We start from the raw sequence: 57,671 nt of genomic DNA on the forward strand, positions 1-57,671 counted from the left end.
GCTGGACCTGCATCAGGCCGCTGATCACCGATTGGGCGACGAACTCGTGACGGTAGATGCCGCCATCCACCACCAGGCCGGCGGCGACGATTCCGGCGTAGCGGCCTGACTTGGCCAGCAGCTTGGCGTGCAGCGGGATCTCGAAGGCGCCGCCGACTTCGAAGAAGTCGATATCGCTTTCCTGATAACCCTGGTTGATCATTTCAGCGACGAAGCCTTTACGGCTCTGGTCGACGATTTCCTTGTGCCAGCAGGCCTGGATGAACGCGACGCGCTCACCTGGATGACTTTTGCTTTTGCTGTCGATTGCAGTGGGTTGCATGTTCTGGTTCCTGTTTGTGTGAAAAACAGGGCGTCATGAATCGAAGGGGATTCGAGGGTACGCCGCGTACAAGACAGTCGCAGTCGGCCCTTGGGTGCCAATCCCGTTCTCTCTTCATCCGGACTATGACCGTCGGCCCCGGAATCACACCGGGTCTGCTGACCTTGTCGCTACACCGTAAAACCGTGTATCGCCAAGCGCTCGCGGGCTATGCACGTTGCGTGCAATTACCGCCGGTGGGGAATTGCACCCCGCCCTGAGAACGTTTTTGCCGCCATGATGTGTGGCAGCGGAGGATTTTTAACACATAACCCCTTGTGGGAGCGAGCCTGCTCGCGATAACGGAGTGTCAGTCGCTATCAATGCTGACTGGAATTCCGCTATCGCGAGCAGGCTCGCTCCCACAGGTGTTTCGAATATCTGTTGGATCGTGCGTCTTTTCCATCCATCGGTCTTGATTATTCCTCGCCATGCCCGCAGTAATTGCCCTTCGAAAGGGAATTCCCCCACCAGCAACCGAGGCCAGATTCATGAGTGTTATCGATCTTCGCAGCGACACGGTCACCCAACCTACCGCCGGCATGCTCGATGCCATGGCCAGTGCGCCGACCGGCGACGATGTGTATGGCGAAGACCCGACCGTCAATCGCCTCGAAGCCGAACTGGCCGCGCGCCTGGGGTTCGCCGCCGCGCTGTTCGTGCCTACGGGCACCATGAGCAACCTGTTGGGGTTGATGGCCCACTGCGAACGTGGCGATGAATACATCGTCGGCCAGCAGGCCCACACCTATAAGTACGAAGGGGGTGGTGCGGCGGTACTCGGTTCGATCCAGCCTCAGCCCCTCGAGGTACAAGCGGACGGCTCCCTGGACCTGGCGCAAGTCGCCGCGGCGATCAAGCCTGATGACTTCCACTTTGCCCGCACCCGTCTGTTGGCCCTGGAAAACACCATGCAGGGCAAGGTCCTGCCGCTGGAATACCTGGCCCGGGCCCGGCAGTTCACCCGGGAGCATGGCCTGGCCCTGCACCTGGACGGCGCGCGGCTGTACAACGCGGCGGTCAAGTTGAATGTCGATGCCCGGCAGATCACGCAGTACTTCGATTCAGTATCGGTGTGCCTGTCCAAAGGCCTCGGCGCGCCAGTGGGCTCGGTCCTGTGCGGCAGCGTCGAGTTGATCGGCAAGGCGCGCCGTCTGCGCAAAATGGTGGGCGGCGGTATGCGCCAGGCCGGGATTCTCGCGGCGGCGGGGCTGTATGCCCTGGAGCATCAGGTCCAGCGTCTGGCCGATGACCACGCCAGTGCCCAGCGGCTCGCCGAGGGCTTGCGGGCGGCGGGTTACCAGGTCGAGCCGGTGCAGACCAACATGGTCTACGTGCAAATGGGCGAGCGGGCCGAGGCGATCAAGGCATTTGCCGATGAACGGGGCGTCAAGCTCAGCGCCGCACCACGCTTGCGAATGGTGACGCACATGGACGTGAGCGCGGCGCAAATCGACCAGGTGGTCGCCACTTTCGTCGAATTTTCCCGCCACTGACCCGTCAACCGGGCCAATTGACAGTTTCTATCGCATAAACACGCTGTACCCCACGCGCAGGGCCGATATAATGCGGCCCTTTGCCGTTGCTTCGTCTGTTGACGTTTTGCACAGGCCTTTGGCCGCAGCCTCCGTGGAAGAACCTAATGAAAAGCGCAGAAATCCGTGAAGCCTTCCTTCGCTTCTTCGAAGAGCAAGGCCACACCCGAGTAGCCTCCAGCTCTTTGATCCCGGGCAACGACCCGACCCTGCTGTTCACCAACGCGGGGATGAACCAGTTCAAGGACTGCTTCCTGGGCCAGGAAAAACGTGCCTATACCCGTGCGGTAAGCAGCCAGAAATGCGTGCGTGCCGGCGGCAAGCACAACGACCTGGAAAACGTCGGCTATACCGCACGTCACCACACTTTCTTCGAAATGCTGGGTAACTTCAGCTTCGGTGACTATTTCAAGCGCGACGCCATCACCTTCGCCTGGACCTTCCTGACCTCCGACAAGTGGCTGAACCTGCCCAAGGAGAAGCTCTGGGTAACGGTCTACGCCACCGACGACGAAGCCTATGACATCTGGACCAAAGAGGTCGGTGTCCCGGCTGAGCGCATGGTGCGCATTGGCGATAACAAGGGCGCGCCGTACGCCTCCGACAACTTCTGGACCATGGGCGACACCGGCCCATGCGGCCCTTGCACGGAGATTTTCTACGATCACGGCGCCGACATCTGGGGCGGCCCGCCCGGCTCGCCGGAAGAAGATGGCGACCGCTACATCGAGATCTGGAACAACGTGTTCATGCAGTTCAACCGCACCGCCGATGGCGTGTTGCATCCGCTGCCAGCGCCGTCGGTCGACACCGGCATGGGCCTGGAGCGGATCAGTGCGGTGTTGCAGCACGTTCATTCCAACTATGAAATCGACCTGTTCCAGAGCCTGCTGAGCGCGTCGGCCAAGGCCATCGGTTGCACCAACGACAACCAGGCTTCGCTGAAAGTGGTGGCCGACCACATCCGTTCCTGCGGTTTCCTGATTGCCGACGGTGTTCTGCCGTCCAACGAAGGTCGCGGCTATGTGCTGCGCCGGATCATCCGTCGCGCCTGCCGTCACGGCAACAAACTGGGCGCCAAGGGCAGCTTCTTCTATCAGATCGTTGCGGCACTGGCGGCCGAGATGGGCGACGCCTTCCCCGAGCTCAAGTCCCAGCAGGCGCACATCGAGCGCGTACTCAAGGCTGAAGAAGAACAATTCGCCAAGACCCTGGAGCAAGGCCTGAAGATCCTCGAGCAGGACCTGGCCGAACTCAAGGGCAACGTGGTTCCGGGCGATGTGGTGTTCAAGCTGTACGACACCTACGGTTTCCCGATGGACCTGACCGGTGACATCGCCCGCGAACGCAACCTGACCCTCGACGAGGAAGGCTTCGAACGCGAGATGGAAGCCCAGCGGGTCCGCGCGCGTTCCGCCAGCTCTTTCGGCATGGACTACAACAGCCTGGTCAAGGTTGACGTGGCCACCGAGTTCACCGGTTATGCCGGCACCACCGGCTCGGCCAAGATCGTTGCCATCTATAAGGACGGGCAGTCGGTCGATATCCTGAGCGAAGGCCAGGAAGGCGTGATCGTGCTGGACAAGACCCCGTTCTACGCCGAGTCCGGCGGCCAGATCGGCGACAGCGGTTACTTGCAGGCCGGCAACTCGCGTTTCGACGTGCGTGATACCACCAAGACCGGCGGCGCCTTCCTGCACCACGGCGTGCTGGCTTCCGGCAGCCTGATGATCGCGGCCCCGGTGGCCGCTCATGTCGATGCCGAAGTTCGTCACGCCACGTCGCTGAACCACTCCGCCACGCACTTGCTGCACGCAGCGTTGCGCCAGGTGCTGGGCGAGCATGTCCAGCAGAAGGGTTCGTTGGTGGACAGTCAGCGCCTGCGCTTTGACTTCAGCCATTTCGAGGCCATCAAGCCTGAGCAACTCAAAGCGTTGGAAGACATCGTCAACGCCGAGATTCGCAAGAACTCTCCGGTAGAAACCGAAGAAACCGACATCGAGACCGCCAAGCGCAAGGGCGCCATGGCATTGTTCGGCGAGAAGTACGGCGACAGCGTGCGTGTGCTGAGCATGGGCGACTTCTCGGTCGAGCTGTGCGGCGGCATCCACGCCAACCGGACCGGCGACATCGGCCTGATGAAAATCATCAGCGAAGGTGGCGTGGCCTCCGGCGTGCGCCGGATCGAGGCGGTTACCGGCGCTGCGGCCCTGGCGTACCTCAACGCGGCCGAAGAACAACTCAAGGAAGCGGCAACCCTGATCAAGGGCAGCCGTGACAACCTGATCGACAAGCTGTCGGCCGTGCTGGAGCGCAACCGCTTGCTGGAAAAGCAACTCGAGCAGTTGCAGGCCAAGGCTGCCAGCGCCGCGGGCGACGATCTGTCGGCCCAGGCCGTGGACGTCAAGGGCGTGAAAGTACTGGCCGTGCGTCTGGATGGCCAGGATGGCAAGGCGCTGTTGGCGCTGGTCGATCAGCTGAAAAACAAACTCGGCCGCGCAGTGATCCTGCTCGGCAGTGTCCATGAGGAAAAGGTCGTTCTCGTCGCAGGCGTGACCAAAGACCTGACTGGCCAACTCAAAGCCGGTGATTTGATGAAGCAAGCCGCTGCGGCAGTGGGCGGTAAGGGCGGCGGTCGCCCGGACATGGCGCAAGGCGGTGGTACCGACGTCGGCGCACTGGACGCGGCACTGGCCCAGACCGTTGCATTCGTAGAGCAGGGTATTTAAGGCAGCGCCGCGGGCTCGTGGTCTAGTCACGAGCCCGATCGCTGTTGAGTGATTATTGGGCGCCCTTCATGGGCAGAGGCGGCTTTGAAATGGCTTTGATCGTACAGAAATTTGGAGGCACCTCGGTCGGCAGTGTCGAGAGAATCGAACAGGTCGCCGACAAGGTTAAGAAATTCCGTGATGCGGGCGATGACCTGGTGGTTGTGCTGTCGGCAATGAGCGGCGAGACCAACCGTCTGATCGATCTGGCCAAGCAAATCAGCGGCGACCAGCAACCGGTCCCGCGTGAGCTGGACGTGATCGTTTCCACCGGCGAGCAGGTGACCATCGCCTTGCTGGCCATGGCGCTGATCAAGCGTGGCGTGCCGGCGGTGTCCTACACCGGCAACCAGGTGCGTATCCTGACGGACAGCGCGCACAACAAAGCGCGTATTCTGCAGATCGACGACCAGAAGATTCGCAGCGACCTGAAGGCTGGCCGTGTAGTGGTCGTCGCCGGTTTCCAGGGCGTGGACGAGCACGGCAACATCACCACCCTTGGCCGTGGCGGTTCCGATACCACTGGCGTGGCACTGGCGGCGGCCCTCAAGGCCGACGAATGCCAGATCTACACCGATGTGGATGGTGTCTACACCACTGACCCACGGGTAGTGCCTGTGGCTCAGCGCCTGGACAAGATCACCTTCGAAGAGATGCTGGAAATGGCCAGTCTCGGTTCCAAGGTGCTGCAGATCCGGGCGGTCGAATTCGCTGGCAAGTACAACGTTCCGCTGCGCGTTCTGCACAGCTTCAAAGAGGGTCCGGGCACCCTCATTACTATCGATGAAGAGGAATCCATGGAACAGCCGATCATTTCCGGCATCGCTTTCAACCGCGATGAAGCCAAGCTGACCATCCGTGGCGTGCCAGACACCCCCGGCGTGGCGTTCAAGATTCTCGGCCCGATCAGTGCCGCGAACATCGAAGTCGACATGATCGTGCAGAACGTCGCGCACGATAACACCACTGACTTTACCTTCACCGTGCACCGCAACGACTACCAGTCTGCCGAAGCGATCCTGAAAAAAACCGCTGGCGAGATCGGTGCCCGGGAAGTGGTGGGCGATACCAAGATCGCCAAGGTTTCGATCGTTGGTGTCGGCATGCGCTCCCACGCAGGCGTGGCCAGCCGTATGTTCGAATCCCTGGCCAAGGAAAGCATCAACATCCAGATGATCTCTACCTCGGAAATCAAGGTTTCCGTGGTGATCGAAGAGAAGTACCTGGAACTGGCCGTGCGTGCCCTGCACACGGCTTTCGAACTCGACGCAGCCGCCCGACAGGGCGAGTAAAGCGTTGTCTTGAGGGCGCGGCTGGACCGCGCCCTTTGTTTTTCTGAATAGCGCGTCCCAAAACTGTTCTTTTGCCCGCGCTGGTCAATACTAGGCCTGTAGGCTTCGACCGTTTCGGTTGTAGGTCCAATGCCTCTTTTTTTGCAGACTGTTGTCCCTTAAGTGAATTGCGTGAGGAGAAAAGTATGCTGATTCTGACCCGTCGGTGTGCAGAAAGCCTGATTATTGGCGATGGCGAAATCACCGTGACCGTGCTCGGCGTCAAAGGAAACCAAGTGCGTATCGGCGTCAACGCCCCGAAAGAGGTTGCTGTACACCGCGAGGAAATTTACCTGCGTATCAAGAAAGAGAAGGACGACGAACCAAGCCATTAATTTTTATCGATTTTTATGTTTGCAAACGGGGATGAAGGTGGTTAATATACGCCCCGTGTTGCGGAGAGCTGGCCGAGTGGCCGAAGGCGCTCCCCTGCTAAGGGAGTACACCTCAAAAGGGTGTCGGGGGTTCGAATCCCCCGTTCTCCGCCATTATTCGTTTAGTGCGTCAAAGCCTGGCTTGATCGGTAAGTGATTGAAATTACTGAAAAAAGCGCTTTACAAAAGGAATTGACGACCTATAATGCGCGGCAACAAATGCACTCGTAGCTCAGCTGGATAGAGTACTCGGCTACGAACCGAGCGGTCACAGGTTCGAATCCTGTCGAGTGCACCATTTAAGAGTTTTTTGTAGCAATGCAAATAACTTGGCTTCAACCAGTTGTGATCTGGTATAAAACCACAACTTGCACTCGTAGCTCAGCTGGATAGAGTACTCGGCTACGAACCGAGCGGTCACAGGTTCGAATCCTGTCGAGTGCACCATATACCAAAAAGCCCGCGTTTAACGCGGGCTTTTTGCTGTCTACGATTTGCCCTTCACACATCCGCTCTCATCGAACACGACCTCTGCGCTGCGACCTTTCTTCGCCTTGTAGGTATACCGTGTGCTCGAATTGCGAATCTTGATTGAGTCTGGCTTGCCCAGGGCGCTCTCTACGTCCTGTTGGCTCATGCCGGCGATGATTCGTCGGTCGAGGATGGCATGGCGGCGTTGCCTGGCGTCGATGAGGTTCCCGCAGTGGTCCTGGAACTGGCCAACGACGGTCGGTTCCCTGCGGGTGGTTTTGTTGCTGGATGTTTGCCCACGCTCCGCTTCGGGCAGCATCGCCTCGGTCGTCGGTTCGGTCGAACCTGGGCGATACGGATGGATCTGTTGTAGTGACAGGGCTTCCCCCGCGCCGCAGCTCAGGGTCGTGAATGTAACGTGCCCTGCGATATTTTCGCAGCGATGCACGGTCTGCCCGACAGCCCACAACGGCAGGCAGGGCAGGCAGGCGAGCAGGAACAGGCAGTGGTTGAGGTGCATCCGGTTGTCCTCCTTGACGGTGCAGAAGAGAAGGGTAGTCGCTGCATTTGTGCCGGAGCGTGTGTTTTCTTTTCCGGATAAGTCGTCGTAAAGGGACAGGTTCAGCCTATGTTCAGGTTTGTCTCGCAAGCGCTTGTTCTTGCCATGATTTTTTAACGTTTTACAGCGTCAAGACAGCATCAAGCGGTGTATGATTGCGCCCGTCAGCCCCGCCGGGGCTTTGGAATATCTCCATGGACTTACCCAGTAGTTACTCAATATCTAGTTTTGCCAATCATGAATTAACTGATTGATCCTTCCGGCGTGCTCCACTGCTGGGAGTGGAGTTCGCCTATGACCCAAGTAGAAGTAAAAAAAACGCAGGAAAGCCTTCAGGATCGCCTCGCTCAAGTCGTTGAGCTGCTGCAGCGCCAGCGGGTCGTCGAAGACCTGACGCATCGCCAGGAAGGTCCGCATCATGATCGGGTCGAGAACCTGGTCCACCGGCAGAATCTCGTCGAGTTGCAACGCAAGCTCGATGATCTTCACTCCGCCGACGTTGCCTACATTCTTGAAGCCTTGCCACTGGAAGAGCGTCTGACGGTCTGGCAGTTGGTCAAGGCCGATCGCGACGGTGACATCCTGCTCGAAGTGTCGGACTCGGTTCGGGAAACCCTGATCGCCGACATGGATGATCACGAGTTGCTGGCGGCGGCCAAGGAAATGGACGCCGACGAGCTCGCCGACCTTGCGCCCGAACTGCCACGGGACGTTGTCCACGAACTGATGGAAGCCCTCGACGGCCAGCAACGTGAGCGTGTGCGCTCGGCGTTGTCCTATGACGAGGAGCAGGTCGGTGCGCTGATGGACTTCGAGATGGTGACGATCCGCGAGGATGTCAGCCTTGAAGTGGTCTTGCGCTACCTGCGGCGCCTCAAGGAGCTACCCGGCCATACCGACAAGCTTTTCGTGGTCGACTACGACGGCGTGCTCAAGGGCGTGCTGCCCATCAAGCGTCTGCTCGTCAATGACCCGGAAAAGCAGGTGGCTGAGGTCATGGCCAGTGATCCGGTGAGTTTTCACCCGGACGAAGACGCCTACGATGCGGCCCAGGCGTTCGAACGTTATGACTTGATTTCGGCACCGGTGGTCGACAAGAACGGCAAGCTGATCGGCCGTCTGACCATCGATGAAATGGTCGACTTGATTCGTGAGGAAAGTGAAAGCGAAGTCCTCAACATGGCCGGTCTGCGCGAAGAAGAAGATATCTTCGCCTCGGTCTGGAAATCCCTGCGTAACCGCTGGGCCTGGTTGGCGATCAACCTGATTACAGCCTTTGTTGCCTCTCGGGTCATTGGCCTGTTCGAGGGCTCCATCGAAAAGCTGGTGGCGCTAGCGGCGCTGATGCCCATCGTCGCCGGTATTGGCGGCAACTCCGGCAACCAGACCATCACCATGATCGTCCGCGCTATGGCGCTGGACCAGGTCAGCACCGGCAATACGTCGCGATTGATGCGCAAGGAACTGGTGGTCGCCCTGATCAATGGTGTGATCTGGGGGGGCGTGATCGGTGTAGTGGCTTACCTGCTTTATGGTAGCTGGTCGCTGGGCGTGGTCATGACCGCCGCAATGACGCTCAACCTGTTGTTGGCGGCATTGATGGGGGTGTTGATTCCCATGACTCTGGCCCGCATGGGGCGTGATCCTGCCATGGGCGCCAGTGTAATGATCACCGCCATGACGGACAGTGGTGGGTTCTTCATTTTCCTGGGGTTGGCGACGATTTTCCTGCTCTGAGTCGTTCATTCAGAAACCCGCCTGTTTGGCGGGTTTTTTATTGGTGCGCCAGGCATGGCGCGTTGCGCGAAGCGCAACCAGTTTGGCTATGGTGGCCACGCTGGTGACTTGGAGGTGAAAGTCCTCTACACACCCGGCAAGGGGAAGTGTTAGCCAGAGGCAAGGGTGTCGCGGGTGACCGCGAATCTGAAGGAAGCCCGAGGCAAAATGCTGGCCTGACGAACAGGAAGCGGATAGAGGCGGCGCAGCGGGTAAGAAGGCCAATATCTTCAAAGCCCAATACTTGCACGGAACGCTGTGACGTAGATCCGACAGGCATAAGCAGGAAGGTCGCGCGAATTACCCTGGGAGATCTGCACGTTTGCCACTGTGCTACCGGGCGTCGAGAGGCGACGGGATGAGCGTGCAGAAGTCAGCCGAGGCCGTAGTAAGTGACGAGTAACCCAGTCACCAAGGGCCGAACAGGTTATGCCGCCAGTAGGCGTCAGAGTCTCGTCGAATGTCGAAAAAGCAGAAATCTCTCCACAAGAGGGCTGTAACCCCAAGTCCCGGACGGAATCCGGGGTTTGTGGCTGGCAGTGCGCAGACATCGGCGGCGTCTGTGGTGTGGACGAACGCGGAGCTGGACACGCTGATGGAACGGGTGCTCGCACCCGCCAACCTCAGACGTGCGTATCAACGCGTGGTCAGTAACAAGGGCGCGCCGGGTGCCGATGGCATGACGGTCGCCGAATTGGCAGGCTACGTGAAACAGTATTGGCCGATCCTCAAAGCCCGACTGCTGGCCGGTGAGTACCAGCCGCAAGGTGTGCGCGCCGTTGACATCCCCAAACCCAAAGGTGGAACTCGGCAGTTGAGTATTCCCAACGTCGTGGATCGTCTGATCCAACAAGCCTTGCTGCAACAGCTCACGCCGATTTTCGACCCCCTGTTTTCGGACTACAGCTACGGTTTTCGTCCGGGCAGAAGCGCTCATCAAGCCATCGAAACAGCCCGTGCCCACGTGGCGGCGGGTCAGCGTTGGTGCGTGGAACTTGATCTTGAGAAGTTCTTTGATCGTGTTAACCACGACGTTCTGATGGCCCATATAGAGCGCCAAGTCGAAGACAAGCGAGTGCTCAGGCTAATCCGCCGTTACCTCGAAGCCGGGATCATGTCGGGTGGCATCGCCAGCCGACGGCAGGAAGGGACTCCGCAAGGCGGCCCGCTCTCGCCGTTGCTGTCGAACATCCTGCTTAATGAACTCGACCGCGAGCTGGAACGGCGGGGCCATCGCTTCGTGCGCTATGCAGACGATGCGAACATTTATGTACGCAGTCATCGTGCAGGCGAACGGGTCATGACCAGTGTTGAGCGTTTCCTGAATCAGCGTCTTAAACTGACGGTGAACCGGGAAAAGAGCCGTGTGGCACGGCCTTGGACCTGTGATTACTTGGGCTATGGGATGAGCTGGCACAAACAGCCGAAGCTGAAAGTGGCAACGATGAGTCTGGGTCGCTTGCGCGACCGACTCAGAGAGCTGCTGCGCGGAGTACGGGGTCACAAGATGGCGAACGTCATCGAGCGGATAAACCCCGTAGTGCGAGGTTGGGCTGGCTACTTCAAGCTCAGTCAGAGCAAACGACCACTTGAGGAGTTGGATGGTTGGGTGAGACGCAAACTTCGTTGTGTCATCTGGCGGCAATGGAAGCAGCCCTCTACGAGGGCGCGCAACCTGATGCGCCTGGGGCTCGACGAAGGACGCGCCTGTAAATCAGCGTTCAATGGCCGAGGCCCGTGGTGGAACTCCGGAGCGCCACATGTGAATCAGGCGCTACCGAAGAAGCTGTGGAATCGACTCGGACTGGTCTCGATACTGGATACGATAAACTGGCTTAACCGCATAGCCTGAACCGCCGTATACGGAACCGTATGTACGGTGGTGTGAGAGGACGGCGGATGTAAATCCGTCTCCTACTCGATCGCGGAATTTTCTGCGTCTCAATGCATCAATGCCAGTCGTGCAGCCAGCAACACAAAGGCTGACGAGAAGATGCGGCGCATCCACTGCAACACGGATGGACGCTCCAGAACATGGTGGCGCATCGATGCGCAGAACACGCCATAGATGACGAAGATGGCAAAGGTGATTGCCATGAAAATGAAGCTCAGTTGCAGCATGCGCCACGTGGCATTCGTCTCTCCTGGCGTGAGGAATTGCGGTAGAAAAGCGAGGAAGAAAATCGACAGCTTTGGATTCAGCAGATTGAGCAGGATGCCCGAACAAATCACCGCGCCATTCGAGGGCGGCGTTTTGTTCGGGTCAATGTGCAAGGCTCCATGGCTCTGGAGCGTGCTCCATGCCATCCACAGCAGATAAGCGACGCCAAGATACTTGATGATCTCGAAGGCCAATGGGCTGGCGTGCAGCAGTGCGGCGAGGCCCGTGATGGCTGCCAGCATGTGGGGCACGACCCCCAGGGTGCAACTGAATGCGGCTACCACGCTCGCGCGCCAGCCTCGGGCCAGGCCGGCCGCTACCGTATAGACTACGCCAGTGCCAGGCGAAGCGGCCATGATCAGGGATGTGGCAAAAAATTCGAGGTCCATGCGACGCTGCTCTTGGAGTCATGAAGTCTCCAGCCTGTCTGCGATGGCGAGGGGTGTCTTGAACGAAATTGCTAGTGGCTTTGCCGGGCGTACATACCTGGTGAAAATCCAAAGCTGCGCACGAAGCATCGAGTCATATGGCTCTGATCTGCGAAACCGCTGGCAAGGGACGCATCGGCCAGCGACATGCCCGCAGCGATCAACTGCCGTGCGCGCTGGATACGTCGTTGCAGTAGATAGGCGTGAGGGGGGAGTCCGCTCAGGCGGGTGAAGGCGCGCACGAGTTGAAAGCGGCTTAGGTCTGCTTCCTTGGCCAGCAACGCAAGCGACATAGGCGACTGCGGGTCGTCGTCGATCATGGTTTTCGCACGGTTTGCCGCGATACCTGGCGTCGGCGATATCGGCACGGGTTGATCCAGTAAATGTTCGAGCAGAAGCGAAAGCGTTTCATCTATCTTCATTTGGTCGCCAAACTCTTCGGCTTGGGCGATTGTTCGGTACAAGGTGCGGAATAATTCGGCCGCACGCCGGCTTTTCAGTACCGGATAAGCGAACTCGTGGGCGCATATACCCCCATCGTCCGTCATATCCTTGAATGCTTGGGTAATGAGCAGCGGGTCGAAATACAGCATCTGCCAGCGGCGCGTTCCTTCTCCAATGGGGGCTCCGTCGTGCACTTCGGCCGGATTGACCGATATAAGCTCGCCAGCAATCGCTTGCACGGGGCCTCGGCCGCTGGCAGAGCGTTGCGCCCCACGCAAAAGCAAGCCAATGCCGAAATGTTCGTGCATGTGCCGGACAAATGTTCGATCCGAATCGGCCTCGACGATTTCCACGCCCAGCCCTGCAATTCTTCTTACCTTGAATGCGTGACCTGCCATACAGGCCTCCCAGCCCGTGCTTTTAGCGGATCAATTTAGCACCGCTGCCATCTATCGGCAGCAGTGTGGGTGGGGAGTGACTCTGATGAGCGCTAGAAATGCAGGTATGGGCCAAACCCCAGGCAAAAAAAAGCCAGCACAAGGCTGGCTTGAGTGTTTTCTGTGTGATCAGGTCGCGTCTGCGGCCATTTCCACGTCATGGGCTATCAGCGAAACAAGGGCGTTCTGCTGGCGATGGGAGAGTTGTCGGAAGCGTTGAAGCAGCTCACGCTCATGCAACGACAGCTCCGGGCTGTCCAGGCGCATGCTCAACTCTTCACCCAACGCGCCTTCCTGAATAAGGCTTTGCTCAAGGCGCGCGATGATTTCAGAGTTCATGCTGCGGTGATGATTGCGAGCCACTTCGGCAATGCGTTCCCGCATTCCGTCTGGCAGACGTACGACGAATTTGTCAGCCGTACGGCTGGAATAAATTGCCTGTTTCAATGGGCGCATATATTTAACCGGTTAGTTCAGGGGAGCGGTTCTCGGGATTGGCCGCAGGATGTCGATAGGACAAGCTCCATTGCCAAATGTTCAACCTGAATTGTTAAGAGGCCCGCATCATGCCTCAAAATTGCCAGATCATTGGCGCCAATTCTGTGACAAATTCTGATCCGGGTAAAGGCGTTATGCCAGTACCCTTCATCAAAAAATGCGGACTGGTTGGTAAAAATCAACAGGTCCGCATCTGTGACCGTCGGATTGTGTCTATGTGCCATACCGTCTGGCGGATAACGGAAATGGACAAAAACGCGTGCCGTCCCTGTCTTGTACAGGATAGTGGCAAATGGCCGATTTACTAGGATAAGTGAGCCAGGACAGATGAATGGCGGCCAAACTTGGCGTTCACGGACGGTCAGCCTTACAGGGAGTACCATTTGCCTACACTTAAAAAGCCATGGGCGACATGACAAACGCAGGGTAGGTCGTTAACATGCACGCCGTCCTACGCACCGCGTCTCTTGTGGTCAATTCGTGTCTCAGTAGCTCAATTGGATAGAGCATCCCCCTCCTAAGGGGAAGGTTGGCAGTTCGAACCTGCCCTGGGACACCATTATAAACAGTGGGTTAGCGAAATCATCGCTGACTTTTCCGGTTTGCATCCCTATCTACCGCACGATCAACCTAGGCCTGAGCGCGATGTTCAGTCCAGGCACCGCCATTTCTCCCCCTTAGCTGTGACCGATTGCCCATTTCTAGCCATTTGTATCGAGGATATTTCGGTAATGCGAAACTTTCTCCCCCCTTTGCTATCTGACCGTCTCGGTACGTTGTAGGACTTTTCCTTCGTTTTCGATGGAATCTGTACCTCTTTTTTATCTGTGTCAGCGCCAATGCCGCGTCCGGCGGGCCTGACTCATCGTGTCTTTGATTCAGGCCACAAGGATGTGACATGCGCCCAGCCGCACCCTGCCGATCGCGTAAACCGAGCAGCGCTCCTCGCCGCGTTGACAGAACCCGTTCATCTGCCCAAAACGCCAAGCGCCTCGCACTGCTGTTGATGGCGGCGTGGATGACAGGTTCGTGGAGTGCGGCACAGGCAGCCGGGCCTGAAGAAGAGCTGCTGCGCCAGCGTGAGCGCGAACGGGTATTGAGGGAGCAGTTGGAATCCCGGCCGGATGTGCGCCTGCAAGCGGCGCCCGTAGCTGAAGGTGTCGATCGCTTGCCCGCCAAGGAAAGTCCCTGCTTTGCCATCAATGACATCCGTCTGATCGGCGAGGCATCGGAACAATTCCAATGGGCATTGCGCGCCGCCAACCCCCAGGATGACCCCGCCTTTGGTCGGTGCCTTGGTGGCGGCGGGATCAACCTGACGATGAAACGCATGCAGAACGCGATCATCGAGGCCGGCTACGTCACCACTCGCGTGCTCGCCGAAGCCCAGGACTTGAACAGCGGGGTCTTGGTCTTGACCTTGGTGCCCGGGCGCATTCGCGAGATTCGTTTCGAGGAGGGCACCAGTTCCCGCGCCAATGCCTGGAACGCGATGCCGGCCAATCCTGGCGATCTGCTCAACTTGCGCGACATCGAGCAGGCGCTGGAAAACTTCAAGCGTGTGCCCACCGCCGAGGCCGATATCAAGATCGCCCCGGCCCGTGCCGCCGACGCCAAACCCGGTGAGAGCGACGTGGTGATCGCCTGGAGCCAGCGGTTCCCCGCCCGTGTGAGCCTGTCGGTGGACAACTCGGGCAGCAAGACCACGGGGAAATACCAGGGCAACGTGTCGCTGTCCTTGGACAACCTGCTGTCGCTCAACGATTTGTTCTACGCCAGCGTCAACCATGACCTGGGCGGTGGCGAGTCGGGGCACCGCGGCTCCGATGGCAGCACCCTGCATTATTCGTTGCCGTTCGGCTACTGGCAGTTGGGGTTCACCAGCAGCGAATACAACTATGAACAATCTGTCGCTGGCGCCAACCAGACCTATCAATACCGAGGCGAGAGTCGCAACAACGAGTTGCGTCTGTCCCGTCTGCTTTACCGCGACGCCGTACGCAAGACCACCGCCTGGGGCAGCCTGTGGACGCGCTCGTCGGAGAATTTCATCGACGACACCGAAATCGGCAACCAGAAACGGCGCATGGCCGGCTGGCAATTGGGGCTGGACCATCGGGAGTTCATAGGCGCTTCGATTCTTGACCTGGGCGTCGCCTATCGTCGTGGCACCGGTGCCCATGACTCGCTCAAGGCCCCCGAGGAAGATTTTGATGCCGGCACGTCACGCTCGCAGATCATCACCGCCGACGCCCAGTTACAGGTGCCGTTCCAGGTCGGCGATCAGCGATTGCGCTACATCGGCGGCTGGCGCGCGCAATGGAACCGTACGCCGCTGGTGCCCCAGGATCGTTTCTCCATTGGCGGGCGCTACAGCGTGCGGGGCTTCGATGGTGAAAACATTCTTTCCGCCGACCGTGGCTGGACCCTGCGCAACGAAATCGGCCTGTCCCTGGGGCAAACCGGCCAGGAGCTCTACACCGGTATCGACTATGGCGAAGTCAGTGGCCAGGCCAGTGAGTTCCTGATCGGCCAGCGCCTGGCAGGAGCCGTGGTGGGTATACGCGGCGGTTACAAGGGCCTGTCCTATGACTGGTCGGTGGGTACGCCGTTGAAGAAACCCGATGGTTTCGAGACGGCCAACGTGACCAGCGCCTTCACCGTCATCTGGTCATTCTGAGGTGATCCCATGCAATTCGAGACGCTAGACATTATCGCCCCTGGCCTGATCGATGAACCCTGGAGCGAGGCCGCGGTATTCGGTTCCGCCACCTGGTTGTGGATGCACTCCAAGGCCCATCGCGATGCGCCGTTGCACACCTTGCCGACGCTGCTGTTGCCGGCGCTCAAGCATCGCCAGTTCGTGCTCGGCTCTGAACACGGCAAGCCAGTGTTCTACCTGTCCTGGCTCAACCTCGACGAGGCGGCAGAGCGACGTTACCTGCGCCAGTCGCCGCTGGCGCTAACGCAGGACGACTGGAACAGCGGCGAGCGTCTCTGGCTCAACGACTGGGTTGCCCCTTTTGGCCACACAGCGGTATTGAGTCGTTTGTTGCAACGTCATCTTTTCATCGATCGCTGCGCCCGTGCCCTCTACCACCGAGGCGATGAGCGCGGCCTGCGGGTCAAGACATTCCAAGGGATCGGGGTCATTCCCGAGCAGGCCCAGGCCTGGTTTGCCGCCCACCCACTGGCAATCGAAGCGTAACTCCAACCACTGCTCGTGCGGGCTGGCTCCGCAAATGGAATTGCTATGAACAAGCATCTGTACAGAATCGTTTTCAACAAGGCCCGTGGACTGCTGATGGTCGTGGCCGAGAACGTCACCAGCCAGGTCAAGGCGCCGGGGACCCGCTCCGGTCCGTCGACGGGCGCATCGGCTTGTACGGCGACGCTCGGGGCGTTGCGCTTTGCCTTGATGACGGCGATTGGTCTGGTGTCCTTGAGCGTGGCACCGGCCTGGGCTGGAACCATCGTCGCCGACCCGGGGGCTCCAGCCGGCCAGCGACCCACCGTGATACAAAGCGCCAACGGTACGCCGCAGGTCAATATCCAGGCCCCCAGCGCCGGCGGTGTCTCGCGCAACACCTACAACCAGTTCGATGTCGATAGCCGTGGCGTGATCCTCAACAACGGCACCGGCAATAGCCAGACGAAACTGGGCGGCTGGATCGAAGGCAACCCGATGTTGGGCAATGGCAGTGCGCGGGTCATCCTTAACGAAGTCAACGCCAGCAATCCCAGTCAATTGCGCGGTTACGTCGAAGTGGCCGGCCAGCGCGCCGAAGTGGTGATCGCCAACCCGTCCGGCATCACGTGCAACGGTTGCGGCTTCATCAACGCCGACCGGGCCACCCTCAGTACTGGCCGGGCGCAGTTGGAGAACGGTCGCATCACCGGCTACACCGTGCAGGGCGGCACTATCAACATCGAAGGCAAAGGCCTGGATGCCCGTGAGAGCGACTACACGGATCTGATCGCCCGCTCGGTGCAGGTCAACGCCGGGGTGTGGGCCAACGACTTGAAGGTCACCGCCGGACGCAATCAGGTCAATGCCGACAACACCCAGGCCACGCCGCTGCCAGCCGCCGATGGGGAAAAACCCACCGTTGCCATCGACGTTGCCAAATTGGGCGGCATGTATGCAGGCAAGATCATGCTGGTGGGCACCGAATCCGGCGTCGGTGTGCGCAACGCCGGGCAGATCGGCGCCATGGCCGGTGAGGTGGTAATCAGTGCTGACGGCAAACTGCAAAACCAGGGCGCTATCAGCAGCGCAACAGCGACCCGAATCAATGCCACCAGCGTTGACAACAGCGGCACGCTCTACGCCAAGGGCGACCTGAGGCTCGACAGCGCCGGTGACATCGACAACAGCGGCACCGTTGCCAGCCAGAACAATACGACGCTGACCGCCAAGACCATTCGCAGCACCAAGACCTCGAGCCTGGCGGCCGGCGTCGGGGTGGACGGCAAACTGGGTAGCAGCGGCAACCTTGCGCTGCGGGCCACCACGGTCAAGGCGCAAGGTCAGAATCTTGCTGGCGGCGATGTCGGTATCGGTGCCGCTGACCTGGATCTGAGCGACAGCCAGACCCAGGGCCGCAACGTCACTCTGACGGCCAGCGTCGGCGATGCCAATCTCAGTGGTAGCCAAGTCGATGCGACCCAGGTGCTGACCGCAAAAGCGGCCAAGACCCTGCGCACCGATGCAGCCAAAGTCAGCGCCGGCAACCTGCAATTGAGCGCGCGGGATGTTTCCAATACCGGTGGTGAGCTGGTGCAGACAGGCACCGCCGATACGTCGATCACAGCCGTCGCCACGCTCGACAACAGCAGTGGGCGGATTGCCTCCAACGCTGGCAACGTGAAGCTTGGCGCCAATCGTCTCGACAACAGCGAGGGTAAGGTCGAGCACGCTGGCAAAGGCACCCTGGACATCCAGGCCAACCAGTTGGCCGGCAGCAAAGGCACCTTGGCGAGCAATGGCAAGTTGAGCGTCAAGGCCGGTGAGGTGGTGGTTGATGATGGCTTGACCCAAGGTCAACAGATCACGCTCGACACCACGACCTTGTCCAACCAGCGCGGACGCATTCTCCAGACTGGCGCGCAGCCAATGCAGGTCACCGCCCGTGAACGTTTTGACAACCAAGCCGGGCAAGTCAGTAGCCCCGGGGCGGTGGTCCTGAAGGTTGGTACGTTGAATAACCAGGGCGGTAAAATCCTCGCCACCGATAACGGGGCGTTGACCGTCACTGCCGACAACGAAGTCAACAACGGCGGCGGGACGCTGGCCGCCAGCGGTACGACAAGGGTCAGCGGCGAGCTGCTGGATAACACTCAAGGCACCGTGAGTGCTGGCGGTGAGCTGCACGCAGAGTTCGACCGCTTGAACAATATCGGCGGCACGCTCGCCGCCACCCAGCGCATGGAGATCATCGCCGGCCAATTGAACAACACCAACGGTGTGCTGGGTTCGGTGAAGTCCGGGTTGCTGGTCAACGTCTCGGCCGATGCATTGAACAATAGCGGCGGGCGCCTTGAAGCGCTGGGCGATATCGATCTATCGGCCCAGGGCCTGAATAACCAGAGCGGGGTGATCAGTGGCCAGGCCCTGGACCTGGACAGCCACGGCATGCTGGTGGACAACAGCCAGGGCACGCTGAATGCCGGTGCGACCCTCGACCTGCGCAGCGGTGAATTGCGCAACGCGGCGGGCCTGATCCAGGCCAAGGGCAAGCTGTTCATCGACACTGGCAGCCAGGCGCTGAACAACCTCCAGTCGGGCACCACCCAAGGCATCAGCGGTCAGGACGCCGTCGAAATCCACAGCGCCAACTTCAACAACCGTACGGGGTTCCTCGGCGCCAAGGGTGCCCTGGTGCTCAAGACCACCGACCTTGGTAATGGCAGCGGTGGCCAGATCATTGGCGAGAAGACCGTGTGGGTCGAAGGCGCCCGAGTGGATAACCGCGGCGGTCAGTTGCAAGGCCTTGGCGATGTCCAATTGGTGCTGGGTGAGACGCTCAACAACCAGGGTGGACTGGTGCGCAGCGCGGGGACGCTGGGCGTGAATGCCGGCGTGCTCGACAACAGCGCCACCCAAGGTACCAACCAAGGCCTCGAAGGCCGCGCCATGAGCCTGGCGCTCAACACCTTCGGCAACCAGGCTGGTGCCGTGCGCGCCGACGAAGGCTTGTCCATCGGTGTCAGCCAGGTGCTGGATAACCAGGGCGGCCTGATTTCCGCAGGGAAAGGCCTGACCATCACCGACCGCGATACGACGCAACGTCGCCAGGCCGTGCACAACCTCGACGGGACCCTGCTCGCCGGCAGCCTGTTGTCCCTCAATGCCGCTTATTACGCGGGCACCGGTCGGGCCCTGAGCCTGGGCGATCTGACGTTCAGCCTGCAAAGTGGCCTGGACCTGAGTGGACAGATCCAGGCCAATAACAAGGTTGACCTGAGCACCGACGGGGCTTTCAACAACAGCGGAAAACTGCTGGCGGGCGGCCTGTTGCAAGTTCACTCGCAAACGCTGGACAACGCCGCCAACGGCGAGATCAGCGCCGGCCAGGTGCGCCTGACCGTCAACGACAGCCTGACCAACCGTGGCCTGATCGACGGCCAGCAGGTGCGCGTGCAAGCGTCGTCGCTCAACAACCTGGGCACGGGGCGTCTGTACGGTGATCGATTGGCGATCGCCACCTCGGCACTGAGCAACCGCGATGAGAACGGCATCGCCGCGACCATCGCCGCCCGCGAGACGCTGGACATTGGCACCGGCACCCTGGACAACCGCGAACAGGCACTGATCTTCAGTGCCGGCGACCTCGCCATCGGCGGTGCGCTGAGCGCCACTGACAAGGCCCAGGACCGTGCTCAACTGCTGACCAACGCCAGCGCGACCATCGAGGCCCTCGGCAACCTGTCGCTCGATGTGCAAAGCGTGCGCAACACCAACGAACACTTCAGCACCCAACAGGTGGAAGTCAGCCGCACGGCCTTGCAGGAATTCCAGCTCAGCGGTTCGCCGAACCGCTACCAGGGCGACCAGATTTCCCTGCGCCACGATGAGGTCTATTACCTCAACACTCCAGAGGGCCGGAAAGACAACTGGAATCGCTACGACTACACCCGCGTGGTGCAGGAAACCCAGATCGCCACCTCGGCACCGGCGCAGATCCTTTCTGGCGGGACCATGCAGATCAATGCAGGCGATGTGCTCAATGACAAGAGCCGCATCATTGCCGGTGGGTTGTTGCAGGCCAACATTGCCAGCCTGACCAACACTGAATTGACCGGCCAGCGCACCACCACCGACAGCGGCACCGCTACGAATTTCTATCGCATCCAGCGCAAGGGCCGGGACCGTCAGGGAACGGCCGTCACCGCCTACACGCCCGCACCCTTGATCCAGGACATTACCCTGCAACCGACCGTGTTCGCCCAGAACGCCGCCGGCAATGGGACGGGCACCCAGATCGGCGCCCGCGCCACACAGGGTGTCAGCGAGCAGATAGCCGCCACAGGCACGGTCAGCGCCCCGGTTGGCAGGACCTATGAAGTGACGCCCATCGTTCAGGTCGCGGCCCAGACTACCCTGAACAGCAAAGGTGTGGCCGAGCAGATTCGCAGCGGCGGGCCATCCCTGGCATTGCCGAACAACAGCCTGTTCACCACCAGTCCCCAGACCACCAGCCGCTACCTGATCGAAACCGACCCGCGCTTTGCCAGCTATCGCACCTGGCTGTCTTCGGACTACATGTTGCAGCGCCTGCAAGTCGATCCGGCACTGACGCAACAACGTTTGGGCGACGGCTTCTATGAACAGAAATTGATTCGCGAACAGATCGCGCAACTCACCGGCCGACGTTTTCTCGATGGCTATGCCAATGACGAAGTGCAGTACCGCGCCCTGATCGACAACGCCGTGACCGTCGCCAGCCAATGGCAACTGGTCCCCGGCGTGGCCCTGACCTCTGCGCAGATGGCCCAGTTGACCAGTGACATCGTCTGGCTGGTCCAGAAGCAGGTCACCCTGGCCAACGGTGACACCCGCAATGTACTGGTGCCGCAAGTGTACGTGCGGGTCCAGGAAGGCGACCTCAATGGCTCCGGCGCCTTGATTGCCGGGCAACAGTTGAACCTGAACATCGCCGGCGACCTGGTCAACAGTGGCAGCCTGGCCGGGCGCAGCGTCATGGCGATCACCGCGCAGAACATCGAAAACCTCGGTGGGCGCATCCAGGCCGACAAGGTATCGCTCACCGCGCGGGAAAACCTCAACAACCTCGGCGGCCTGATCGGTGCCGTGGACAGCCTGTCGGTCAAGGCCGGGCAGGACATCAACGTCATCTCCAGCAGCCGGGACAGCAGCAGCGCCCAAGGCACCCGCACCAACCTGTCGCGGGTGGCCGGGCTGTTCGTCAGCGGTGCCCAGGGCACGATGGGGGTCAGTGCCGGCAACGACCTCAACCTCACCGGTGCCCAGGTGGTCAACGCTGGCAAAGGTGGCAGCACGTTGCTGGAGGCGGGCAACAACATCAACCTGGCCACCGTCGGCGAAGCGCACCAGCAAGCGCTGACCTGGAACAGCAGCAACTGGCGCAAGGATGCCAGCCAGACCGAAGTCGGCTCCCTGATCCAAGGACAGGGCGACGTGCGCTTGAGCGCGGGCGAGGACCTCAACGCCCGCGCCGGCCGTGTCACCAGCGAGCAAGGCGCGGTGTTTGCCGAGGCCAAGCGCGACGTCAACCTGACCGCCGGCCAGAATTACCAGTTCGCCGATGAAGCGCACAAGGTCAAAGGCAGCAACGGGATGTTCTCCAGCAAGACCACCACCACCCGTGACACGATCAGCCAGACCTCGGCCGAAGGCTCCACCCTGAGCGGCGAGCAGACCTATGTGCAGGCCGGTCGTGACATCAACCTCAAGGGCAGCAACGTGGTGTCCACGACCCAGACTGTCCTGGTGGCGGACAACAACGTCAACATCGAAGCGGACACTGACAGCAGCAGCGAACGCCACGACAAGTCCGTGAAGAAAAGCGGCCTGTTCAGCGGCGGTGGCATTGCCGTCACCCTGGGCACCCAGCAACAGAGCGTCAAGGACCTCACCACCGAGCATACGGCCGTGGCCAGCACCGTCGGTTCGACCGCTGGCGATGTGCTGATCGAAGCCGGCAAGGGCTATCGCCAGGTGGGCAGCCAGGTGTCGGCGCCCCAAGGCAACATCGACGTCACGGCGCAGACCATCGACGTCGTCGAGGCGCGCAACACCCGCGAGCGCGAGCGCGAGACGCTGTTCAAGCAGACCGGGTTCACCCTCACCGTGACCAACCCGGTGATCAGCGCGATCCAGACATCCCAGCAAATGAAACGGGCGTCGGAGAAAACCGACGACGGGCGCATGAAGGCCCTGGCCGCCGCCACTGCGGTGATGGCCGCCAATAATGCCGCCACCGCCGTGGCGATGGACCCGGGCGCGGCGGGCGGGATCAACATCAGCCTGTCCCTGGGCACCAAGAAGAACGAAAGCACCACCACCTACACCAGCGACAGCGCGGCCGGCTCGACCATGACCGCCGGCAACGACGTCCGCCTGCGTGCCACGGGCGCTGGAGCCGCCAGCAACATCACCGTACAAGGCAGCGATATCAAGGCCGGACGCAACGCCAGCCTGCTGGCGGACGGTGACATCAACCTGCTCGCCGCCCGCAATATCGACAAGCAGGAGACCGACAGCAAAGGCAGCAGCGCGAGCATCGGCATCGGCTTCTCCCTCGGTGCCCGCAACGGCTTCACCCTGGACCTGGGTGCATCCGGCAGTCGTGGCCAGGCGGATGGCGATGGACTCACCCATACCAATACCCATGTCCAGGCGGGCAACCAGTTGCTGCTGTCCTCCGGCGGTGACACCAACCTCAGAGGCGCGGTGGCGAGCGGCAAGCAGGTACTGGCCGATATCGGCGGTGACCTGAACATCGAAAGCCTGCAAGACACCAACACCTACGTGGTCGATGAGAAGAACCTGGGCGTTGGCATCAGCCTGTGCATTCCGCCGTTCTGCTACGGCATGAGTTCAGTCAACGGCGTCAGCGGCAGCTTCGGCGCCACGGACATCGATTCCAACTACGCCAGCGTGATCGAGCAATCGGGCATCAAGGCCGGCGACGATGGGTTCGACATCCGCGTGGGGGGCAACACCGACCTGGTCGGCGCTGTCATCGCCAGCAGCGACAAGGCCGTGCAGGATGGCAAGAATCGTCTGGTCACCGCCAGCCTCACCAGCCGCGACATCAAGAACAAGGCCGAGTACGACGCCAGCACTGTCAGCGTCGGTGGCGGCTATCGCGAAGTCGGCAAGGACCAGCAGGGCAACGCCACCAGCGGCGGCACGCAGACCCCTGGCACCGACCTGCCGAAGAACGACAACGACCTCAGCGCCACGATGCCGATCGCCATCAGTGCCAGCGACGATGCCAGCAGCGTCACCCGCAGCGGCATCAGTGGCGGCACCATCGTCATCAGCAACGACGCCGAACAACAGAAACGCACCGGCAAGAATGGCGAGCAAACCGTCGCCAGCCTCAATCGCGATGTCTCCAGCGACCGCGACACCAGCAACACGCTCAAGCCGATCTTCGACGAAGACGAAATCCGTGCCGGTTTCGAGATCGTCGGGGCGTTCTCCAACGAAGCCAGCACCTTGCTCGCCAACAAGGCCAAGGAAGTCGACCTCAAGCGCAAACAGGCCGAGGCTGACCGTGCCAAGGCACTTGACCCGAACGCCGACCTGACCGACGTCCAGCGTCTGGCCTTGCTCAACAATTCCCAGCGGCTGAATGCAGAAGCCCGCGGCATCGCCGACAAGTGGGGCGCGGGCGGCACCTACCGGCAGATCACCACCGCCCTGGTCGGCGCGGCCAGCGGCAATATCAGTGGCGGCAACAGTGCCTTCGTCCAGGGGCTGGTGGTCAATTACGTGCAACAGCAGGGCGCCGGCTACATCGGCGACCTGGTGGCGAACGGCAAACTCACCGAAGGCTCACCGCTGCACGCCGCGCTGCACGGCATTGTCGCCTGCGCGGGCGCCGCCGCCAGCAGCCAGAGCTGTGGCAGCGGCGCGGCAGGCGCGGCGGCGTCGAGCCTGCTCACCGGCCTGTTCTCCGAAGCCAGCCCCGATGAAAGCGAATCCCAGCGCGAAGCCAAGCGTAACCTGATCGTCAGCATCGTCACCGGGCTGGCCGCCACCAGCTCCTCGCTCGACCCGGCCACTGCCAACAGCGCCGCCGGTGCAGCGGTGGACAACAACTGGCTGGCGACCCAGCAGTTGGTCCAGGCCGAGAAGGAGTACAGCGAGGCTGACGGTCTCGGGGCCAAGGCGAAAGTGATCGCCAAATGGGCGTACATCAACCAGAAACAAGATGTACTGACCCGCTTCGGCCTGGGCAAAGGCCTGGTGCAGGCGGGTTGGGGCGACGTCGAGGGCCTGGCGCAATTTCTCCTCCATCCGGTGGATGGGATCAACGGCTTGAAAGCACTGATCAACGACCCCGAGGCCCGCAAGCAATTCGGCGACGGTGTGGTCAACGAACTCAACGCCAAACTCGACCGTGTTAAAGATGCCCTGGAAAACGGCGGGGATGATCGCGCCGTGCAATTGGGCCAGGACATTGGCGAACTCGTCTGGCAGGTTGGCAGCATCGCCACCGGCGTCGGTGGGGCGGCCAAGGGTGGCGTGGCGTTGGCGAAAGCCGGGATCAAGGTGGGGACGGAAGGGCTTGAAAAGATGGCCGATGTGGCCAAAATTGCGAAAGCTGACGTGTCGGCCGGTAAGCCGCTGCAGTGGAGCAGCGTGGAGGGAGCGTATAGCGGAAAACTTGAGGGGGGGTATGGCCCTGGTACGACGACTGTTAATGGGAAGGTTGTTGAGAATCCTGGGGATTATAGTGCTGGGATAAAAAAACCTAGTAAAGTGCTTCGCGAAGTAGAAATTAACTCTGGTGGTAAGGGGGCTTGGTCCAAAGAGCTAAATAAACCTGAGCCCGATACAATTTATAAAGTGGATGGGAACAAAATTTATCAAACGGATAGTTTGGGGCGTGTTGAAAAGGTTGAATCCGATCTTTCTTTTGTGAAAAATGACAGGAATACCTATCAGCAGTGTATCGCAGGTAAGTGCGGGGTGGCGGGTGATGAAGGTGGGCATCTAATTGCAAGTATTTTTAACGGTCCTGGTGAGAAGTTGAATTTACTCCCCATGAATGGGAACTTAAACAAGGGTGTCTGGAAAACAATGGAAAATGCTTGGGCAGACGCTCTAAAGGAGGGGAAATCTGTTAGGGTAAAAATTGAGCCTGTTTACTCTGGTGGGAATGTTCGACCCGATAGTTTTAACGTCGAGTACTCGATTGGTGGTGGTCGCCCTAAAGAAATTTTGTTTAATAATTCGCCAGGAGGTATTTGATGCGTAACGATAGTGATATTTATAATGACATTGGCGCGATTTTATTAGATGTCGCCCCAAAGGGGGCGTGTAAGGTTGTGATGCGCGCCCAGTTGGCGCAGGAGCTGGATAGCTGCGAGTATGAATATGACTTCGTAGATGAGCAAGGTAAGGTGTCTTGGTTTACCGCTGGAGGGCGTGCAAATACGGATATGCTGAAGCTGTTGGTGGAGCTCCGACATTGGTATTTCCAGAATAATCTAACGGCAGGTATGTCTGTTTGGAGCGGCTGCGAAGTAACGATTGACTTGGTTAAAGGGAAAATTGGAATTGAATTTATATATTCGAAATGAATGGGGGGCGGAAAATTATGAATCCTAAGTTTTTATGGGGGCGGGGATGGGGTGTTACAACAGAAAGAAGGAAATTTAATCTTTAGGTACAGAGGGATGGGAGTGTTTATTTATTTTCTAAGTAATTTTTTTCTCTGTTTTATGAATTTTTCTGGGGCGAGGCAATGGAGAGGGAGGATGTTGTCTTAATGGGCTTGCTCTCAGAGTATTGACGAGGGGTTGACGGTTTATAGGAAACTGCCAACTGAAGCTAAAGGTGGGATGCCTATCCGACATTTGGCGGCTCTAGCAATAGCAGGGGATGCTGGGCGTTTAGACGAATATAAAAGGAGTTTTGAGAAAGGCGACAGGCTCGAATTTGTGCCTTACCTTTAGGGTTCGCAGGTCTTGAGCTTCCGGCCGCCCCTAGTTGCGGCGACGGGTTGATTGCTACCTATACTGTTAAGCTTCCCATCAGAGGGAAAGAGGGAACGGATTTATTTGTTAAAAGGGGCGGATTTATTTAATTGTTAGGCTCCTAGGTTTACAAAAAAATCTGTCTCCTTTTCTTGGTAGTCAGTATTTTAGTCCTGTTGCTATCTTCGAGAAAATTTTTCAGGTGAGGTTGTTGTACCTCGGAATGCTTTGTAATGAAGTTGAAAATTGAATTTCCCAAGAATTTGGTTGCTGATGAGCTGCTACGGCAGGAACGGATCCCCTGTGTATGCAAAATAGCCAGGGAATTTGAGATTTTTTTTGCGGAAACTATTCCTGAGTCGTCTGGAGTGGTGGTGGAGTGGGATCGGAAAGAACTGGAGTTAAGAGCTGTTGCAGGGGCGGGTGGTCAGTACACGCATCATGCTTCTGGTTTGATTACCCTGAAGGAGGTTGGGGATGGGGTGTATGAAATAATTGATCTTGAGATGTTTTATAGGAGTTTTGGTTGGTGCGCTATCTTGAAGAATGGTGAATATGCACCACCAGGGGACTTCTGGGACGAAGAGTGAAGGTTGCGGGGATTTATTGCTGCCTTCACCAGAAAATGGTGGAAATTAGACATGAAGTCTTTGTTGTCCGACTGGTGCGCCTTCTGTGAGGGAAAGGCAGTCTTCGATAAATCTCATTTTTTGGGATTGTTGAAAGCGCATAGTGGTTCTGAGGAAGTTCGACGTATATTCAGCTATTTTCCGTTTTCGGAAAAGTTGGTTGATAGAGCTGAGCGCGTTCTTGCTTCTGGAAATTTGGAGAAGTCCCTGTATCTCCTGCCAAAATTTAAAGTTGGAGAGGTCGAATTGATTCGGCTAGGCCGGGAGTGGCTCAAGGAGCAAGAAAGAGTATGTGGGGTACTCGGCGATTCCGAAGTTCTAAAAATTTGTGAAGATGCCCGAGTGGTTTTTGTTGATGGTCACGATATGGACCACTGGCTTCAACGAGATATTCCTCATTATTGGTTGTTTGATGAGGTTGGGGATGTAGTCAGGGGAAGCAGGGTTTCTGATACTGACCAAACTTACGCGCTGTTCGAGGCGCTTTATGGATTGGCTGCGGATTATTATCTTGCTTGGTACATTGGGCGGCCATTATTTAAGTTTGATATTGATTTGGAACCCTATTTTAGATTCTGGCGGGCTGGAGGAAGGTGTGCTCTCACCGAGAGTGGGTTCTTTGTAACCAACTAGAAGTAGCATGGTAAACGGAAGGGCGTCCGTACTGGCGTCAAAGGAGCGCACCTGAATGGATGAAATCAACGTCCGGCTTCATCAGCACCGGTGCTGGCTGTCACAGGCGGACGGCCTGACGGCGCAAGAGCTTGACTATATCGATGAGGATCTTGCCAGCGACTCATTAAACGGATTGGACAATGTGGCTGACTCGCTGGGGATGCTGGCGACTTATTACGGTATTCGGGGTGAAGTCGCCATCAGTGACGGAGAGGCTTCTGGCTGGGAGCAGGTTTCGCGCTCGATGATGTACCGTTATTGGGCGCTGATGCTCAAGGCAAAGGCTTTCACCAAAACGAGTTTTCTTCAAGGCATCCAAACTGTCCCCAATCTGACTAACCAGTTGAGCATTGCTGGGTGCTTGCTGGCCGGGTTGATAGTGGCTGATCGTCGTGATCTGGCTGCGTCCGTGGCCGATGTGCTCGCGGGAATGTTGACCGTCAAAGGCGCCGTCGATTCTGGCTATCTTGAGCAGCGTCGATTCGAACCTTTCATGCTCTGGCTTTATTCAGTCTATTCGCAAGGTCCTGCGCTTCCAGAGATCAAGTCGACGGATCTGGGAATTTATCAAAGCGTGATAGACGAGTGGACAAATGGAAAAGGGCTTGCTCATGCACTGGAAGGGCTATGTCACTATCACTTATCCAAAGCTGAAGACAACGGTGGGCCCTGGGACCCTGAGTTCAAATATGCGCCTTTCGATTTGTTGCCCTTGGAGGTCCACGCCATTTTCCGGGTTCGGCAGCAACTAGGTTTGACTGTTCCAGCTATTTCGAGCCCTTTGTTGTCCGCAAAGACAGCTGCGCTAGAAAACCTGGTCATCATTTCTGATCAGCTTGCTGTCCGGGTGGAGGCTGCCTACGAGCGTTTCTTCGGGCTTTCGACGTAGGCGCGACCTTAAGCAATGACATGCGGCGAGCTGAAATGAAATATTACTTGTTGCGAGAAGATGTGCAGTTTCCTGAGCGCTGGTATTTGGGCGATATAAAGCACTGTAATAACTGGCTCTTTATCGATCCCCCTTCTGAGTACATGGAGCCATGTACCTACGCCCTTGAGGTTCTTGAGGAAGGTGTGAGTCTAGATTTTTCCTTGGCTGGATATGCCTCTGTGCCGATCTTGAGCGAGAAAGCCAGGGACGCATTGGTGGGGATTCCCGACGTTGATGAGCCGTATATGAATGTCGTGCTTGAGCCTGTGACGGTGGCGGGTGAGCGAGCTCACGATCGTCACTATGTAATGATTGTCGAGACCCAATTGGATTGTGTAGACGAATCACGGTCCGCTTTCAAAAAATATGAGGTCAATGATCCCGTACGATCTGATCGAGCTGGCGAATACAGCGTCTTTCTGAATCTCGTCATTGATCCTGCCAAGGTTCAGGGGAAACATATTTTTCGTGTCAGGAAACACTTGGGGGCATTGATCGTTAGCGAAGATGTGAAGCTTCGGCTGGAGCGAGCGGGGCTCACAGGGATGCTATTCGAGGGTGTGAATGGCGAGAGCGAAGTTATTTGCTGATTAGCGGAAACCAGTACATGCCTGGCGAGGCAAGAGGCTGAATCGCCTGCTACGGTGGTGAAGAATAAGGTGATTTTCTGTTGAGGTGTTGGCGCGTCGTGAGTGAACCCAGTTTCGCGTTGATGGGTTGAGGGATGAAGCCTGACACCACCCGTGGCGAGGGAGCTTGCTCCCGCTCGGTTGCGCAGCAGCCGCCAAAAACAGGTCCGCTGCGCGGCCCAGCGGGAGCAAGCTCCTCGCCACGGGGGTTCAGCCAACCCCCTGCGCTCGGTTTCTCCCACTCGTTCCTCTTAACGGAATGCCATCGCCTGCCGATAACCCGATGAGCCCGGTTTTCTCCAGCGTTTCGGCTCGCAATGTGCGTCACGACACAGCCAGGCCAAGCGGTTGCTGAAACCCCTTGAACGTTGCCGGCTGGTGGCTATCATCTGCGCGCCTCGGGGCTGTGACACGGCGTTTCGTTGTTATGCCATTGGGTTATTTTCTTACTTGCCTGGACATCCTCGATGCTGGCGTACCACCAAAAAAGTTTTCTGATCGTCGATGATTTCTCGGATTTCCGCAGTTCGATCCGGTCCATGCTGCGTGAGCTGGGCGTCAAGGACGTGGACACCGCCGACACCGGTGAAGTGGCGCTGCGCATGTGCTCGCAGAAGCGTTATGACTTCATCCTGCAGGACTATCACCTGGGCGACGGGCGCAAGAATGGCCAGCAGGTGCTCGAAGACCTGATGGTCGAGAAGTTGATCAGCCATGAAAGTGTGTTCCTCATGGTGACCGCCGAGACCAGCCAGGCGATGGTGCTCAGTGCCCTGGAGCATGAGCCCGATGCGTACCTGACCAAACCGTTCAACCGCTCCGGCCTGGCCCAGCGGCTGGAACGGCTCGAGCAGCGCAAGACCTTGCTCAAGCCGATCCTGCAGGCCCTGGATCGTGGCAAGCCAATGGAAGTGCTCAATGCCTGCATCGCCCTGTGCAAGCAGGATCCGCGCTACGGGCCGTTGTGCCTGCGTTATCGCGCCGATGCGTTGCGCGACCTGAATCAGAACGAAGCCCTGGAGCGACTGTACAACTCCATCCTCGCGGATCGCCCGTTGCCGTGGGCCTACGCAGGGCTGGGCAAGTTGATGTTCAAGCGCGGCCAGGTGGGGCAGGCCAAGGCCGTTTATGAAAAGGCCCTGAAAGTCTTCCCGATGATGCCGGCGTTGTACGACGGCATGGCTGAGGTGTTGGTGGCCGAAGGTGACACCAAACAGGCGCAGCAGGTGCTGGAAGAGGCGGTGCGCCTGTCGCCGCTGGCGGTGCGTCGTCAATCGTTGCTGGGCAAGCTGGCGATGACCAACGAAGACTACGACACGGCGTCCAAGGCCTATCGCCAGGCGGTCGGGCAGGGCGCGCAGTCGCGCTTCAAGGACCCGGAAAGCAACCTCGGCCTGGCCCATGCGCTGATCAGCAAGGGCAGCGAAAAAGGTCTCGACACCCGGACGCGGCTGGAGATCAACACCACCCTCAGCGCCGTGGCGAAGGAGAACCTCAACGACCCGGGTCTGCAGGTGCGGGCGCGGTTGATGAAAGCCACTAGCCTGTTGCTCAACGATGCCGAGACCGCCGAGAAACTCACCGAACAGGCTTTGCAGCGTCTCGATGGCATGGAGCAGTTCATGAGTGCCGAGGCCGCGTTGCTGGTGGCCAAGCAGTTGCAAATGCTCGGACAGACCAGCGCCGGCGAATCGATGCTCAAGAACTGCGCGGAAATCTACGGTGATGACCCGACGGTAATGCAAGGCATCGCCAAGCTGACCGACGACCCGAACATCCTCAACCAGGGCAATGCCGCCGCCGAGCTCAACCGCGAAGGCGTGCGGGTCTACAAGACCGGCGCGTTGCCGGAGGCACGGGAGCTGTTCCGCCGGGCCCTGAAGATGCAACCGAAGAACATCAGTATTGCCCTGAACATGGCGCAATCGCTGCTGCATGGCACCGACACCAATGTGGAGTCGGAGCTGCTGCTGGAGTGCCGCGCCTGCCTGAAACTGGTGGGCATGATGCCCGACACCGATGCGCGTTTTGCGCGTTATCAAAAACTGCGAAGCAAGGCATTTGGCGATGAATGACAGCGAACAGGCACTCGATTTTTCCACGGTGATCGCGTCTACCGTGCACGACATGAAAAACTCCCTGACCTTGCTCATGCAGGCGCATACGCAATGGCTCGAGCGCTTGCCCGATGTCGAGCGACAGACCTCGGAGCAGGGCGTCATCGAGTTCGAGTTCGCCCATCTCAATGGCCTTATGGTGCAGTTGCTGGGGCTGTACAAGCTCGGCGTCAACCAGTTGCCGCTACACCCGGCCTATCATGAGCTGGACGATTTCATCGAGGCGCAACTGGCCGGCCATCAGGATGTATTCCGCAGCCGGGGGATCATGGTCACCTACGAGGTCGACCCGCTCAGCCCCCTGGGCTTTTTCGACCGCGAGCTGGTGGCTTCGGTGCTCGACAACTGCATCAACAACGCCATTCGCCATGCGCGCCAGACGCTGCTGATCAGCGTGAGTGATGAGGCCGGGCAACTGGTGCTGACCATCAATGACGACGGCGAAGGTTACCCACCAGAGATGATCGAGCGTCAGGCCGAGTATGTGCAGGGCATCAACCACAGCAGCGGCAGCACCGGGTTGGGCTTGTACTTTGCTGCGCGGATTGCCGGGCTGCACCAGCGTGGCGGCGTGAGCGGGCGCACCGAGATTGCCAATGGCGGGGTGTTGGGCGGTGGGGTGTTCCGGCTTTACTTGCCCTGAGCGTGCGCCCCATAAATCCCCCCTACCAGCCAAATCTCCTGTGGGTGGGAGCGAGCCTGCTCGCGATGGCGGTGCACCAGTCAACTCAATATTGGCTGAACCGACACCATCGCGAGCAGGCTCGCTCCCACAATGTATTCCAAGGCTTGTTGTTTATTTTTTCAGGTGCTTGATATTCCGAACAGCCGAAGCCTATTTTGTACGGGTTGCCGTTCGCGGCTCGCACATAACAAGGATTGCGTCATGACGACCGATGGCCAGCGTTCATTCGCGCAGCGACTGACGGGCATTGATGAGATTGAATGCGTTACGCCGGATTTGAATGGCGTGCCGCGGGGCAAGGTGATGACCGCCGAAGGTTTCCTCGAAGGCCGACGGTTGCAACTGGCGCGGGGGGTATTGCTGCAATGCATCATGGGCGGTTACCCACCGTCGCGTTTCTACGGCAGCGATGACGGTGACCTGGCGCTGGTGGCGGACCCGAAACAGATCCACCGCCTGCCTTGGAGCCAGCAGCCTCGTGCGCTGGCGATTTGCGATGCCGACGAACTGACCGGTGAAAGCTCCCGACTCTCCACGCGCGGCCAGCTCAAGGCCGTTGTCGCTCGTTATGCAGCCCTGGGCCTGGCACCGGTGGTGGCGACCGAGCTGGAGTTCTTCGTGTTCGCCCCCAATCCTGACCCGACCCAGCCGTTCCAGCCGCCGCTGGGCCTGGATGGGCGTCGCGAGGACGGCCAGTCGGCGTTCAGCATCAGCTCTAACAATGGCCTGCGCCCGTTCTTCAGTGAAGTCTATGAATGCATGGCGGCGCTGGGCTTGCCTCGCGACACCTTCATGCATGAAATGGGCGTGAGCCAGTTCGAGATCAATCTGCTGCACGGCGACCCTTTGTTGCTGGCCGACCAGACGTTCCTGTTCAAGCACCTGCTCAAGGAAGTGGCCCTCAAGCACGGCCTGACCGTGGTTTGCATGGCCAAGCCGCTGGCTCACACGCCGGGCAGTTCGATGCATATCCACCAAAGCGTTGTCGAGGCAGGCAGCGGCTGTAACGTCTTCAGCGACGGGGCGGGCGAACCGACGGCCACTTTCCGGCATTTCATTGGTGGGCAACAGGCGTGCCTGGCGGATTTCACCGCCTTGTTCGCGCCGAACGTGAATTCCTATCAGCGCCTGTGCCACCCGTTCGCGTCACCGAACAATGCCTGTTGGTCCCATGACAATCGTTCGGCCGGCTTGCGGATTCCGGCCAGTTCGCCGGTGGCCCGGCGGGTCGAGAACCGCTTGCCGGGGGCCGATGCCAACCCCTACCTGGCGATTGCCGCCAGCCTGGCTGCCGGGTTATACGGGATTGAACATCGCCTGGAGCCGAGCGCGGCGATCCAGGGTGAATTCGAAGTGCCGGATAATCTGTCGCTGCCATGTACCTTGCATGCTGCCTTGGAGCGTCTGAAGCGTAGTCATCTGGCGAAGGAACTGTTCGGCACGGAGTTCATCGAAGGCTACATCGCTTCCAAGACCCTGGAGCTGACCAGCTTCTTCGATGAAATCACGCCCTGGGAGCGACGTGTCCTAGCGGCCCAGGCATAAAGAACCGCCGCATTCGGGCTATCTTCAATAGATAGCCCTTACTCACCTCAAGGAGCCGCTCGGAACGCCGATGCGCCAAATCTGGAAACCTTTTCGAGCGCTTTATTTCGCCTCGCTGATGATGTTGATCGGCTCGGGCCTCTTGAGTACTTACCTGGCCTTGCGCCTGGCCGCCGACCATGTGGACAGCCTCTGGGTCGGTGCGCTGATGGCCGCCAACTATTTCGGCCTGGTGCTGGGTGGCAAGATCGGCCATCGGCTGATCGCCCGCGTCGGGCACATTCGCGCTTATTCGGCCTGCGCCGGGATCGTCGGCGCGGCAGTGCTGGGCCATGGCCTGGTGAACTGGCTGCCGGCCTGGATCGTGCTGCGGATGATCGTCGGCCTCGGGATGATGTGCCAATACATGGTCATCGAGAGCTGGCTCAACGAACAGGCCGATGCCAAGCAACGGGGAGTGGTGTTCAGCGGCTACATGATCGCCTCGTACCTGGGCTTGGTGCTGGGTCAGTTGATCCTGGTCATGCACCCGGCCCTGGGCCTGGAGCTGCTGATGCTGGTGGCGCTGTGTTTCGCCCTGTGCCTGGTGCCGGTGGCGCTGACCCGGCGGATTCACCCGGCCCCGCTGCGTCCGGCGCCGATGGAGCCGCGTTTCTTCATCAAGCGTGTCCCCCAGTCGTTGAGCACGGTACTGGGGTCGGGGCTGATCGTTGGCTCGTTCTATGGCCTGGCGCCGCTGTACGCGTCCCAGCAGGGCCTGTCCACCGAGCAGGTCGGCCTGTTCATGGGTAGCTGCATCTTCGCCGGGCTGCTGGTGCAGTGGCCGCTGGGGTGGCTGTCCGACCGTTATGACCGGGCGATGCTGATTCGCTGTTTTGCGCTGTTCCTGGCGATCTGCGCACTGCCGCTGGCGATCCTGCCGAAGGTGCCGCTGGAAGTGTTGTTTGTGGCGGGCTTCTGCTGTTCGCTGGTTCAGTTTTGCCTGTACCCGTTGGCAGTGGCCTTTTCCAACGACCACGTCGAAGGGGATCGCCGGGTGTCGCTGACGGCCATGTTGCTGGTGACCTATGGCATTGGTGCCAGCATCGGGCCGCTGGTGGCCGGCGTGCTGATGAAGATGTTCGGCAGCCAGATGCTGTACGGTTTTTTCGCTTTCTTCGCCTTGGTACTGGTATGGCGGATCCGGCCGAAAGCGGTGACCAACCTGCATCAGGTCGATGACGCGCCGCTGCATCACGTGGCGATGCCGGACAGTATGTCGAGTTCGCCTTTGGTGGCGTGCCTCGATCCCCGGGTGGATGAGCAGGTGGTGCAGGAGCAGATGCAGACGCCGGCCAATCCGGACGTGGAGCCTGAGCCGGTCGCAGAGCCGGCTACTGAAGCCGAAGCGGCGTCTGACGAACCGGAGACACCCAGCTTTACCCAGGCCAGGCCTTGAAGCAGGCATAAAAAAAACGGGCAGTCACCGCAAGGGACTGCCCGTTTTTTATGGCTCGACGATCAGAGGTCGTCTTTATCGAAGCGCCGCGCTTCACGCTGGAGCTGGTAGACGAACCGCTCGACCTGCCGTTGCACCAGGCCACTGATGTTGTGGAAGCGTACGCCGGCGAACGTGGTGTTGATCCTTTCTTCGAAATGCAGGTAACGCAGCTCGACTGGCGCGGTCATGTTGCCAAACGGCAGGGCTGCGATGAAGCGCTCATACACCTGGCCCAATTGCAGCCGTTCGGTGATGTCGCCGTCGAAACGCAATTTGCAACCGGTGGCGGAGATGTCCAGCAGCTTGCCGTCCACGGGTGACTTGAGCTTGTCGCCGCCCAGTTCAACGTTCACCAGTTGCGCCAGTTTCAGGGCGGCGCGGAAGGCGTTGCGGCGTTGGTGATAGACCACTTCGTCGGGCAGGGCACCGCGATAGCAGCGACCGTCGCTGGATTCGTCAATGGTCAGTGGACCCTTGCCATCCCATGCGATGCGCACGCCATCATGAAAACCCTCGACACGAAACGGCTCGCCGGCCAGCAGGAAACGCTCGCCATCCCGGGGGATCATTTCATCCAGGGCGATGGAGTTGGTCTCGCGATCGACGTTGACCAGATAGCTCTGGAAGCGCTGGGTGCGTTCATGGAACGTAATGATCAGCGGGTCGTGGCTATCTTGCAGCATCCGCAGGTTGCCGGAGATTTCCAGGGGCGTGGTGAGGACCTTGGGTGGCTGCGGAGCATCATCCGCGTTTGAGGCATTGAACACGGTGGGTCAATCTCCAGGCAAAATACGACTACGAATAGCCAGCATTTTGCCAGCATGTATCGCGCGTTGATAGAGCGAAGGCATTGTTCGTTTCATGCCTGGCTGAGCGGGCGGTGCTTGACCATTCTGGCCGTCGAGCCGCTAGCGTCATACAGCGTCGGGATCTCACCACCGTTCAGGATGCGCAATTGGTTGGCGGTGGCGGCCTGCTGCATCTGGATCGACTGGCCGTTGCGGGCGTTGGTCGCCTGGCATTGGGCGAGCAGGTCGTTGAGCACTTTACTCTGGGACAGCAACTGGTCGCCGATCGTCGACTGGCTGGCCAATTGCTCAAGGCCGTCATGACTGGCGGGCAAGTTGAGGCTGGCGAGGATCTCGCTGCGTTTGCGGCCATGCTGGTCAAGCAAGATGATCAATGCCTGTTTCTGCGCCAGGATGTTCTCCAGCAGAGGCATGTCGCGACCGTGCAGTGCCACGGATTCGGCCTGCAACAATTCCAGCAATTGTTGCGCTGGAACAAAGTCGTCGATGATCAGTTGCAATAAATTAGTATCGTGCATGGCTGGCCTTGGGTCTTAAGCGTCCAAAAGCCTGGCGCAGGCGGGGCGGCCTAGCGCTGGGCTTCGAAGTTGAGCAGTTTGCTGGCTACGCGGTTGCTGTCGACTTTGTAGCTGCCATCAGCGATGGCTGCTTTCAACTCGGCCACGCGGGCCTTGTCGACGACAGGTTGATCGCGCAGCTTGTCAGTGACCTTCTGCAACTGCTGAGCCTCATTGCTGAGGTGTACCGACTCCCCGTTGCTGACCTGTTCGGCTGCTGTAGGCAGCGGCGCGGATTTACCGGCTTCGGCGGTTTCCTTGGTCGCGCTGGTACGCGTAGTGCCTGTCAACGGTGAAGAGCTGTTTAAACGATTGAAATCGATGACCATGGTAAAAAACCTCTGGGTATTTGGACGCTTGCCATGTTTTCGGCCATCCCCAAAAAAACTTTAGGCTCATTTATTCAATGAGCATGCGCACGTCTGCGCTTGCCTTTGCGTAAGGCACAGTCTAGGGAACACCGGGATCAAGCGCCAGCTTTCTACCTCCTTTACCGGATCACTACATCGCCACTTCCACTTGGCCTGGGGCCATCACTTGCGCCTTGATCACGCGTTGGGAGTTGAGGTTTTTTACCCGTATCTGTTCACGCATGCCGCCGTTGGACAGGGCCTCGCCGGGCATCCGCACGGCCAGGGAGCCACTGCGGGCGGTGATGACCACCTGGTCGCCCTTGCGGACCACTTCGGCCTGCTCCAGGTGCACCAGCGTCACGACCTGATCGGCGACCATTGGTCGGACAAGTTTCTGCCCGATGGCCTGGTCAACGGAGGTCAGGAAACCTTGGGTGATCTGGCTGATGTCCCGTTCGCGCAACATCACGTCCTGGGGCTCGACAATCCCGGCCCGCTTGAGCGGACGAGTGGTCGTGACAATTTCTCGAAACAGGCGCACTTGAGCCGGCACGAACACCGTCCAGGGCGCGGCGCTGTCGCAACGAACCTTCACCGTGACGCGGCCCAGGGGCCTGGCCGGACTCTCCAGCGAAGCAGTCAATTCCTTGTCGCACATCGGCATGCGCAGGCGCGGGTCGAGCTGGTTGACTTCGATTTCGTAGCGCCCTTCGGTTTGACTGGTAGCCAGATAGTCTTCTACGGTGAATTCAAGAAAGCCCTGAGTGACGCCGATAAGGAGATCAGGCAAGGTAACCGGAACAGCAGCAAGGGCAGGACCGCCCGAAGTGAACAGGCAGACAGCCAGCAGTGCACCGAGCCAATGGCGGCAGTGAGTGGTCAGGCGTCGAGAAAATGTCGTTTGTGCGTTCATGCCGGTTCAATAGCAAGCCCCGTGCCGTTTAGTGATGAATGCGCGTCGGACACATTAGCGTTATGTAGGAGTCAGGGCATGGCGGGAGTAATGGATTCGGTAAACCAGCGCACTCAGCTGGTCGGTCAAAATCGCCTGGAGCTGTTGTTGTTCCGTCTCGACGGCCAACAAATGTATGGGATCAACGTCTTCAAGGTCCGCGAGGTGCTGCAATGCCCCAAGCTGACGTTGATGCCCAAGTCCAGTCCCGTTGTGTGCGGGGTGGCCAATATCCGGGGAGCGACCATCCCGATCCTCGACCTGGCGATGGCGACCGGTTCCGGTCGGTTGCTGGACCAGAGCAATCCGTTTGTGATTATCACCGAGTACAACACCAAGACCCAGGGTTTCCTGGTGCGCTCGGTGGAACGCATCGTTAACATGAACTGGGAGGAGATCCATCCACCGCCCAAGGGTACTGGTCGCGATCACTACCTGACGGCAGTGACCCGGGTCGATAACCAGTTGGTGGAAATCATCGACGTGGAGAAGATCCTCGCTGAAGTGGCTCCCACTCCGGAGGCTATTTCCGCGGGTGTGGTGGACGCCGAGACCCAGCACAAGGCGATTTCGCTGCGGGTATTGACCGTCGATGATTCTTCGGTGGCACGTAAGCAGGTGACCCGCTGTCTACAAACGGTCGGTGTCGAGGTAGTGGCGTTGAACGATGGGCGTCAGGCGCTGGATTATCTGCGCGCGCTGGTCGACGAGGGCAAGAAGCCCGAGGAAGAATTCCTGATGATGATCTCCGACATCGAGATGCCGGAGATGGACGGGTATACCCTGACGTCGGAAATCCGCAGCGACCCACGTATGCAAAAGCTGCATATCATCTTGCATACTTCGTTGTCCGGTGTTTTCAACCAGGCGATGGTCAAGAAGGTCGGTGCCGACGATTTCCTGGCGAAATTCCGGCCCGATGACCTGGCTTCCCGGGTAGTCGATCGGATCAAGGCAGCAGAGTAAGCAAAGGTCGGGCGCGTTGTGCGCCCGGCAAGTCAACGCGATGAAAGAGGCGGTATCTTGTCTACGGGTAATTTGGATTTCGAACAGTTCCGGGTCTTCCTGGAAAAAGCCTGTGGCATCTTGCTTGGTGAAAACAAGCAATACCTGGTGTCGAGCCGTCTCAATAAATTGATGGAACAACAGGGCCTCAAGTCATTGGGCGAACTGGTGCAGCGTATCCAGAGCCAGCCGCGCAGTGGCTTGCGCGAGATGGTGGTGGACGCGATGACCACCAACGAAACCTTGTGGTTTCGTGACACCTATCCGTTCGAGGTGTTGAAGAATAAGGTGCTGCCGGCGGCCATCAAGGCCAGCCCGGGCCAACGCCTGCGAATCTGGTCGGCGGCCTGCTCGTCGGGACAGGAACCCTATTCGTTGTCGATGACCATCGATGAGTTCGAACGGTCCAACCTCGGCCAGTTGAAAGGCGGCGTGCAGATCGTCGCCACTGACCTGTCCGGGACCATGCTCAATAACTGCAAGACCGGCGAGTACGACAGCCTGGCCATCGGCCGGGGCCTGTCGCCGGATCGCCTGCAACGCTACTTCGACCCGAAAGGGCCGGGCAAATGGGTGGTCAAGGCGCCGATCAAGAGCCGGGTGGAATTCCGCTCGTTCAACCTGCTGGACAGCTACGCCAGCCTGGGCAAGTTCGACATCGTGTTCTGCCGCAACGTGTTGATCTATTTCTCCGCCGAAGTGAAGAAGGACATCCTGCTGCGCATCCACGGCACGCTCAAGCCGGGCGGCTACCTGTTCCTTGGCGCCTCCGAAGCGTTGAACGGTTTGCCGGATCATTACCAGATGGTCCAGTGCAGCCCGGGGATCATCTACCAGGCGAAGTGATTCGTTCAGGTTGTCAAAAAAAAACGGGAGTCCCTTGGGGCTCCCGTTTTTTTTGTGCCAGTTTTTTCCAATTCACTACAGCTTCCTGTGGGAGCGAGCCTGCTCGCGATGCGGTATTCCAGGCGACATTGATGTGGACTGACACACCGCTATCGCGAGCAGGCTCGCTCCCACAACGGAACGCATCCATCCTGCAGAAGCGGCAGAAAAGCGGCAGCCAGCGGAAACCAGTTGCCGCTTTTCTGGCATTGCCGCCTTGCCGGTGTCCGCAAAGCCCCGGTTTATGGGGTTTTTTGGAAATGGCACGACGCTTGCTTTAGCCGTCGTACGTACATTCTGGTCACCCAAAGGTTTCCGACATGAGCATCAGCTTCGATAAAGCGCTCGGTATCCACGAACAGGCCCTGAGCTTCCGCGCCCAGCGTGCCGAAGTCCTGGCCAATAACATCGCCAACGCCGATACCCCGAACTACAAGGCTCGGGACCTGGACTTCTCCAAAGTGCTCGCCGAGCAGAACGAGAAGACCAAGAACGGCCATTTCGCCCTGAACATGACCAACAGCCGTCATATCGAGGCAGAAGGCCTGGGCAATGGCGACGAATCGCTGATGTATCGCACGCCGATGCAGCCTTCGATCGACCAGAACACCGTGGACGCTCAACTGGAACAGTCCAACTACGCGGAAAACTCCGTGAACTTCCAGGCCAGCTTCACCCTGCTCAACAGCAAGTTCAAAGGGCTGGTATCGGCCCTGCGCGGAGAGTAAGCCATGTCGATTGCTAGCGTATTCAACATTGCCGGCAGTGCCATGAGTGCCCAGACCACTCGCCTGAACACCGTCGCCAGTAACATTGCCAACGCCGAAACCGTTTCGTCGAGCATCGACCAGACCTACCGCGCCCGCCACCCGGTATTCGCCACCATGTTCCAGGGCGGCCAGTCCGGCGGCAGCGACTCGCTGTTCCAGGAACAGGACGCGGCCGGTCAGGGCGTACAGGTGCTTGGCGTGGTCGAAGACCAGAGCAACCTCGAAGCCCGTTATGAGCCCAACCATCCGGCTGCGGACGCCAAGGGTTACGTCTACTACCCGAACGTCAACGTCGTCGAAGAAATGGCCGACATGATTTCCGCCAGTCGTTCGTTCCAGACCAACGCCGAAATGATGAACACCGCCAAAACCATGATGCAGAAGGTCCTGACCCTCGGTCAGTGATAAGGGGCGAGTCACATGAGCGTTACCAGTACAACAAGTGGTTTGAGCCTCAACGAGATTCTGGCCAACTCCTCGGTCAAGACCAACACCACCACCGATGGCCTGGGGAGTGCGACAAAGGCTGCGAGCGGCAACCAGGAGCTGGGCAAGGATGCGTTCTTGCAGTTGCTGGTTACCCAGCTGAAAAACCAGAACCCGTTGGAGCCACAGGATAACGGCGAGTTCGTTGCCCAACTGGCACAGTTCAGCAGCCTGGAGGGCATCACCACCCTCAACGAGACCGTGAGCGGCATCGCCGGCAACTACAACTCGTCCCAGGCCTTGCAGGCTTCGTCCCTGGTCGGGCGCTCGGTCATTGCCCCGGGCGACAAGGCCGTGGTCGATACCTCCAAGAGCCTCAACGGCACCGTGGTGGTACCGACATCGGTGTCCTCCGTTGCCGTCAAGATCGTGGACAAGGACGGCAAGACCGTTCGCACCATTGACCTGGGTAGCCAGAAGGCCGGCAACTCCGCCTTCATCTGGGATGGCAAGAACGACGCGGGCACGACGGTCGAATCGGGCACCTACACCTTCGCGGCCTCGACCACCATCGACGGCAAGGCCACGTCGCTGATCACCAACCTGCCGGCCACGGTCAGCAGCGTGACGATCAGCCAGACGGGCGGTGAGCTGATGCTCAACCTGGCCGGGCTGGGCAGCATCGCCCTGTCCAAAGTACAAACTATTGGTATGTAGAGCCGACTAACCGGCAAAAGGAGTCAACATGTCTTTTAACATCGGCCTTAGCGGTCTCTATGCAGCCAACAAACAGCTGGACGTGACCGGCAACAACATCGCCAACGTGGCGACCACCGGTTTCAAATCGTCCCGCGCGGAATTCGAAGACGTCTACTCGGCCACCAGGCTGGGCTCGGGCAGCAAGACCGTCGGCAACGGCGTGCGCCTGGCCAACGTTTCCCAGCAGTTCGGCCAGGGTGACGTGAACAACACCGGCAACGTGCTGGACATGGGTATCCAGGGCCAGGGCTTCTTTGTCCTGAGCAACGACGGCTCCCTGAGCTACACCCGTGCCGGTACCTTCAAGACCGACAAGGAAGGCTACATCACCAACAGTGACGGCACTGCGCGCCTGCAGGGCTATGGCGTGGATGCCAACGGCAAGATCCAGAACGGCATCCTGACCGACCTGCGCATCGACACCTCCAACCTGCCGCCGACGGCCACCAGCCTGGTGTCCTCGACGATCAACCTGAACTCGACGGCGACGGCGATCACCGCGGCGTTCAATCCGGCCGACACGGCCACGTTCACCAAGCAGTTCACCACCCCGGTCTATGACACCCAGGGCAACCAGCACTCCATGGACCAGTACATGGTCAAGACTGCCGGCAACACCTGGAACGTCTATACCTTGATCGATGGTCGTAACCTGAACGGCACCGCGCCGACCACGACCGGTGCGAACGCTCCCATTCCTTCGACCATGAGCTTTGATTCGAGCGGCAAGCTGACTCAGGTCAGCACGCCGCCAGTGCCGCCTGCCACTACGCCGACCATCAACAGCGACCTGGTGTTGACTGGCTGGGTACCTGGCACCGTGACCAACGGCGTATGGGCCGCCAACGGCGCCGCGAGTGCACCCACTATCACGATTTCCATGGGCAACACCAGCCAGTACAACGCCGATACCGCGCGCTCGATTCCGACCCAGAACGGCTACGCCACCGGCCAGATCACCAACCTGACCATCGACGGCAGCGGAGTATTGCTGGCCAACTTCAGCAACAACCAGACCAAGCCGATCGGTCAGCTCGCGCTCGCCAGCTTCACCAACGAGCAAGGTCTGCAGCCGGTAGGTGGTACCAGCTGGAAGGAAACCTTCGCCTCGGGTATCCCAGGCTACGATGCTCCGCAAACCGGCACCTTGGGTTCGATCGTCTCCAACGCCCTGGAAGAGTCCAACGTCAACCTGACCAACGAACTGGTCGAGTTGATCAAGGCCCAGAGCAACTACCAGGCGAACGCCAAGACCATCTCCACCCAGAGCACCATCATGCAGACCATCATTCAGATGGCTTGATGTCAACGGTTGCTTGAAGCTGCACAAAGAGCCCCTCGCAAGAGGGGCTTTTTTTGTGTGCGGCGATTTTTTTGGCGCCTGTCCCGGCCTCATCGCGAGCAGGCTCACAACAGGTGGGCGCATTCCAATGTGGGAGCGGGCTTGCTCGCGAAAGCGGTGGGTCTGCTTGCGGCGATGATGAATGTGCCAACGCCTTCGCGAGCAAGCCCGCTCCCACAGTAGTGATGTGTACCGCCTGACCTTTGTGGGAACGAGCCTGCTCGCGATGAGCGCCGGGTCAGGCGCTGATTTCCTCCAGGCAAAAGAAAACCCCCGATAAACCAGCGGTCTATCGGGGGCTTCTTCAGCGGGCGCTTTTTACACGCCCGCTCGCTCAGCTTATTGGCAAGCTTCGCAATCCGGCTCGTCGATCGCGCAGGCCTTTGGCACTGGCGCCGGTCCCGCTGGAGCCGCCAGGACCGAATCGTCACCGTGGTTGCCGCCGCTGGAAACAGCGTTCAGCTTGCCGGTGTTGATGGTCGACTTCTCGGTGCTGGTGGCGGCCAGGGCACGGAGGTAGTAGGTGGTTTTCAGGCCACGGTACCAGGCCATGCGGTAGGTCACGTCCAGCTTCTTGCCCGAAGCGCCGGCGATGTACAGGTTCAGCGACTGAGCCTGGTCGATCCACTTCTGGCGACGGCTGGCGGCGTCGACGATCCACTTGGTGTCCACTTCGAACGCGGTGGCGTAGAGCGCTTTGAGCTCTTGCGGGATGCGCTCGATCTGTTGCACCGAACCGTCGTAGTACTTCAGGTCGTTGATCATCACCGAGTCCCACAGGCCGCGAGCCTTGAGGTCGCGAACCAGGTACGGGTTGATCACGGTGAATTCGCCCGACAGGTTCGATTTCACATACAGGTTCTGGTAGGTCGGTTCGATCGACTGCGATACGCCGGTGATGTTGGCGATGGTCGCGGTCGGTGCGATGGCCATGATGTTGGAGTTACGGATGCCTTTCTGCACACGGGCGCGAACCGGTGCCCAGTCCAGGGATTCGTTCAGGTCCACGTCGATGTACTTCTGGCCACGTTGGGCGATCAGGATCTGTTGCGAGTCCAGCGGCAGGATGCCCTTGGACCACAGCGAACCCTGGAACGTCTCGTAGGCGCCGCGCTCGTCGGCCAGGTCGCAGGAAGCCTGGATCGCGTAGTAGCTGACCGCTTCCATGGACTTGTCGGCGAACTCGACGGCAGCGTCCGAACCGTACGGGATGTGCTGCAGGTACAGCGCGTCCTGGAAGCCCATGATGCCCAGGCCGACCGGACGGTGCTTGAAGTTGGAGTTCTTCGCTTGCGGCACCGAGTAGTAGTTGATGTCGATTACGTTGTCGAGCATGCGCACGGCGGTGTTCACGGTGCGTTGCAGCTTGGCGGTGTCCAGCTTGCCGTCGACGATGTGGTTCGGCAGGTTGATCGAGCCCAGGTTGCAGACCGCGATCTCATCCTTGTTGGTGTTCAGGGTGATCTCGGTGCACAGGTTCGAGCTGTGGACCACGCCCACGTGCTGTTGCGGGCTGCGCAGGTTGCACGGGTCCTTGAAGGTCAGCCATGGGTGGCCGGTCTCGAACAGCATCGACAGCATCTTGCGCCACAGGTCTTTGGCCTGGACGACTTTGAACAGCTTGATCTTGTTGTACTCGGTCAGGGCTTCGTAGTACTCGTAGCGCTCTTCGAAAGCCTTGCCGGTCAGGTCGTGCAGGTCCGGCACTTCGGATGGCGAGAACAGGGTCCACTTGCCGTCGTCGAAGACACGCTTCATGAACAGGTCAGGGATCCAGTTGGCGGTGTTCATGTCGTGGGTACGACGACGGTCATCACCGGTGTTCTTGCGCAGCTCGATGAACTCTTCGATGTCCATGTGCCAGGTTTCCAGGTAGGCACAGACCGCGCCCTTGCGCTTGCCGCCCTGGTTGACCGCGACTGCGGTGTCGTTGACCACTTTGAGGAACGGCACGACGCCCTGGGATTTGCCGTTGGTGCCCTTGATGTACGAGCCCAATGCGCGAACCGGGGTCCAGTCGTTGCCCAGGCCGCCAGCGAATTTCGACAGCATGGCGTTGTCGTGGATGGCGCCGTAGATGCCCGACAGGTCATCCGGAACGGTGGTCAGGTAGCAGCTCGACAACTGTGGACGCAGGGTGCCGGCGTTGAACAGGGTTGGAGTCGAGGCCATGTAGTCGAAGGACGACAACAGGTTGTAGAACTCGATGGCGCGGTCTTCACGCTGTTTTTCTTCGATCGCCAGGCCCATGGCCACGCGCATGAAGAAGATCTGCGGCAGTTCGAAACGCACGCCATCCTTGTGGATGAAGTAGCGGTCGTACAGGGTTTGCAGGCCCAGGTAGGTGAACTGCTGGTCGCGTTCGTGGTTGATGGCCTTGCCGAGCTTTTCCAGGTCGAATTCGGCCAGCACCGGGTTCAGCAATTCGAACTCGATGCCCTTGGCGACGTAGGCCGGCAACGCCTTGGCGTACAGGTCGACCATTTCGTGGTGGGTCGCGCTTTCGGCGACTTCCAGGAAGCTCAGGCCTTCGGCACGCAGGGTGTCCATCAGCAGGCGAGCGGTCACGAAGGAGTAGTTCGGCTCGCGTTCCACCAGGGTCCGGGCGGTCATCACCAGAGCGGTGTTGACGTCCTTGAGGGCGACGCCGTCATAGAGGTTTTTCAGGGTTTCGCGCTGGATCAGGTCGCCATCGACTTCTTCCAGGCCTTCGCAGGCCTCGGTGACGATGGTGTTCAGGCGGCCCATGTCCAGCGGCGCCAGGCTGCCGTCGGCGCGGGCGATACGGATGGACGGGTGAGCCTGGACCGGTGCGTCGGCTGGGGAGCGGGTAGCACGTTCCTTGGCGCGGGAGTCACGGTAGATCACGTAGTCGCGGGCCACTTTCTGCTCGCCGGCACGCATCAGGGCCAGTTCGACCTGGTCTTGGATTTCTTCGATGTGGATGGTGCCGCCCGAAGGCATGCGACGCTTGAAGGTCGCGGTGACCTGTTCGGTCAGGCGGGCCACGGTGTCATGGATTCGCGACGAAGCGGCAGCGGTGCCGCCTTCAACTGCGAGAAACGCTTTGGTGATGGCGACGGTGATCTTGTCATCGGTGTAAGGAACGACAGTGCCGTTACGCTTGATCACACGCAATTGGCCCGGCGCGGTGGCGGACAGATCCGGGCTCGAATCGGCGGCCAGCGGCGCGGTGCCCTGCGGGTTCTCGCGAGTTGTGTCGGTGTGCATGGGTGTCTCCACGTTCTTTATGTTTGTTTGGGCACCATCACGGTGCCCACCGTTCCGTCCTGAAGCACTACAACCGACTGGCGCCGGGCATAACAACTTCGGGACAGTAGGAAGCAGGCGTTTAATGCCGCTTCCATCCGAAGTTCTCAGGTTGCGAGCAGGGCTCGAAACCGGGTTGTCGGGGTGGCAGCAATTGACTGCAACACCCGTACCGTTTCGGTCGTTTTCGACCTTGAAACAGCTGCCATCCGCAGGGGCGGTCTGGGCTTGGGGAAATACGGTGTTTCAGCTGGACAGAAGCAAGAAAAGCGCTTGAATTCTCTGTCCGACTTGTGTTTGGTTTTTGGCCTGAAACCCTACATGTAGGGTTTTTTACGCGGCGGGCTACAAGATAATGCGTTTTCGGGGGGTATGCAACGTACTACCTGTGGATAAGCCTGTGCGTAATTTGTGTGAGAAACCTGGAACTGCTCTGTAGGCCGCGACCTAGCTGGAGTGGACCTTTTTTCATCGGTTTCGACGATCAGAAAACAGCCCGGTGGTTTTTTGCGGGCGCGGACGTTACCACATAAAACCGACCCGATCGAAACACATTTGTCCGCTTGTTTTCTGTGCAGGTGACGTTTATACAATCGGCCCGTGCATGAGTGTGTTTATCCTCCTTTAACATGACAAAAAGATGGGGGAGCGGTATCCGAAGCGGTCCCTTGTGGCGAGGGGATTTATCCCCGTTGGGCGGCGAAGCGGCCCAGAATTGGCGACCGTGCGGGTCAGACAGAACGCAGGGGGCCGCTCCGCGACCCAGCGGGGATAAATCCCCTCGCCACAAGGGGCGATGCTGATCCTTCCTTTTATATTCGCAGCAAGAGGGGCCCCCAGTGGAACAAGAAGCCTGGCAGATATTGATCGTCGAGGATGACCAGCGTCTGGCCGAGCTGACCCGGGAATACCTCGAAAGCAACGGACTGCGTGTCGCCATCGAAGGCGATGGCGCGGTGGCGGCCGCGCGGATCATCGCCGAGCAGCCGGACCTGGTGGTCCTCGACCTGATGCTGCCCGGCGAAGACGGCCTGAGCATCTGTCGCAAGGTGCGCGAGCAGTATGATGGGCCGATCCTGATGCTCACAGCTCGTAGCGACGACACCGATCAGATCCAGGGCCTGGACCTGGGCGCCGATGATTACGTCTGCAAGCCGGTGCGCCCGCGCTTGCTGTTGGCGCGCATCCAGGCCTTGCTGCGGCGCAGTGAGCCGGAGCCGAGCGCCGCGCAAAAGCAGCGACGCCTGCAGTTCGGCCCACTGGTGGTCGATGATGCCCTGCGCGAGGCCTGGTTGCAGGGCAACGGTATCGAGCTGACCAGCGCTGAATTCGACCTGCTGTGGCTGTTGGTGTCCAATGCCGGGCGCATCCTGTCCCGGGAAGAAATCTTCACTGCCCTGCGCGGCATCGGGTATGACGGCCAGGACCGTTCCATCGATGTGCGCATTTCGCGCATCCGCCCCAAGATCGGCGACGACCCGGATCATCCACGGCTGATCAAGACCATCCGCAGCAAAGGCTACCTGTTCGTTCCTGAAGCTTGCGTAGACCTGGCGCCGTGAATTCGATCTTCCTGCGCATTTATGGCGGCATGTGCGCGGCACTGGTGCTGGTGGCGGTGCTCGGCGTACTGGCCCTGCACTTGCTCAACCAGACCCGCAGTGAGCAATACCGCGAGCGCCTGGCCCACGGCACGTTTTCGCTGATGGCTGACAACCTGCGGCCGATGAACGACACCGAACGGCGGCGAGCCTTGGCGGTGTGGGAGCGCCTGCTGGGCATCCCCCTGGCGTTGCAGACCTTCGCCCAGACCGACCTCGATCTCGGGCAGCGCACCCGCGTATTACGCGGCCAGGCCTTGGTGGAACAGACCGGGCCGCATGCGGCGAAGGTCTATCGGCTGGTCAGCGATGGCGAGCAACTGATGCTGGTGGGGGAAGTCCAGCAGATCAGCGAACAACTGGCCCGTGCGACTATTTACCTGCTGGCCGACGAATTGGTGCGCTACCCGGTGGGTGAGCAGCCCGAACGGCTCGCGCAACTCAAGGAGGAAAAAGGCTTCGGTTTCGACTTGCGACTGATGACCGTCGTACAGGCGGACATGGACGAAGACCAGCGCCGTCGGGTGTCCGAGGGCGATACGGTGATGGCGCTGGGCAAGGGTGGCGACTCCATCCGGGTATTCGCCGGCATGGTCGGCACGCCATGGGTGCTGGAGATCGGTCCGCTGTACCAGATGAACCCTTATCCGCCGCAATGGCTGGTGCTGATCGCGGCGCTGGGGTTGAGCCTGATCGGATTGATCGTCTACCTGTTGGTGCGTCAACTGGAGCGGCGCTTGCGTGGCCTGGAGTCAGCCGCCACCCAGATCGCCCAGGGCAGCCTGGAAACCCGGGTGCCGGCCCGCGGTGCCGATTCGGTCGGGCGACTGGCCGCGGCCTTCAACGGCATGGCCGAGCACTTGCAGCAACTGTTGGCGATTCAGCGGGAGCTGGTGCGCGCGGTGTCCCACGAATTGCGCACGCCGGTGGCGCGCCTGCGCTTCGGCCTGGAAATGCTCGGCAGCGCCACCACGCCCCAGGCCCGGGACAAGTACCTGGCGGGCATGGACCACGACATCGAGGACCTGGATCGGCTGGTGGACGAAATGCTCACCTACGCGCGCCTGGAACAAGGCTCACCGGCCTTGAATTTCCAACGGGTGGATCTGGACGCGCTGGTCAATCAAGTGATCGATGAGCTGGGGCCGTTGCGGGCCGGAATCACGGTCGAGCGCGGTCTATGCCTGTCGGCCGCCGATTGCGACGGCGCCTGGGTCGAGGCCGAACCGCGCTTCCTGCATCGCGCCCTGCAGAACCTGGTGGGCAATGCCATGCGCCACGCCAATTCCCGGGTCACCGTCAGTTACCAGGTGGGCCAGTTGCGCTGTCGGGTGGACGTGGAAGACGACGGGCCCGGCGTGCCGGAAGCGGCCTGGGAACGGATCTTCAAACCCTTCCTGCGCCTGGACGACAGCCGCGCCCGGGCTTCGGGCGGCCATGGGCTGGGGCTGTCGATCGTGCGGCGAATCATCCACTGGCACGATGGTCGGGCGCTGATCGGCAAGAGCAAGAGCCTGGGCGGGGCCTGTTTCAGCTTGAGTTGGCCGAGGCATCAGGACCGGTCTTGAGAGATGTGGCGACCCCATCGCGAGCCTGCTCGCGATGAGGCCCTTCCAAACACCACAAATCTCAGGCCTTGATCCCCACCAGGCTCAATAGCTGCCCATCCTTCACCCCAAACCGCGCCTGCAATTCACTGCCATGGCGCCACTCCGCCGACAGGTCCGTCAGCAAGCGCAGGCGCACCTGCCCATCGTGTGTCCAGTCCAGCACTTCGGCATGCTCGAAATAAAAGCGCTGCCTGACGATGGGATACAGCGCCTTGAACAGGCTTTCCTTCACTGAAAAGGTCAGGGTCACCAGTAAGGCCCGCTCATCGCGCGTGAGCTGGGCCATACGCTGCAACTCTGGCGATGTGAGGATTTCACCGGCCAGGCGTTCGGCGCGCTCGGGGTCGAGCAGGTTCTCCACGTCCATGCCCAGCCCCTGCCAGTGTTCTTTTCTCGCGACGATTGCCGCTGCACGGCCAGTGCTGTGGGTGATCGAACCACTGACGTGAGCAGGCCACACCGGGGCACGGTCTTCGCCGATGGCCGGCACGCAGGTTTGACCGTCGAGCCTCTGCAAAGCCGCCCGGGCACAGATCCGCCCGGCCAGGAATTCTGCCTGGCGCTTGGCTACCGAGCGCTGGATGCTTGCCGGTGGCTCGATGGCACTGTTAGGGAAGTCGGCGCCCACCAGCAACAACGGGTCGAAGCGGGTGCTCAGCAGCACTGTTCCGGGCAGGGCATCGGGCAGGAGCCAATGTTCATCCAAAGGCGAGCAGCAGGCGGGCAGGGCGGGGAGTGTATTCATGCCGGGCATTTTGCCGGGTTGGCTTGAGGCTGGGTAGTGGCGTGGTTGTTATGTGGGGCATGGCTGGCTTTTGTGGCGAGGGAGCTTGCTGTGGGAGCAAGGCTTGCCCGCGATGAAGGCGATGTGGTCCTCCAGAAATCGAGTCGCCTGGGTCGCGAGCAAGCTTTGCTCCCACAATCCCCTCGCCACAGGAGGGATGTATCAGAAGATTTTCTTGAAGAATTTCTGCATATCCGCCCACGACTTCTCATCGGCTTCTTTGTTGTAGCCGATGTCCGGTCCGCCATGTTCGCCGTGGCTCAACCGGTCGGCGTCGGGGTTGCTGAAACCGTGCTTGGCGCCTTCGAGGCTGACGAATTTATAGTCGGCACCGGCCTTGTCCATCTCGCTCTTGAACGCAGTGACGTTGTCCTGGGTGACCATGCTGTCCAGGGCTCCATGCTCGACCAGCACCTTGGCCTTGACGCTGCCCGGCGTTGCCGGGGTGTTGGTCACCAGCGCACCGTGGAAGCTCACTACGCCGGCCAGCGGCACGCCTTGGCGCGCTGCATCGAGTACTACCTTGCCTCCGAAGCAGTAGCCGATGGCGGCGAGTTTGTCCGGATCGGTCTGGGGCTGTTTCTTCAGCAGGTCCAATCCGGCCTGGAAACGGGCGCTGGCCGCCTTGCTGTCCTTGAGCGCCGCTTGCATGAAGGCCATGGCGTCCTTGGGATGCTCGGTGTTCTTGCCGTCGCCGTACATGTCGATGGCCAGGGCGCTGTAGCCCAGGCCCGCGAGGTCACGGGCGCGGCGCTTGGCGTAGTCGTTGAGCCCCCACCATTCATGCACCACTACCACACCTGGGCGCGGGCCTTTGACGGCGTCGTCATAGGCGTAATAACCGATCAGCTTGGTGCCGTCGGCGCTGGTGTAGGGGATTTCCTGGGTCTGGATGGCGGCGAGGCTCGCACCGCTAAAGGCCAGAAGTACAACTGCAAGCAGCCTGCGCATGATGGATCTCCTTAAAAAATGGTTCGCTCAGATTAGCCGATTCATTCAGCGCAGGTTCAGAGAACGTTCAAGGGGTGTTCAGGGACCGCTGGTTAACGTGACAGCGACTTCACACACCACCCACGTTGCAAAGGAACTTGATCATGACTGCTATGAAAAAACTGCTGTTGGCTTTCACCGTGCTGGGTGCCACTGCCATGGCCCACGCCGATGACAACTTCGCCAGCCTGACCCTTGGCCAGACCAGCGACAAAGTCAAGAAATCCAACGCCTTGGACAGCGCCCTGAACAACCCCAACGCCGACGGCGTCATCGGCAAGGACACCACGTATGGCCTGCGACTGGGCAAGCAAAACGACCAGGGCCGCTACTACGCCACCTACGACAACGTCTCGGGCACCCACAACGGCATCAAGTTGCGCCAGGAAAACCTGCTGGGCAGCTACGATGTGTTCTATCCGGTCACCAGCAGCACCAAACTGTTCGGCGGCGGCACGGCGGGCCTGACCAAGCTGACCCAGGACTCTCCCGGCTACAGTCGCGACAGCGACATCGGCTACGCGGTGGGCCTGCAAGGGGGCGTCCTGCAACAAATTTCGCAAAACACCTCGGTTGAACTGGGTTACCGTTACCTGCGCAGCAACGCCAGCACCGAGATGAGCCCGCACGGCGGCGACAAGGTCGGCTCGCTGGACCTGACCAGCAGCGCCCAGACGTACCTGTCCGCCAACTACACGTTCTAAGCGGTCGATGGTGAGCGTATCCAGCCGGATCGGTCGAAGACGATCCGGCGCCTTTCGTTGAGGTGCGTGGTGCTGGATTGTTTGATTTTGCCTGTGGAGAGGCTCCATGAAATTACTGGTCGTCGAAGACGAAGCGCTGTTGCGTCATCACCTGCAAACCCGTCTTAGCGACAGCGGCCATGTGGTGCAGGCCGTGGCCAATGCCGAAGAGGCCTTGTACCAGGTCCGCGAGTTCAACCATGACCTGGCGGTGATCGACCTGGGCCTGCCGGGCATCAGCGGGCTGGAACTGATCCGCCGGCTGCGCTCCCAGGACAAGACGTTTCCGATCCTGATCCTGACCGCCCGCGGCAACTGGCAGGACAAGGTCGAAGGCCTGGCCGCCGGCGCCGATGACTACGTGGTCAAGCCGTTCCAGTTCGAAGAGCTGGAGGCCCGCCTGAATGCCCTGCTGCGTCGCTCCAGCGGCTTCACCCAGTCGACCATCGTGGCTGGCCCGCTGTTGCTCGACCTCAATCGCAAGCAGGCGTCCCTGGGCGACGAGCCGCTGGCGCTGACCGCCTACGAATACCGAATCCTTGAATACCTGATGCGTCATCACCAGCAGGTGGTCGCCAAGGATCGCTTGATGGAACAGCTTTATCCCGATGACGATGAGCGCGATCCCAATGTCATCGAAGTGCTGGTCGGGCGCCTGCGCCGCAAGCTGGAAGCCCCCGCCGGCTTCAAACCCATCGACACCGTGCGCGGCCTGGGCTACCTGTTCAACGAGCGCTGCCAGTGATTCGTTCGCTTCGGCTGCGGTTGATGCTGGCTGCCATGACCTTGGCAGTGCTGTTCATGCTGGCACTGTTGCCGGCCATGCAAGGCGCGTTCAGCCTGGCGTTGCAGGAGTCCATCGAGCAACGCCTGGCCTCGGACGTGACCACGCTGATTTCCGCCGCCCGGGTGGAAAACAACCGCTTGAAGATGCCGACGCAACTGCCCGATGAGCGCTTCAACCTCGCTGACGCCCGCCTGCTGGGCTACATCTATGATCGCGAGGGGCGGCTGGTGTGGCGCTCCAAGGCCACCCAGGAAGAAAACATCAATTACACGCCGCGTTATGACGGCCAGGGCAATCAGTTCGCGCGCATTCGCGAGAACGACGGCCAGGAGTTTTTTGTCTATGACGTCGAGATCAAGCTGCTCGGCGGCCAGAACGCGGCGTTCAGCATCGTCACCCTGCAACCGGTGCGCGATTACGAGGTGACCCTGCAAGGCTTGCGGGACAATCTCTACCTGGGCTTCGGCGCTGCCTTGGTGGTGCTGCTGGCGCTGCTGTGGATCGGCTTGACCTGGGGCCTGCGGGCGCTACGACGGCTGAGTCAGGAGCTGGACGAGATCGAAAGCGGAGCCCGGGAAAGCCTCAGTACCGAGCACCCTCGGGAGCTGTTGCGCCTGACCGGTTCCCTCAACCGCCTGCTCTACAGCGAACGGGAGCAGCGCAGCCGTTACCGCGACTCTCTTGATGACCTGGCCCACAGCCTGAAAACCCCGCTGGCGGTATTGCAGGGTGTCAGCGAAGACATGGCCCGGCGTCCCGAGGATCGTGGGCAGGCCTGGGTGTTGCAGAGCCAGATCGAGCGCATGAGCCAGCAGATCGGCTATCAGTTGCAGCGCGCCAGCCTGCGCAAAAGCGGGCTGGTGCGCCATCAGGTGCGCTTGCGCCCGGTGCTGCAAAGCCTGTGCGATACCTTGGACAAGGTCTATCGCGACAAACGGGTCAATGTCAGTTTCGATCTGCCGGAGCAGTGTCAGGTGCCAATCGAACAGGGCGCCTTGCTGGAGATGCTCGGCAACCTGTTGGAGAACGCCTATCGGCTATGCCTGGGCGAGGTACGCGTGAGCGTGCACCAGACCCTCGGTGGCATGGAGTTGAGTGTCGAGGACGACGGGCCGGGCGTGCCACCGGATCAACGAGCGCGGATTCTCCAGCGTGGTGAGCGGCTGGATCGCCAGCATCCGGGGCAGGGCATTGGCCTGGCGGTGGTCAAGGACATCATCGACAGCTACGGCGCCAAGTTGACTTTGGGGGGATTCAGAGCTGGGCGGGGCGGCGTTCCGGATTCATTTTCCGGTGGTTTGACTGGGATATTTTCGGTGTGTGTGCGGGCCTCTGTGGCGAGGGGATTTATCCCCGCTGGGCTGCGTAGCAGCCCCCAAACAGACAACTCGGTGTGCCAGGTAGATTGAGTCACTGCTTTAGGGCTGCTGCGCAGCCCAACGGGGATAAATCCCCTCGCCACAGGGGCAGCACCCCGCAGGAACTGGATGCCACCACTCAGTTCTCCATCGCCCGATAAGCCCCCCGGTGTCAGCCCCGTCCACTTCTTGAATGCTCGGTGAAACGCCGACGGTTCGGAGAACCCCAACTGCTCGGCGATCTGTTGTAGTGACAGGTCCGCGCGTCCCAGGTGATAGATGGCGATATCCCGCCGCAACTGATCCTTGAGTTCCTGGAAGCTGGTGCCTTCCTCCCGCAAGTGCCGGCGCAAGGTCTGCGGGCTGAGGTGCAGATGGGCGGCGACGGTGTCCAGGTCGGGCCAGCGTGCCGTGTCGCGGCTGAGCAGGCGGCGCAGTTGGCTGCTCAGGCTGTGGCCGTCGTCCGGACGCGACAGCAGGTCGGCGGGGGAGCGCTCGAGGAAATGCTTGAGGGTGCGTTCGTCCTGCAGCAGCGGCATTTCCAGGTAGCGACTATGGAACAACAGGCTGCTGCTGCGGGCGTCGAACACCAGCGGACAGGGAAACAATAAGTCGTATTCGGCGCCGTGGGCGGGTTTGGTATAGCCGAAGGTCGCCTGTTCCAGGCCGATCCGCTGGCCGATCAGCCAACTGGCGAGGCGATGCCAGACCACCAGCAGGCTTTCAGTCAGGAAGTGATCGGGGTCCCAGAGCGTCGAATCGTCCAGCACCAGTCGCACTCGCTCGCCTTCGGTTTCCAGCGTCAGGCTCGGGGCGTCGGGGAACAGGCTGTAGAACAGCAAGCCACGCTGAAGAGCCTTGCCCAGGGTCCGACAGTGAATCAACGCGTGACACATCATGGCAAACGTCCCGGGTTTACTCGCCGCCCGGCCGAATCCCAGGTATTCGTCCCCCAGTGCCAGCCACAGAGCCTGCAACAGGCGGGCGAATTGCTCGGGCGCAATCCGCGCCCGCGGCTCATCCAACAGCTCAGGGCTGATGCCCAGCTGTTGCAGCAGGGGAAAATAGTCGAAGCCTTGCCGACGCGCACCGCCCAGGGCGGCGCGGGCGAAGTGGCTGGCGATCGTGCGTTGGCGCATGGCAGAAATCCGTCCGTTAAGCGGGCGATGGTAGCAGGGGGGGAGGGCTGAACAAGGCGGATATCCGCCAAATCCCGGAATGCGAAACGGCTTGTAGGCGGAAATCCGCCACCTTACACGTCACGTTTAATCCCTGTGGAATCCGCTAACCCGTCTGCTATACCGGATGTAGGGGGTTTCGCAAAAATGGCACGCGCTTTGCGAAGGGTTAGGTAGGTCTGCCGCGTGCAGCCGACAAAAAACAAATCCCTCCAGTGCAGGAGGGTTCGCAATTGAGGTGCCGTTGATGACAGGTGGATGTCGTCATGCGGGACTCTTGAGGAAGGTTTGCCATGACGACTCGTCAGCCACTGTACAAATCCCTGTATTTCCAGGTGATCGTAGCCATTGCCATCGGTATTTTGCTCGGCCACTTCTACCCGCAGACCGGTGTTGCCCTCAAGCCATTCGGCGACGGGTTCATCAAACTGATCAAAATGGTCATCGCCCCCATCATCTTCTGTACCGTCGTCAGCGGCATCGGCGGCATGCAGAACATGAAATCGGTGGGCAAGACTGGCGGCTATGCGCTGCTGTACTTCGAAATCGTCTCCACCATCGCCCTGCTGATCGGCCTGGTCGTGGTCAACGTCGTACAGCCGGGCGTTGGCATGCACATCGACGTGGCAACCCTGGACACCAGCAAGATCGCCGGTTTCATCTCGGCTGGTAAAGACCAGAGCATCATCGCCTTCATCCTCAACGTGATCCCGAACACCATCGTGGGTGCGTTCGCCAACGGCGACATCCTGCAAGTGTTGATGTTCTCGGTGCTCTTCGGTTTCGCCCTGCATCGCCTGGGTGCCTACGGCAAGCCGGTGCTGGACTTCATCGATCGCTTCGCCCACGTGATGTTCATCATCATCAACATGATCATGAAGCTGGCGCCTATCGGTGCGTTCGGTGCCATGGCCTTCACCATCGGTGCCTACGGTGTCGGTTCGCTGGTGCAACTGGGCCAGCTGATGATCTGCTTCTACATCACTTGCGTGGTGTTCGTGCTGGTGGTGCTGGGCGCCATCTGCCGCGCCCACGGTTTCAGCGTGGTCAAGCTGATCCGCTACATCCGTGAAGAACTGCTGATCGTGCTGGGTACTTCCTCGTCGGAATCGGCCCTGCCACGCATGCTGATCAAGATGGAGCGCCTGGGTGCCAAGAAGTCGGTCGTAGGCCTGGTCATCCCGACTGGCTACTCGTTCAACCTCGACGGTACTTCGATCTACCTGACCATGGCTGCGGTGTTCATCGCCCAGGCCACCGACACCCCAATGGACCTGACTCACCAGATCACCCTGCTGCTGGTGCTGCTGCTGTCGTCCAAAGGTGCTGCTGGCGTGACCGGTAGCGGTTTCATCGTACTGGCGGCCACCCTGTCGGCCGTGGGCACCTTGCCGGTGGCCGGCCTTGCACTGATCCTGGGTATCGACCGCTTCATGTCCGAAGCCCGCGCCCTGACCAACCTGGTGGGCAACGCCGTTGCCACGATCGTGGTTGCCAAGTGGGTCAAGGAGCTGGACGAGAACCAACTGCAGACCGAACTGGCTTCCGGCGGTCGCGGTATCTCCGACGTCCGTGAAGATGACGAGCAGATTGCGGCGGCGCAGATTGCAGCGGCAGAGTCCTCTGCTCCAGGCGCTGTGAAGTAAGCTACAGGCTGTAATGAAAAACCCGCTTCGGCGGGTTTTTTATTGCGCCTGAGTTCGCAAGATAAGTGTGCTTTTGTGCCAAGGGGATTTATCCCACACTCTGTGGGAGCAAGGCTTGCCCGCGATGAAGGCGATGCGGTCTTTCAGGATTGAGGCGCCTGTTTCGCGAGCAAGCTTTGCTCCCACAGCCCAGCGTCGCCACACGGATCTGTGCCAGCCATGAGCACAATCGTCATTCGATGTGACACCTGCGGTAATTGCCCCACCGCCAACCCCTGCCTAGTCTTTCACCATCACCCCTCGGAGATCGCTCATGCAAGGCCCACTGGCATCGCTCAAGGTTCTGGACTTCTCGACCCTGCTGCCCGGCCCATTCGCCTCGCTGTTGCTGGCGGACATGGGAGCCGAGGTGTTGCGCATCGAGTCGCCGACCCGCCAGGACCTTTTGCGGGTACTACCGCCCCATGACCGGGGCGTATCGGCCAGCCACGCCTACCTCAACCGCAACAAGCGCAGCCTGGCCCTGGACCTCAAGCAACCGCAAGCGTTGGAGGTGGTCACGCAGTTGCTGGCGGACTACGACATCCTGCTGGAGCAGTTCCGCCCTGGCGTGATGGAGCGACTGGGCCTGGGGTATGAGGCCTTGAAGGCGATCAACCCACGGTTGATCTATGTGTCGATCACCGGCTATGGCCAGACCGGCCCCTATAAGGACCGCGCCGGGCACGACATCAACTACCTGGCCTTGGCGGGGCTGGCCAGTCATACCGGCCGCGCCGACAGCGGCCCACTGCCGCTGGGGATCCAGGCGG

The 57,671-nt window shown here is 59.9% G+C and carries 42 protein-coding genes, 4 tRNA genes, 3 pseudogenes and 1 riboswitch (2 of these 50 only partly in view); of the genes and pseudogenes, 36 read left to right on the plus strand and 13 right to left on the minus strand.

The genetic code is table 11. The features are described 5' to 3' along the window. A protein-coding gene (locus GN234_RS25495; protein WP_109753914.1) for a 6,7-dimethyl-8-ribityllumazine synthase crosses the window boundary here: on the minus strand, positions 1 to 322 show its 5' portion. The gene continues 188 nt to the left of window position 1, outside the view; 322 of the gene's 510 nt are visible here — the first part of the coding sequence; its start codon is at positions 320 to 322; its stop codon lies off the left edge, out of view. Between the two features lie 101 nt (positions 323 to 423). After that, positions 424 to 590: riboswitch (FMN riboswitch) on the minus strand. Positions 591 to 852: 262 nt separating this feature from the next. Between GN234_RS25495 and ltaE the strand changes: the two genes are divergently transcribed. The 7 genes from ltaE (at position 853) to GN234_RS25530 (ending at position 6,816) form a co-directional block, all read left to right on the plus strand. Further along, on the plus strand, positions 853 to 1,857 hold the full coding sequence (gene ltaE / locus GN234_RS25500; protein WP_109753915.1) for a low-specificity L-threonine aldolase: 1,005 nt from the start codon (positions 853 to 855) through the stop codon (positions 1,855 to 1,857). Positions 1,858 to 2,003: 146 nt separating this feature from the next. Continuing rightward, positions 2,004 to 4,625 carry an alanine--tRNA ligase gene (gene alaS, locus GN234_RS25505; RefSeq protein ID WP_176689240.1) on the plus strand — a complete coding sequence of 874 codons (2,622 nt, stop codon included), beginning with the start codon at positions 2,004 to 2,006 and terminating at the stop codon, positions 4,623 to 4,625. A gap of 89 nt (positions 4,626 to 4,714) precedes the next feature. After that, complete coding sequence (locus GN234_RS25510) at positions 4,715 to 5,956, plus strand: aspartate kinase (RefSeq protein WP_109753917.1); 1,242 nt, start codon at positions 4,715 to 4,717, stop codon at positions 5,954 to 5,956. Positions 5,957 to 6,141: 185 nt separating this feature from the next. Further along, on the plus strand, positions 6,142 to 6,330 hold the full coding sequence (gene csrA, locus GN234_RS25515) for a carbon storage regulator CsrA (RefSeq protein WP_003178872.1): 189 nt from the start codon (positions 6,142 to 6,144) through the stop codon (positions 6,328 to 6,330). A 62-nt stretch (positions 6,331 to 6,392) separates the two neighbouring features. Beyond that, positions 6,393 to 6,483: transfer RNA gene (locus GN234_RS25520), tRNA-Ser, on the plus strand. A 107-nt stretch (positions 6,484 to 6,590) separates the two neighbouring features. Then, positions 6,591 to 6,667 (plus strand) — tRNA-Arg (locus GN234_RS25525). Positions 6,668 to 6,739: 72 nt separating this feature from the next. Then, a tRNA-Arg gene (locus GN234_RS25530) sits at positions 6,740 to 6,816 on the plus strand. Positions 6,817 to 6,856: 40 nt separating this feature from the next. Here the strand turns inward: GN234_RS25530 and GN234_RS25535 are convergent. Next, positions 6,857 to 7,360: a cell envelope protein SmpA gene (locus GN234_RS25535; protein ID WP_176689241.1), complete on the minus strand. Its 504-nt coding sequence runs from the start codon at positions 7,358 to 7,360 to the stop codon at positions 6,857 to 6,859. Positions 7,361 to 7,693: 333 nt separating this feature from the next. Between GN234_RS25535 and mgtE the strand changes: the two genes are divergently transcribed. Next, on the plus strand, positions 7,694 to 9,136 hold the full coding sequence (gene mgtE / locus GN234_RS25540; RefSeq protein ID WP_109753919.1) for a magnesium transporter: 1,443 nt from the start codon (positions 7,694 to 7,696) through the stop codon (positions 9,134 to 9,136). A 468-nt stretch (positions 9,137 to 9,604) separates the two neighbouring features. Beyond that, positions 9,605 to 11,027: pseudogene (gene ltrA / locus GN234_RS25545) on the plus strand (group II intron reverse transcriptase/maturase). An 89-nt stretch (positions 11,028 to 11,116) separates the two neighbouring features. Here ltrA and GN234_RS25550 read toward each other — a convergent pair. The 3 genes from GN234_RS25550 to GN234_RS25560 all read right to left on the minus strand — a co-directional run bounded on the left by GN234_RS25550 (position 11,117) and on the right by GN234_RS25560 (position 13,101). Further along, the gene (locus GN234_RS25550; protein WP_176689242.1) at positions 11,117 to 11,725 is read right to left on the minus strand and encodes a LysE family translocator; all 609 of its coding nucleotides are present in this window, start codon (positions 11,723 to 11,725) and stop codon (positions 11,117 to 11,119) included. A gap of 71 nt (positions 11,726 to 11,796) precedes the next feature. Then, positions 11,797 to 12,606: an AraC family transcriptional regulator gene (locus tag GN234_RS25555; protein ID WP_176689243.1), complete on the minus strand. Its 810-nt coding sequence runs from the start codon at positions 12,604 to 12,606 to the stop codon at positions 11,797 to 11,799. Between the two features lie 168 nt (positions 12,607 to 12,774). Beyond that, on the minus strand, positions 12,775 to 13,101 hold the full coding sequence (locus tag GN234_RS25560; protein WP_109753922.1) for an Arc family DNA-binding protein: 327 nt from the start codon (positions 13,099 to 13,101) through the stop codon (positions 12,775 to 12,777). Positions 13,102 to 13,625: 524 nt separating this feature from the next. Between GN234_RS25560 and GN234_RS25565 the strand changes: the two genes are divergently transcribed. From GN234_RS25565 to GN234_RS25625, 14 genes are all read left to right on the plus strand, one after another. Further along, positions 13,626 to 13,702 (plus strand) — tRNA-Arg (locus GN234_RS25565). Positions 13,703 to 14,161: 459 nt separating this feature from the next. Next, positions 14,162 to 15,823 (plus strand): ShlB/FhaC/HecB family hemolysin secretion/activation protein, encoded by a 1,662-nt coding sequence (locus GN234_RS25570; protein WP_176689244.1) that lies wholly within the window; start codon positions 14,162 to 14,164, stop codon positions 15,821 to 15,823. Positions 15,824 to 15,832: 9 nt separating this feature from the next. Beyond that, positions 15,833 to 16,351: a toxin-activating lysine-acyltransferase gene (locus GN234_RS25575; RefSeq protein WP_116833268.1), complete on the plus strand. Its 519-nt coding sequence runs from the start codon at positions 15,833 to 15,835 to the stop codon at positions 16,349 to 16,351. 45 nt (positions 16,352 to 16,396) lie between these two features. Further along, complete coding sequence (locus GN234_RS25580) at positions 16,397 to 25,615, plus strand: two-partner secretion domain-containing protein (RefSeq protein ID WP_176689245.1); 9,219 nt, start codon at positions 16,397 to 16,399, stop codon at positions 25,613 to 25,615. After that, complete coding sequence (locus GN234_RS25585) at positions 25,615 to 25,947, plus strand: hypothetical protein (protein WP_176689246.1); 333 nt, start codon at positions 25,615 to 25,617, stop codon at positions 25,945 to 25,947. Before GN234_RS25580 ends, GN234_RS25585 begins: the two co-directional genes overlap by 1 nt. Positions 25,948 to 26,166: 219 nt before the next feature. Beyond that, positions 26,167 to 26,322 carry a DUF6990 domain-containing protein gene (locus GN234_RS30460; RefSeq protein ID WP_411828772.1) on the plus strand — a complete coding sequence of 52 codons (156 nt, stop codon included), beginning with the start codon at positions 26,167 to 26,169 and terminating at the stop codon, positions 26,320 to 26,322. A gap of 254 nt (positions 26,323 to 26,576) precedes the next feature. Then, complete coding sequence (locus GN234_RS25590) at positions 26,577 to 26,933, plus strand: hypothetical protein (protein WP_176689247.1); 357 nt, start codon at positions 26,577 to 26,579, stop codon at positions 26,931 to 26,933. 51 nt (positions 26,934 to 26,984) lie between these two features. Continuing rightward, positions 26,985 to 27,605, plus strand: a complete 621-nt coding sequence (locus GN234_RS25595) for a hypothetical protein (RefSeq protein WP_176689248.1) — start codon at positions 26,985 to 26,987, stop codon at positions 27,603 to 27,605. 55 nt (positions 27,606 to 27,660) lie between these two features. Next, positions 27,661 to 28,536 (plus strand): hypothetical protein, encoded by an 876-nt coding sequence (locus GN234_RS25600; protein WP_176689249.1) that lies wholly within the window; start codon positions 27,661 to 27,663, stop codon positions 28,534 to 28,536. Positions 28,537 to 28,571: 35 nt separating this feature from the next. Next, positions 28,572 to 29,168 (plus strand): imm11 family protein, encoded by a 597-nt coding sequence (locus GN234_RS25605; protein ID WP_176689250.1) that lies wholly within the window; start codon positions 28,572 to 28,574, stop codon positions 29,166 to 29,168. Positions 29,169 to 29,674: 506 nt separating this feature from the next. Next, complete coding sequence (locus GN234_RS25610) at positions 29,675 to 31,282, plus strand: tetratricopeptide repeat-containing response regulator (RefSeq protein WP_109753928.1); 1,608 nt, start codon at positions 29,675 to 29,677, stop codon at positions 31,280 to 31,282. Further along, entirely contained in the window at positions 31,275 to 31,967 is a 693-nt protein-coding gene (locus GN234_RS25615) for a sensor histidine kinase (RefSeq protein WP_109753929.1), read from the plus strand. Before GN234_RS25610 ends, GN234_RS25615 begins: the two co-directional genes overlap by 8 nt. Before the next feature lie 345 nt (positions 31,968 to 32,312). After that, the gene (locus GN234_RS25620; RefSeq protein WP_176689636.1) at positions 32,313 to 33,554 is read left to right on the plus strand and encodes a glutamine synthetase family protein; all 1,242 of its coding nucleotides are present in this window, start codon (positions 32,313 to 32,315) and stop codon (positions 33,552 to 33,554) included. 70 nt (positions 33,555 to 33,624) lie between these two features. Continuing rightward, entirely contained in the window at positions 33,625 to 34,992 is a 1,368-nt protein-coding gene (locus tag GN234_RS25625) for an MFS transporter (RefSeq protein ID WP_109753931.1), read from the plus strand. Positions 34,993 to 35,054: 62 nt separating this feature from the next. On the opposite strand, the gene GN234_RS25630 is transcribed toward GN234_RS25625, so the two are convergent. The 4 genes from GN234_RS25630 to flgA form a co-directional block, all read right to left on the minus strand. Then, positions 35,055 to 35,801: a flagellar brake protein gene (locus GN234_RS25630; RefSeq protein WP_176689251.1), complete on the minus strand. Its 747-nt coding sequence runs from the start codon at positions 35,799 to 35,801 to the stop codon at positions 35,055 to 35,057. A gap of 92 nt (positions 35,802 to 35,893) precedes the next feature. Continuing rightward, a complete protein-coding gene (locus GN234_RS25635; RefSeq protein WP_109753933.1) occupies positions 35,894 to 36,361 on the minus strand; it encodes a flagella synthesis protein FlgN in 468 nt (155 codons plus the stop codon). 50 nt (positions 36,362 to 36,411) lie between these two features. Next, on the minus strand, positions 36,412 to 36,729 hold the full coding sequence (gene flgM / locus GN234_RS25640) for a flagellar biosynthesis anti-sigma factor FlgM (RefSeq protein ID WP_109753934.1): 318 nt from the start codon (positions 36,727 to 36,729) through the stop codon (positions 36,412 to 36,414). 172 nt (positions 36,730 to 36,901) lie between these two features. Then, positions 36,902 to 37,666: a flagellar basal body P-ring formation chaperone FlgA gene (gene flgA, locus GN234_RS25645; RefSeq protein ID WP_063324729.1), complete on the minus strand. Its 765-nt coding sequence runs from the start codon at positions 37,664 to 37,666 to the stop codon at positions 36,902 to 36,904. A 78-nt stretch (positions 37,667 to 37,744) separates the two neighbouring features. Here flgA and GN234_RS25650 point away from each other — a divergent pair, with 78 nt between their 5' ends. From GN234_RS25650 to flgE, 6 genes are all read left to right on the plus strand, one after another. After that, the gene (locus GN234_RS25650; RefSeq protein ID WP_060741036.1) at positions 37,745 to 38,671 is read left to right on the plus strand and encodes a chemotaxis protein CheV; all 927 of its coding nucleotides are present in this window, start codon (positions 37,745 to 37,747) and stop codon (positions 38,669 to 38,671) included. A gap of 57 nt (positions 38,672 to 38,728) precedes the next feature. Next, a complete protein-coding gene (gene cheR / locus GN234_RS25655; RefSeq protein ID WP_109753935.1) occupies positions 38,729 to 39,556 on the plus strand; it encodes a protein-glutamate O-methyltransferase CheR in 828 nt (275 codons plus the stop codon). Positions 39,557 to 39,915: 359 nt separating this feature from the next. Beyond that, a complete protein-coding gene (flgB, locus tag GN234_RS25660) occupies positions 39,916 to 40,323 on the plus strand; it encodes a flagellar basal body rod protein FlgB (protein ID WP_003204732.1) in 408 nt (135 codons plus the stop codon). Between the two features lie 3 nt (positions 40,324 to 40,326). Next, on the plus strand, positions 40,327 to 40,770 hold the full coding sequence (flgC, locus tag GN234_RS25665) for a flagellar basal body rod protein FlgC (protein ID WP_003204730.1): 444 nt from the start codon (positions 40,327 to 40,329) through the stop codon (positions 40,768 to 40,770). Between the two features lie 15 nt (positions 40,771 to 40,785). Beyond that, complete coding sequence (gene flgD, locus GN234_RS25670) at positions 40,786 to 41,508, plus strand: flagellar hook assembly protein FlgD (RefSeq protein ID WP_109753936.1); 723 nt, start codon at positions 40,786 to 40,788, stop codon at positions 41,506 to 41,508. Between the two features lie 28 nt (positions 41,509 to 41,536). After that, positions 41,537 to 42,853: a flagellar hook protein FlgE gene (gene flgE / locus GN234_RS25675; protein ID WP_116833262.1), complete on the plus strand. Its 1,317-nt coding sequence runs from the start codon at positions 41,537 to 41,539 to the stop codon at positions 42,851 to 42,853. A gap of 378 nt (positions 42,854 to 43,231) precedes the next feature. Here the strand turns inward: flgE and GN234_RS25680 are convergent, their stop codons facing one another. Further along, positions 43,232 to 46,123: a ribonucleoside-diphosphate reductase subunit alpha gene (locus tag GN234_RS25680; protein WP_109753938.1), complete on the minus strand. Its 2,892-nt coding sequence runs from the start codon at positions 46,121 to 46,123 to the stop codon at positions 43,232 to 43,234. 878 nt (positions 46,124 to 47,001) lie between these two features. Between GN234_RS25680 and GN234_RS25685 the strand changes: the two genes are divergently transcribed. Further along, positions 47,002 to 47,724, plus strand: coding sequence for a response regulator (locus GN234_RS25685; RefSeq protein WP_109753939.1), 723 nt, complete (start codon positions 47,002 to 47,004; stop codon positions 47,722 to 47,724). Beyond that, on the plus strand, positions 47,721 to 49,331 hold the full coding sequence (locus GN234_RS25690) for an ATP-binding protein (protein WP_109753940.1): 1,611 nt from the start codon (positions 47,721 to 47,723) through the stop codon (positions 49,329 to 49,331). The genes GN234_RS25685 and GN234_RS25690 overlap by 4 nt, the downstream gene beginning before the upstream one ends. A 61-nt stretch (positions 49,332 to 49,392) precedes the next feature. Here the strand turns inward: GN234_RS25690 and GN234_RS25695 are convergent, their stop codons facing one another. Next, positions 49,393 to 50,118 (minus strand): 4'-phosphopantetheinyl transferase family protein, encoded by a 726-nt coding sequence (locus tag GN234_RS25695; RefSeq protein WP_204334236.1) that lies wholly within the window; start codon positions 50,116 to 50,118, stop codon positions 49,393 to 49,395. Between the two features lie 201 nt (positions 50,119 to 50,319). Beyond that, a complete protein-coding gene (locus GN234_RS25700; RefSeq protein WP_116833259.1) occupies positions 50,320 to 51,108 on the minus strand; it encodes a dienelactone hydrolase family protein in 789 nt (262 codons plus the stop codon). A 143-nt stretch (positions 51,109 to 51,251) separates the two neighbouring features. On the opposite strand from GN234_RS25700, the gene GN234_RS25705 reads away from it, so the two are divergent. The 3 genes and pseudogenes from GN234_RS25705 (at position 51,252) to GN234_RS25715 (ending at position 53,979) form a co-directional block, all read left to right on the plus strand. Continuing rightward, positions 51,252 to 51,851 (plus strand): hypothetical protein, encoded by a 600-nt coding sequence (locus GN234_RS25705; protein WP_109753943.1) that lies wholly within the window; start codon positions 51,252 to 51,254, stop codon positions 51,849 to 51,851. Between the two features lie 106 nt (positions 51,852 to 51,957). After that, the gene (locus tag GN234_RS25710; RefSeq protein WP_109753944.1) at positions 51,958 to 52,635 is read left to right on the plus strand and encodes a response regulator; all 678 of its coding nucleotides are present in this window, start codon (positions 51,958 to 51,960) and stop codon (positions 52,633 to 52,635) included. After that, positions 52,632 to 53,979: pseudogene (locus GN234_RS25715) on the plus strand (ATP-binding protein). The gene GN234_RS25710 and the pseudogene GN234_RS25715 overlap by 4 nt, the downstream one beginning before the upstream one ends. 195 nt (positions 53,980 to 54,174) lie before the next feature. Here GN234_RS25715 and GN234_RS25720 read toward each other — a convergent pair. Next, positions 54,175 to 55,174: pseudogene (locus GN234_RS25720) on the minus strand (AraC family transcriptional regulator). Between the two features lie 332 nt (positions 55,175 to 55,506). On the opposite strand from GN234_RS25720, the gene GN234_RS25725 reads away from it, so the two are divergent. Together GN234_RS25725 and GN234_RS25730 are read left to right on the plus strand one after the other, a co-directional pair. After that, entirely contained in the window at positions 55,507 to 56,859 is a 1,353-nt protein-coding gene (locus GN234_RS25725) for a dicarboxylate/amino acid:cation symporter (protein WP_176689252.1), read from the plus strand. 313 nt (positions 56,860 to 57,172) lie between these two features. Then, positions 57,173 to 57,671: the 5' portion of a CaiB/BaiF CoA transferase family protein gene (locus tag GN234_RS25730; protein WP_116833257.1), read on the plus strand. 683 nt of this gene lie beyond the right edge of the window; only the first 499 of its 1,182 coding nucleotides appear in the window; it begins with the start codon at positions 57,173 to 57,175; the stop codon falls past the right edge of the window.

The sequence above is a fragment of the Pseudomonas bijieensis genome, assembly GCF_013347965.1.
GTDB classification, from domain to species: domain Bacteria; phylum Pseudomonadota; class Gammaproteobacteria; order Pseudomonadales; family Pseudomonadaceae; genus Aquipseudomonas; species Aquipseudomonas bijieensis.

Bases quoted from the DNA above. Each gene is read 5' to 3' on its own strand.
- GN234_RS25680 (WP_109753938.1), bottom strand. From the start codon at position 46,123: ATGCACACCGACACAACTCGCGAGAACCCGCAGGGCACCGCGCCGCTG.
- GN234_RS25605 (WP_176689250.1), top strand. From the start codon at position 28,572: ATGAAATATTACTTGTTGCGAGAAGATGTGCAGTTTCCTGAGCGCTGG.
- GN234_RS25585 (WP_176689246.1), top strand. From the start codon at position 25,615: ATGCGTAACGATAGTGATATTTATAATGACATTGGCGCGATTTTATTA.
- GN234_RS25700 (WP_116833259.1), bottom strand. From the start codon at position 51,108: ATGCGCAGGCTGCTTGCAGTTGTACTTCTGGCCTTTAGCGGTGCGAGC.
- GN234_RS25610 (WP_109753928.1), top strand. From the start codon at position 29,675: ATGCTGGCGTACCACCAAAAAAGTTTTCTGATCGTCGATGATTTCTCG.
- GN234_RS25575 (WP_116833268.1), top strand. From the start codon at position 15,833: ATGCAATTCGAGACGCTAGACATTATCGCCCCTGGCCTGATCGATGAA.
- GN234_RS25600 (WP_176689249.1), top strand. From the start codon at position 27,661: ATGGATGAAATCAACGTCCGGCTTCATCAGCACCGGTGCTGGCTGTCA.
- GN234_RS25510 (WP_109753917.1), top strand. From the start codon at position 4,715: ATGGCTTTGATCGTACAGAAATTTGGAGGCACCTCGGTCGGCAGTGTC.
- flgE (WP_116833262.1), top strand. From the start codon at position 41,537: ATGTCTTTTAACATCGGCCTTAGCGGTCTCTATGCAGCCAACAAACAG.
- GN234_RS25635 (WP_109753933.1), bottom strand. From the start codon at position 36,361: ATGCACGATACTAATTTATTGCAACTGATCATCGACGACTTTGTTCCA.
- flgA (WP_063324729.1), bottom strand. From the start codon at position 37,666: ATGAACGCACAAACGACATTTTCTCGACGCCTGACCACTCACTGCCGC.
- flgM (WP_109753934.1), bottom strand. From the start codon at position 36,729: ATGGTCATCGATTTCAATCGTTTAAACAGCTCTTCACCGTTGACAGGC.
- GN234_RS25580 (WP_176689245.1), top strand. From the start codon at position 16,397: ATGAACAAGCATCTGTACAGAATCGTTTTCAACAAGGCCCGTGGACTG.
- GN234_RS25560 (WP_109753922.1), bottom strand. From the start codon at position 13,101: ATGCGCCCATTGAAACAGGCAATTTATTCCAGCCGTACGGCTGACAAA.
- GN234_RS25570 (WP_176689244.1), top strand. From the start codon at position 14,162: ATGACAGGTTCGTGGAGTGCGGCACAGGCAGCCGGGCCTGAAGAAGAG.
- flgC (WP_003204730.1), top strand. From the start codon at position 40,327: ATGTCGATTGCTAGCGTATTCAACATTGCCGGCAGTGCCATGAGTGCC.
- GN234_RS25710 (WP_109753944.1), top strand. From the start codon at position 51,958: ATGAAATTACTGGTCGTCGAAGACGAAGCGCTGTTGCGTCATCACCTG.
- GN234_RS25595 (WP_176689248.1), top strand. From the start codon at position 26,985: ATGAAGTCTTTGTTGTCCGACTGGTGCGCCTTCTGTGAGGGAAAGGCA.
- GN234_RS25590 (WP_176689247.1), top strand. From the start codon at position 26,577: ATGAAGTTGAAAATTGAATTTCCCAAGAATTTGGTTGCTGATGAGCTG.
- csrA (WP_003178872.1), top strand. From the start codon at position 6,142: ATGCTGATTCTGACCCGTCGGTGTGCAGAAAGCCTGATTATTGGCGAT.
- GN234_RS25615 (WP_109753929.1), top strand. From the start codon at position 31,275: ATGAATGACAGCGAACAGGCACTCGATTTTTCCACGGTGATCGCGTCT.
- GN234_RS25620 (WP_176689636.1), top strand. From the start codon at position 32,313: ATGACCGCCGAAGGTTTCCTCGAAGGCCGACGGTTGCAACTGGCGCGG.
- GN234_RS25705 (WP_109753943.1), top strand. From the start codon at position 51,252: ATGACTGCTATGAAAAAACTGCTGTTGGCTTTCACCGTGCTGGGTGCC.
- GN234_RS25625 (WP_109753931.1), top strand. From the start codon at position 33,625: ATGCGCCAAATCTGGAAACCTTTTCGAGCGCTTTATTTCGCCTCGCTG.
- GN234_RS25555 (WP_176689243.1), bottom strand. From the start codon at position 12,606: ATGGCAGGTCACGCATTCAAGGTAAGAAGAATTGCAGGGCTGGGCGTG.
- GN234_RS25695 (WP_204334236.1), bottom strand. From the start codon at position 50,118: ATGAATACACTCCCCGCCCTGCCCGCCTGCTGCTCGCCTTTGGATGAA.
- ltaE (WP_109753915.1), top strand. From the start codon at position 853: ATGAGTGTTATCGATCTTCGCAGCGACACGGTCACCCAACCTACCGCC.
- flgD (WP_109753936.1), top strand. From the start codon at position 40,786: ATGAGCGTTACCAGTACAACAAGTGGTTTGAGCCTCAACGAGATTCTG.
- mgtE (WP_109753919.1), top strand. From the start codon at position 7,694: ATGACCCAAGTAGAAGTAAAAAAAACGCAGGAAAGCCTTCAGGATCGC.
- alaS (WP_176689240.1), top strand. From the start codon at position 2,004: ATGAAAAGCGCAGAAATCCGTGAAGCCTTCCTTCGCTTCTTCGAAGAG.
- GN234_RS25535 (WP_176689241.1), bottom strand. From the start codon at position 7,360: ATGCACCTCAACCACTGCCTGTTCCTGCTCGCCTGCCTGCCCTGCCTG.
- GN234_RS25725 (WP_176689252.1), top strand. From the start codon at position 55,507: ATGACGACTCGTCAGCCACTGTACAAATCCCTGTATTTCCAGGTGATC.
- GN234_RS25650 (WP_060741036.1), top strand. From the start codon at position 37,745: ATGGCGGGAGTAATGGATTCGGTAAACCAGCGCACTCAGCTGGTCGGT.
- flgB (WP_003204732.1), top strand. From the start codon at position 39,916: ATGAGCATCAGCTTCGATAAAGCGCTCGGTATCCACGAACAGGCCCTG.
- GN234_RS25550 (WP_176689242.1), bottom strand. From the start codon at position 11,725: ATGGACCTCGAATTTTTTGCCACATCCCTGATCATGGCCGCTTCGCCT.